Source organism: Actinacidiphila guanduensis (assembly GCF_900103985.1).
Taxonomy (GTDB): domain Bacteria; phylum Actinomycetota; class Actinomycetes; order Streptomycetales; family Streptomycetaceae; genus Actinacidiphila; species Actinacidiphila guanduensis.
This window is the reverse complement of record NZ_FNIE01000022.1, coordinates 1-56,551: the sequence shown is the minus strand read 5'-3', so window position 1 is coordinate 56,551 and position 56,551 is coordinate 1. Positions and strand designations below refer to the sequence as shown.

47 protein-coding genes, 2 tRNA genes and 2 pseudogenes (1 of these 51 cut by a window edge) are annotated in these 56,551 nt (G+C 73.5%); 20 read left to right on the top strand and 31 right to left on the bottom strand.

What is annotated here, in order from left to right; all coding sequences use genetic code 11:
• A protein-coding gene (locus tag BLR33_RS31940; protein ID WP_093788154.1) for a tyrosine-protein phosphatase crosses the window boundary here: on the top strand, positions 1-591 show its 3' portion. It extends 249 nt beyond the left edge of the window; the window shows 591 of its 840 coding nt (coding positions 250-840); its start codon lies beyond the left edge, outside the window; the stop codon is at positions 589-591.
• A gap of 54 nt (positions 592-645) precedes the next feature.
• Here BLR33_RS31940 and BLR33_RS31935 read toward each other — a convergent pair whose 3' ends face one another.
• The 16 genes from BLR33_RS31935 to BLR33_RS31860 all read right to left on the bottom strand — a co-directional run bounded on the left by BLR33_RS31935 (position 646) and on the right by BLR33_RS31860 (position 20,166).
• Positions 646-2,130, bottom strand: coding sequence for an aspartate aminotransferase family protein (locus BLR33_RS31935; RefSeq protein WP_093788153.1), 1,485 nt, complete (start codon positions 2,128-2,130; stop codon positions 646-648).
• Positions 2,117-4,141, bottom strand: a complete 2,025-nt coding sequence (dxs, locus tag BLR33_RS31930) for a 1-deoxy-D-xylulose-5-phosphate synthase (protein WP_093788152.1) — start codon at positions 4,139-4,141, stop codon at positions 2,117-2,119. Before dxs ends, BLR33_RS31935 begins: the two co-directional genes overlap by 14 nt.
• 145 nt (positions 4,142-4,286) lie before the next feature.
• Complete coding sequence (gene hpnH / locus BLR33_RS31925; RefSeq protein ID WP_093788151.1) at positions 4,287-5,315, bottom strand: adenosyl-hopene transferase HpnH; 1,029 nt, start codon at positions 5,313-5,315, stop codon at positions 4,287-4,289.
• A gap of 5 nt (positions 5,316-5,320) precedes the next feature.
• Positions 5,321-5,947, bottom strand: a complete 627-nt coding sequence (locus BLR33_RS31920; protein ID WP_093788150.1) for a phosphorylase family protein — start codon at positions 5,945-5,947, stop codon at positions 5,321-5,323.
• Positions 5,948-5,950: 3 nt separating this feature from the next.
• Positions 5,951-7,990 carry a squalene--hopene cyclase gene (gene shc, locus BLR33_RS31915; RefSeq protein ID WP_093788149.1) on the bottom strand — a complete coding sequence of 680 codons (2,040 nt, stop codon included), beginning with the start codon at positions 7,988-7,990 and terminating at the stop codon, positions 5,951-5,953.
• A gap of 99 nt (positions 7,991-8,089) precedes the next feature.
• Positions 8,090-9,160 carry a polyprenyl synthetase family protein gene (locus tag BLR33_RS31910; RefSeq protein ID WP_093788148.1) on the bottom strand — a complete coding sequence of 357 codons (1,071 nt, stop codon included), beginning with the start codon at positions 9,158-9,160 and terminating at the stop codon, positions 8,090-8,092.
• Complete coding sequence (gene hpnE, locus BLR33_RS31905; protein WP_093788147.1) at positions 9,157-10,599, bottom strand: hydroxysqualene dehydroxylase HpnE; 1,443 nt, start codon at positions 10,597-10,599, stop codon at positions 9,157-9,159. Before hpnE ends, BLR33_RS31910 begins: the two co-directional genes overlap by 4 nt.
• 145 nt (positions 10,600-10,744) lie before the next feature.
• The gene (hpnD, locus tag BLR33_RS31900) at positions 10,745-11,701 is read right to left on the bottom strand and encodes a presqualene diphosphate synthase HpnD (RefSeq protein ID WP_407639751.1); all 957 of its coding nucleotides are present in this window, start codon (positions 11,699-11,701) and stop codon (positions 10,745-10,747) included.
• Positions 11,698-12,594: a squalene synthase HpnC gene (gene hpnC / locus BLR33_RS31895; protein ID WP_093788146.1), complete on the bottom strand. Its 897-nt coding sequence runs from the start codon at positions 12,592-12,594 to the stop codon at positions 11,698-11,700. Before hpnC ends, hpnD begins: the two co-directional genes overlap by 4 nt.
• Before the next feature lie 430 nt (positions 12,595-13,024).
• The gene (locus BLR33_RS31890) at positions 13,025-13,843 is read right to left on the bottom strand and encodes an ABC transporter ATP-binding protein (RefSeq protein WP_093788145.1); all 819 of its coding nucleotides are present in this window, start codon (positions 13,841-13,843) and stop codon (positions 13,025-13,027) included.
• Positions 13,830-14,759: an ABC transporter permease gene (locus BLR33_RS31885; protein WP_093788144.1), complete on the bottom strand. Its 930-nt coding sequence runs from the start codon at positions 14,757-14,759 to the stop codon at positions 13,830-13,832. The genes BLR33_RS31890 and BLR33_RS31885 overlap by 14 nt, the downstream gene beginning before the upstream one ends.
• 81 nt (positions 14,760-14,840) lie before the next feature.
• A complete protein-coding gene (locus BLR33_RS31880; protein WP_176930700.1) occupies positions 14,841-15,689 on the bottom strand; it encodes a glycosyltransferase family 2 protein in 849 nt (282 codons plus the stop codon).
• Between the two features lie 44 nt (positions 15,690-15,733).
• Positions 15,734-16,513, bottom strand: a complete 780-nt coding sequence (locus BLR33_RS31875; RefSeq protein ID WP_093788143.1) for a CDP-alcohol phosphatidyltransferase family protein — start codon at positions 16,511-16,513, stop codon at positions 15,734-15,736.
• Entirely contained in the window at positions 16,491-17,552 is a 1,062-nt protein-coding gene (locus tag BLR33_RS31870) for an iron-containing alcohol dehydrogenase family protein (RefSeq protein WP_093788142.1), read from the bottom strand. Before BLR33_RS31870 ends, BLR33_RS31875 begins: the two co-directional genes overlap by 23 nt.
• The gene (locus BLR33_RS31865; protein WP_093788141.1) at positions 17,540-18,292 is read right to left on the bottom strand and encodes a phosphocholine cytidylyltransferase family protein; all 753 of its coding nucleotides are present in this window, start codon (positions 18,290-18,292) and stop codon (positions 17,540-17,542) included. Before BLR33_RS31865 ends, BLR33_RS31870 begins: the two co-directional genes overlap by 13 nt.
• Positions 18,289-20,166 (bottom strand): DUF5941 domain-containing protein, encoded by a 1,878-nt coding sequence (locus BLR33_RS31860; protein WP_093788166.1) that lies wholly within the window; start codon positions 20,164-20,166, stop codon positions 18,289-18,291. Before BLR33_RS31860 ends, BLR33_RS31865 begins: the two co-directional genes overlap by 4 nt.
• Positions 20,167-20,708: 542 nt before the next feature.
• Here BLR33_RS31860 and BLR33_RS31855 point away from each other — a divergent pair.
• Positions 20,709-21,683, top strand: coding sequence for a cation diffusion facilitator family transporter (locus tag BLR33_RS31855; RefSeq protein WP_093788140.1), 975 nt, complete (start codon positions 20,709-20,711; stop codon positions 21,681-21,683).
• A gap of 284 nt (positions 21,684-21,967) precedes the next feature.
• A complete protein-coding gene (gene idi / locus BLR33_RS31850; RefSeq protein ID WP_093788139.1) occupies positions 21,968-22,597 on the top strand; it encodes an isopentenyl-diphosphate Delta-isomerase in 630 nt (209 codons plus the stop codon).
• Positions 22,598-22,814: 217 nt separating this feature from the next.
• Here idi and BLR33_RS31845 read toward each other — a convergent pair whose 3' ends face one another.
• Positions 22,815-23,282, bottom strand: a complete 468-nt coding sequence (locus tag BLR33_RS31845) for an ATP-binding protein (protein WP_093788165.1) — start codon at positions 23,280-23,282, stop codon at positions 22,815-22,817.
• Positions 23,283-23,542: 260 nt separating this feature from the next.
• Between BLR33_RS31845 and BLR33_RS31840 the strand changes: the two genes are divergently transcribed.
• From BLR33_RS31840 to BLR33_RS31830, 3 genes are all read left to right on the top strand, one after another.
• A complete protein-coding gene (locus tag BLR33_RS31840; RefSeq protein WP_093788138.1) occupies positions 23,543-24,328 on the top strand; it encodes an enoyl-CoA hydratase/isomerase family protein in 786 nt (261 codons plus the stop codon).
• A gap of 163 nt (positions 24,329-24,491) precedes the next feature.
• The gene (locus BLR33_RS31835) at positions 24,492-24,971 is read left to right on the top strand and encodes a hypothetical protein (protein ID WP_093788164.1); all 480 of its coding nucleotides are present in this window, start codon (positions 24,492-24,494) and stop codon (positions 24,969-24,971) included.
• Positions 24,968-25,600: a vitamin K epoxide reductase family protein gene (locus BLR33_RS31830; RefSeq protein WP_093788137.1), complete on the top strand. Its 633-nt coding sequence runs from the start codon at positions 24,968-24,970 to the stop codon at positions 25,598-25,600. The genes BLR33_RS31835 and BLR33_RS31830 overlap by 4 nt, the downstream gene beginning before the upstream one ends.
• 167 nt (positions 25,601-25,767) lie before the next feature.
• On the opposite strand, the gene BLR33_RS31825 is transcribed toward BLR33_RS31830, so the two are convergent.
• The gene (locus BLR33_RS31825; protein ID WP_093788136.1) at positions 25,768-26,655 is read right to left on the bottom strand and encodes a DMT family transporter; all 888 of its coding nucleotides are present in this window, start codon (positions 26,653-26,655) and stop codon (positions 25,768-25,770) included.
• A gap of 448 nt (positions 26,656-27,103) precedes the next feature.
• Complete coding sequence (locus tag BLR33_RS31820; RefSeq protein WP_093788135.1) at positions 27,104-27,940, bottom strand: TrmB family transcriptional regulator; 837 nt, start codon at positions 27,938-27,940, stop codon at positions 27,104-27,106.
• A 468-nt stretch (positions 27,941-28,408) separates the two neighbouring features.
• Here BLR33_RS31820 and BLR33_RS31815 point away from each other — a divergent pair, with 468 nt between their 5' ends.
• Positions 28,409-30,463 (top strand): putative Ig domain-containing protein, encoded by a 2,055-nt coding sequence (locus BLR33_RS31815; RefSeq protein WP_093788134.1) that lies wholly within the window; start codon positions 28,409-28,411, stop codon positions 30,461-30,463.
• Positions 30,464-30,681: 218 nt separating this feature from the next.
• Here BLR33_RS31815 and BLR33_RS31810 read toward each other — a convergent pair whose 3' ends face one another.
• On the bottom strand, positions 30,682-32,319 hold the full coding sequence (locus BLR33_RS31810) for an ABC-F family ATP-binding cassette domain-containing protein (protein WP_093788133.1): 1,638 nt from the start codon (positions 32,317-32,319) through the stop codon (positions 30,682-30,684).
• 179 nt (positions 32,320-32,498) lie between these two features.
• Positions 32,499-34,235, bottom strand: a complete 1,737-nt coding sequence (locus tag BLR33_RS31805) for an aminotransferase class V-fold PLP-dependent enzyme (RefSeq protein WP_093788132.1) — start codon at positions 34,233-34,235, stop codon at positions 32,499-32,501.
• Positions 34,236-34,579: 344 nt separating this feature from the next.
• On the opposite strand from BLR33_RS31805, the gene BLR33_RS31800 reads away from it, so the two are divergent.
• From BLR33_RS31800 to BLR33_RS31775, 6 genes are all read left to right on the top strand, one after another.
• Positions 34,580-35,380: a TIGR03084 family metal-binding protein gene (locus tag BLR33_RS31800; RefSeq protein WP_093788131.1), complete on the top strand. Its 801-nt coding sequence runs from the start codon at positions 34,580-34,582 to the stop codon at positions 35,378-35,380.
• A 47-nt stretch (positions 35,381-35,427) separates the two neighbouring features.
• The gene (locus tag BLR33_RS31795; RefSeq protein WP_093788163.1) at positions 35,428-36,966 is read left to right on the top strand and encodes an acyl-CoA carboxylase subunit beta; all 1,539 of its coding nucleotides are present in this window, start codon (positions 35,428-35,430) and stop codon (positions 36,964-36,966) included.
• Between the two features lie 87 nt (positions 36,967-37,053).
• Positions 37,054-39,090: an acetyl/propionyl/methylcrotonyl-CoA carboxylase subunit alpha gene (locus BLR33_RS31790; protein ID WP_093788130.1), complete on the top strand. Its 2,037-nt coding sequence runs from the start codon at positions 37,054-37,056 to the stop codon at positions 39,088-39,090.
• Positions 39,087-40,280 carry an acyl-CoA dehydrogenase family protein gene (locus tag BLR33_RS31785; RefSeq protein ID WP_093788129.1) on the top strand — a complete coding sequence of 398 codons (1,194 nt, stop codon included), beginning with the start codon at positions 39,087-39,089 and terminating at the stop codon, positions 40,278-40,280. Before BLR33_RS31790 ends, BLR33_RS31785 begins: the two co-directional genes overlap by 4 nt.
• Positions 40,281-40,336: 56 nt before the next feature.
• Positions 40,337-41,080, top strand: a complete 744-nt coding sequence (locus BLR33_RS31780) for an enoyl-CoA hydratase family protein (RefSeq protein WP_093788128.1) — start codon at positions 40,337-40,339, stop codon at positions 41,078-41,080.
• Positions 41,068-41,694: a TetR/AcrR family transcriptional regulator gene (locus tag BLR33_RS31775; protein WP_093788127.1), complete on the top strand. Its 627-nt coding sequence runs from the start codon at positions 41,068-41,070 to the stop codon at positions 41,692-41,694. The genes BLR33_RS31780 and BLR33_RS31775 overlap by 13 nt, the downstream gene beginning before the upstream one ends.
• A gap of 121 nt (positions 41,695-41,815) precedes the next feature.
• Here BLR33_RS31775 and BLR33_RS36530 read toward each other — a convergent pair.
• Positions 41,816-42,066 (bottom strand): annotated as a pseudogene (locus BLR33_RS36530) (SDR family oxidoreductase); the annotation flags it as partial.
• A 154-nt stretch (positions 42,067-42,220) separates the two neighbouring features.
• Here BLR33_RS36530 and BLR33_RS31765 point away from each other — a divergent pair.
• On the top strand, positions 42,221-42,514 hold the full coding sequence (locus tag BLR33_RS31765) for a DUF6343 family protein (protein WP_093788126.1): 294 nt from the start codon (positions 42,221-42,223) through the stop codon (positions 42,512-42,514).
• A gap of 103 nt (positions 42,515-42,617) precedes the next feature.
• Here the strand turns inward: BLR33_RS31765 and BLR33_RS31760 are convergent.
• Positions 42,618-42,691, bottom strand: a tRNA-Met gene (locus tag BLR33_RS31760).
• 141 nt (positions 42,692-42,832) lie between these two features.
• Between BLR33_RS31760 and BLR33_RS31755 the strand changes: the two genes are divergently transcribed.
• Together BLR33_RS31755 and BLR33_RS31750 are read left to right on the top strand one after the other, a co-directional pair.
• Positions 42,833-43,777, top strand: a complete 945-nt coding sequence (locus tag BLR33_RS31755) for a pseudouridine-5'-phosphate glycosidase (protein WP_093788125.1) — start codon at positions 42,833-42,835, stop codon at positions 43,775-43,777.
• The gene (locus BLR33_RS31750) at positions 43,774-44,685 is read left to right on the top strand and encodes a carbohydrate kinase family protein (protein WP_093788124.1); all 912 of its coding nucleotides are present in this window, start codon (positions 43,774-43,776) and stop codon (positions 44,683-44,685) included. The genes BLR33_RS31755 and BLR33_RS31750 overlap by 4 nt, the downstream gene beginning before the upstream one ends.
• Positions 44,686-45,040: 355 nt before the next feature.
• On the opposite strand, the gene BLR33_RS31745 is transcribed toward BLR33_RS31750, so the two are convergent.
• The 6 genes from BLR33_RS31745 to BLR33_RS31720 form a co-directional block, all read right to left on the bottom strand.
• Positions 45,041-45,601 (bottom strand): GNAT family N-acetyltransferase, encoded by a 561-nt coding sequence (locus BLR33_RS31745; protein WP_245771801.1) that lies wholly within the window; start codon positions 45,599-45,601, stop codon positions 45,041-45,043.
• Complete coding sequence (locus BLR33_RS31740; RefSeq protein ID WP_093788123.1) at positions 45,598-46,407, bottom strand: hypothetical protein; 810 nt, start codon at positions 46,405-46,407, stop codon at positions 45,598-45,600. The genes BLR33_RS31745 and BLR33_RS31740 overlap by 4 nt, the downstream gene beginning before the upstream one ends.
• Before the next feature lie 157 nt (positions 46,408-46,564).
• Positions 46,565-48,511 (bottom strand): discoidin domain-containing protein, encoded by a 1,947-nt coding sequence (locus BLR33_RS31735; RefSeq protein ID WP_093788122.1) that lies wholly within the window; start codon positions 48,509-48,511, stop codon positions 46,565-46,567.
• Between the two features lie 204 nt (positions 48,512-48,715).
• Positions 48,716-49,564, bottom strand: coding sequence for a DUF4253 domain-containing protein (locus BLR33_RS34545; protein WP_176930698.1), 849 nt, complete (start codon positions 49,562-49,564; stop codon positions 48,716-48,718).
• Positions 49,565-49,768: 204 nt separating this feature from the next.
• Positions 49,769-50,554, bottom strand: a complete 786-nt coding sequence (locus BLR33_RS31725) for a DeoR/GlpR family DNA-binding transcription regulator (RefSeq protein WP_093788121.1) — start codon at positions 50,552-50,554, stop codon at positions 49,769-49,771.
• A 215-nt stretch (positions 50,555-50,769) separates the two neighbouring features.
• Entirely contained in the window at positions 50,770-51,729 is a 960-nt protein-coding gene (locus BLR33_RS31720; RefSeq protein WP_093788120.1) for an SDR family NAD(P)-dependent oxidoreductase, read from the bottom strand.
• Positions 51,730-52,119: 390 nt separating this feature from the next.
• On the opposite strand from BLR33_RS31720, the gene BLR33_RS31715 reads away from it, so the two are divergent.
• The 3 genes and pseudogenes from BLR33_RS31715 to BLR33_RS37040 form a co-directional block, all read left to right on the top strand.
• Positions 52,120-52,632 carry a TetR/AcrR family transcriptional regulator gene (locus tag BLR33_RS31715; RefSeq protein ID WP_245771800.1) on the top strand — a complete coding sequence of 171 codons (513 nt, stop codon included), beginning with the start codon at positions 52,120-52,122 and terminating at the stop codon, positions 52,630-52,632.
• A gap of 41 nt (positions 52,633-52,673) precedes the next feature.
• Positions 52,674-53,927 carry a helix-turn-helix domain-containing protein gene (locus BLR33_RS31710; RefSeq protein WP_093788119.1) on the top strand — a complete coding sequence of 418 codons (1,254 nt, stop codon included), beginning with the start codon at positions 52,674-52,676 and terminating at the stop codon, positions 53,925-53,927.
• Positions 53,928-54,224: 297 nt separating this feature from the next.
• Positions 54,225-54,803, top strand: a pseudogene (locus BLR33_RS37040) (methyltransferase domain-containing protein); the annotation flags it as partial.
• A gap of 562 nt (positions 54,804-55,365) precedes the next feature.
• On the opposite strand, the gene BLR33_RS31700 reads toward BLR33_RS37040, so the two are convergent.
• Positions 55,366-55,453 (bottom strand) — tRNA-Leu (locus BLR33_RS31700).
• Between the two features lie 121 nt (positions 55,454-55,574).
• Positions 55,575-55,928 carry a chorismate mutase gene (locus tag BLR33_RS31695; protein WP_093788118.1) on the bottom strand — a complete coding sequence of 118 codons (354 nt, stop codon included), beginning with the start codon at positions 55,926-55,928 and terminating at the stop codon, positions 55,575-55,577.
• 149 nt (positions 55,929-56,077) lie between these two features.
• Here BLR33_RS31695 and BLR33_RS31690 point away from each other — a divergent pair.
• Positions 56,078-56,551, top strand: a 474-nt coding sequence (locus BLR33_RS31690) for a formate dehydrogenase accessory sulfurtransferase FdhD (protein WP_176930696.1), incomplete at its 3' end; no start/stop codon positions are given.

Sequence of the window (56,551 nt, the reverse complement as noted above, 5' to 3'; positions counted from 1 at the left end):
GAACTGCCGGGCACCCGCAACCTCAACATGCCGCTCAGCGACCCCGCCGAGGGCTCGGGATTCTGGCAGATCGTCCGTGACGGGGACGTGGCGAGCCTGCGCGAGCTGCTCGGCGGGGGCCGCGGCGAGGCCCGGATGCAGGACGCCTACCGCCGGCTGATCCTGGAGCGCACCGAGGAGCACGGGCGGATGCTCGCGCTGCTGTCCGAGCCGGACGAGCCGGCCGTCCCGGCGCTGCTGCACTGCGCGGCGGGCAAGGACCGGGCCGGCACCTCGATCGCGATCATCCTGCTCGCGCTCGGCGTGCGGCGCGACGCCATCGAGGCCGACTACCTGCGCAGCAACGGCGGCCACAGCCGCTACCTGGTGGTGCGCGGCGACGGCACCAGCTGGGCGGCCATGGACCCCGAGATCCGGACGCTCCTCTCCACCCTCTTCGAGGCCCGCGTGGAGTACCTGCGCACGGCGTTCGCCACCATCGAGGAGCGCTGGGGCACCGTCGACCGCTACCTGGAGGAGGGCCTCGGCCTGACCCCGCAGCGCCGCGAGGCGCTGCGGGACCGGCTGCTCACAGCGGCCGACGGGGGCTGACGGCCCCAGCGGTGCCGACGGCGACCGTACGGGGCCCCAACGGCCCCGTACGCCCTAGCGGTTGGCCACCGCCTGCTTGACCAGGGTGCGGCCGAACTCCCACATCAGGCCGCCGCCGTTGTGGGCGTCGTCCATCACCTCGGTGAACGCGGTGACGAACCGGTCCACGTCCGCCTCGGAGAAGACCAGCGGCGGGATCAGCTTGATGATCTCCACGTGGTCGCCGGAGACCTGGGTGAGGATGCGGTGCCGCTGCAGCAGCGGCACCACCACCATCTGCGCGAACAGGCCCTTGCGCGCGGCCTGCAGCATCGTCCACCGGCTGCGCAGGCCCAGCGACTTGGGCCGGCCGAACTCGATGCCGATCATCAGGCCGCGCCCGCGCACCTCCTTCAGCAGCTCGTAGCGCTCGATGAGGGCGGCCAGGCGGGTGCGCAGCAGGTCGCCGGTGACCCGGGCGTTCTCCACCAGCCGCTCGTCCTCGAGCACCGACAGCACCGCGAGGCCCGCCGCCATCGCCTGGGCGTTGGAGCCGAAGCTGGCGGAGTGCACCAGCACCCGGTCCATGGAGGAGTAGACCTTCTTGAAGATCCAGTCCTTGCCCAGCGTGGCGCTGACCGGCACGTAGCCGCCCGAGAGCGCCTTGGAGACGGTCACCAGGTCCGGTTCGACGCCCTCCTCGTGCTGGTAGGCGTAGAAGGCGCCGGTGCGGCCGAGGCCGGTCTGCACCTCGTCGCAGATCAGCAGCGCCTTGTGCTTGCGCAGCAGCTCCTGGGCGCCGGCCAGCCAGCCGGCCGGCGGGATGTAGACGCCGTGGCCCTGGATGGGCTCCACGATCAGGGCCGCCACGTCGCCGCGCTTGAGTTCCTTGGCGAGCGCGTCCAGGTCGCCCACGGGCACGGCGGTGTCCGGCAGCAGGGGCGCGAAGCCGTCCTGGAAGCCGGCCTCGCCGTTGACCGACAGCGAGCCGGTGGTCAGGCCGTGGAAGGAGTGGGTGCAGTACAGGACGCGCGGCTTGCCGGTGGCGTAGCGGGCGAACTTCAGTGCGGTCTCCACCGCCTCGGTGCCGCTGTTGCCGAAGAACACCCGGTCCAGGTGCGGGGAGTGGGCGAGCAGCCGCTCGGCGAGCAGGCCGGGCAGCGGCGGGCAGTCGAAGCGGGTGAGGTCGGCGAGCCCCGCGTCGAGAACGTCATGCAGCGCCTTGCGGACCACCGGGTGGTGCCGGCCGACGCCCATGACGCCGAACCCGGCGAGCATGTCGAGGTGGTCGTTGCCCTCGGCGTCCCAGAAGTGCGCCCCCTCGGCCCGCTCGTAGAAGCGGTCGAAGCCGATGGTGTGGAGCATCCGCGGCAGCTGGTGGTTCAGGTGCTTGGTGTAGAGCTCGTACCGCTCGGCGCCACGCTCGGCCAGCAGCGTGGCCAGGTCGAAGCCCTTCGACGGGCGGGGCCCGCCCGCCGGGTCCTTGCCGCCGGACGGGCCGGGGGCACCCTCGGCACCCTCGCCGGCCGCGGAGGCTTCGGGCCCTTCAGACGCTGTCATCGCTCACCTGCTCCTCGCGTACGTTCCTGCTGCTCCCCGCAGTATGCGCGGGGCTCTTGGGGGCCGGCACGGCCGGGTCGGCCCCGGTCCTGGCGGCCGGGTCGGCGGCCTGCTCGGCGGCGCTCAAGCGGGCCCGCAGCCGCAGCAGCGAGGCGCCGATCGAGCCGGCGATCTCGGCCGGGGTGAGGCCGATGTCGGCGAGCACCTCGCTGCGCTTGGCGTGCGCCAGGAACTGCTGCGGGATGCCGAAGTCGCGCAGGGGCACGTCCACGCCCGCGTCCCGCAGCGCCTGCGCGACGGCCGAACCGACGCCGCCGGCCCGCCCGTTGTCCTCCACGACTGCCACCATGCGGTGCCGTGCGGCCAGTTCGGTCAGCGCCGGGTCGACCGGCTTGACCCAGCGCGGGTCCACCACGGTGACGCCGATGCCGCGCCCGGCGAGCAGGTCGGCGATCGACAGGCAGGTGCCCGCCATGGCGCCCACCGACACCAGCAACACGTCCTCGCCGAGGCCGCCTTCGGGCGTGTGCAGCACGTCCGTGCCACCCACCCGGGCGAGGGCGGGCACCGGCTCGCCCGCGGTCTCCTTCGGGAAGCGCACCACGGTGGGGGCGTTGTCCACGTCGACGGCCTCGCGCAGCTGGGCCCGCAGCTGGTCGGCGTCGCGCGGCGCGGCGATGCGCAGGCCCGGTACGACCTGGAGGATCGACATGTCCCACATGCCGTTGTGCGAGGCGCCGTCCACACCGGTGACACCCGCCCGGTCGAGGACGAACGTCACACCGCACTTGTGCAGGGCGACGTCCATCAGCACCTGGTCGAACGCCCGGTTGAGGAAGGTCGCGTAGACGGCGACGACCGGGTGCAGCCCGCCGGTGGCCAGGCCCGCGGCCGAGGTCGCGGCGTGCTGCTCGGCGATACCGACGTCGAAGACCCGCTCCGGGTATGCCTCGGCGAAGCCCGCCAGGCCCACCGGCTGCAGCATGGCCGCGGTGATGGCCACCACGTCCGGCCGCTCCCTGCCGATGCGCACCATCTCCTGGCCGAAGACCGAGGTCCACGACGGTCCGGCGGAGGGTACGAGCGGGGCGCAGGTCAGCGGGTCCATGGCGCCGACGGTGTGGAAGTGGTCGGCCTCGTCCTGCTCGGCCGCGGCGTAGCCGCGGCCCTTCTCGGTCAGGCAGTGCACCAGCACCGGGCCGTGGAAGCGGGCGGCCCGGCGCAGCGCGGACTCCACGGCGGCGATGTCGTGGCCGTCGATCGGCCCGAGGTACTTCAGGCCCAGGTCCTCGAACATGCCCTGGGGCGCGAAGGCGTCCTTGAAGCCCTTCTTGGCGCCGTGCAGCGACTCGTAGAGCGGCTGGCCGATCACCGGGGTCTGCTGCAGGACCTGCTTGCCCCAGGACAGGAAGCGCTCGTAGCCGTCGGTGGTGCGCAGGGTGGCCAGGTGGTTGGCGAGCCCGCCGATGGTGGGGGCGTAGGAGCGCTCGTTGTCGTTGACCACGATGATCAGCGGGCGGTCGCGGGCGGCGGCGATGTTGTTCAGCGCCTCCCAGGCCATGCCGCCGGTCAGGGCGCCGTCGCCGATGACGGCGACCACGTGCCGGTCGCTGCCGGTCACCTGGTTCGCCTTGGCCAGCCCGTCGGCCCAGCCGAGCACGGTGGAGGCGTGGCTGTTCTCGATCACGTCGTGCTCGGACTCCGCCCGCGAGGGGTAGCCGGACAGGCCGCCCTTGCTGCGCAGCTTGGAGAAGTCCTGACGGCCGGTGAGGAGCTTGTGCACGTACGACTGGTGCCCGGTGTCCCACAGGATGCGGTCGGCCGGCGAGTCGAAGACGCGGTGCAGCGCGATCGTCAGCTCCACCACCCCGAGGTTGGGGCCCAAGTGGCCGCCGGTCCTGGCGACCGCCTCGATCAGGAAGTGGCGGATGTCGGCGGCGAGTTCGTCGAGCCTGCCGTCGGGTAGAGCCTTCAGGTCGCGCGGGCCTTTGATGGTCTCCAGCATCGACATGTGTGGACCTCGTTCCTGCCGGGATTGCGTGGATCGCCGGCCGCTCCCCGGCCGGTGGCAGTGCGCGTGCTCGGCGGGTACGCGAGCCACCGGCACGGCGACATGCGCCGCTGCCGGTGGCTCGTACCCGCTTATCGGGGGGTCGTCACTTCGCGCGGTTCGACGCCACGGTCTCCCTCGCTGCCCGGATGGACTCCTTCAGGGAGCCCATGGTGGCGAGCACGGCCGTGGGCTCGTAGCCGCAGTGGGCCATGCAGTTGTCGCAGCGCTCGTCCTTGCCGCGGCCGTACTTGTCCCAGTCGGTCTTCTCGATGAGCTCGTTGTAGGTCGGCACGTAGCCGTCGCTCATCAGGTAGCAGGGGCGCTGCCAGCCGAACAGGGAGTAGTTGGGGATCGCCCACGCGGTGCACGGGAAGTCCGCCTTGCCCTCCAGGAAGTCCAGGAAGAGCGGGCTGTGGTTCAGCCGCCACTTGCGGCGGTTGCCGTCGCCGAAGGCCTTGCGGAACAGCTCGCGGGTCTGCTCCACGCCCAGGAAGTGCTCCTGGTCGGGCGCCTTCTCGTAGGCGTAGGCGGGCGAGAGCATCATCTCGTCGACCTCGAGGTCGTCGTTGAGGAAGTTGAGCACCTCGATGATGGTCTGCGGGGTGTCGGTGTTGAAGAAGGTGGAGTTGGTGGTCACCCGGAAGCCGCGCCGCTTGGCCTCCTTGATCGCCGCCACGGCCTCGTCGAAGGTGCCCTCCTTGGCCACGGACTCGTCGTGCCGCTCCCGCATGCCGTCGATGTGCACGGTAAAGGCGAAGTAAGGGGAGGGTGTGAACTTGTCCATTTTCTTGCGCAGCAGCAGGGCATTGGTGCAAAGGAATACGTACTTCTTCTTCGCCACCAGCTGGCGCACGATCTCGTCGATCTGCGGGTGCATCAACGGCTCGCCGCCCGCGATCGAGACCATGGGCGCGCCCGACTCCAGCACCGCCCCCACGGCCTGGGCCACCGGCATGCGCTGCTTGAGCACGCCGGCGGGGTGCTGGATCTTGCCACAGCCCTCGCATTTGAGGTTGCAGGCGAAGAGCGGCTCGAGTTCCACGATGAGCGGGAACTTTTCGCGACGCCGGACCATTTTCTGTTCGAAGAGGTACGACGCGACGCGGACGGTCTGACGAAGCGGCATGGCCATCGGGCTCACCTCCAGGGGAGCGTGGTAGTGCGGTGCCAATCGAGAAAGGCGGGGACAAGATCTCTCAGCACCCGGAATGCGATGATCCCGGTGCGCAGCGTTCCGACCCGCACGAGTTCGAACTCGGGCGTGTCGACGACGACGCGGGCCGCCGCGATGTGGCCTGCCCCCTCGGCGAGGGCGGCGCGCCGCATCGCGGCGGACTCCATGTCCACGGCGATGGCACCCGTCGCCGCGAGTGCGGTGCGCTCGGCGCCCCGCACGACATGGTCGGACTCCGCCAGGGTGCCGGTGTGCACGGTGGGACCCCTGCCCTTCAGGGTGTCCTTCAAGGTGGTTTCGAGGGCGGCGGCGAGCGCCGCCGCCTCGTGGCCGTCGTCGGAGACGACGACGTCGCCCGGCCGCATGCCGGGGGCGAGCCCCGCGCAGAAGCCGGTGGTGAGCACGGAGGCGCCGTGCAGCGCCGGGTCCTGCAGGGCCCTGGCGACGGCCCCTTCCGCGGCCTTGGGTCCCATGCCGGTGCGCAGCACGGTCACCTGGTCCGCGGCACTCCTGGCGATGCCCCTGCGCAGCGCGAAGCGCTCGATCGGCAGGGCGCACACCACCAGGAGCGGGGGTCGGGGATGGCCCACGAACTAGGCTCCCTTCTCGGTCTTCTCGGTCTTCTCGGCGCCGGCCAGGGCGGGGGCACCGCGGTGGCCGGCCCCGAAGGGCTCGGAGCGCACGTAGCGGCCGAGCGCGGTGAGCGGGAAGACCATCCGGTACAGGTGGTAGTTGATGGAGAAGTCGCGCGGGAAGCCGGTGCCGGTGAAGTACGGCTCGTCCCACGAGCCGTCCGGCAGCTGGTTCTCGGTGAGCCAGCGCACCCCGCGCTCCACGCTGTCGCCCCGCTCGCCGGCCGCCAGCAGCGCCATCAGCGCCCAGGCCGTCTGCGAGGGCGTGGAGTGGCCGCGGCCGATCCACTCGCGCTCGGAGTAGGAGCGCAGGTCCTCGCCCCAGCCGCCGTCCGCGTTCTGCACCGAGTGCAGCCAGGCGACGGCGCGGCGGATCGCCGGGTGCTCCGGGCCGAGGCCGGCGGCGGCCAGCGCGGGCACGGCCGAGCCGGTGCCGTAGATGTAGTTGACACCCCAGCGGCCGAACCAGGCGCCGTTGTCCTCCTGTTCCGACAGCAGCCACTCGATGCCGCGCCGGGTGTGCGGGTCGTGCTCCAGGCCGAGCGCGGCCATCATCTCCACCACGTGCGCGGTCACGTCGGCCGACGGCGGGTCGATCACCTCGCCGAAGTCGCAGAACGGCAGCCGGTTGGGGAACGGACTGGTGTTGTCGGCGTCGAAGGCGCCCCACGCTCCGTTCCTGGACTGCATGCCGACATTCCATCGCACCGCCTTGTCGATGGCGGAGTCGACCCTGCCCTTGTCGGGGTGCGCCACCCGGCGCAGCGCGAGCACCACCTCGGCGGTGTCGTCGATGTCCGGGTAGTTGTCGTTGTGGAACTCGAAGGCCCAGCCGCCGGGCGCCAGTTGCGGGCGGCGCACCGACCAGTCGCCGGGCCGGGTGATCTGCTCGCCGAGCATCCAGTCGGCGGCCTTGACCAGCGCGGGGTGGTCGGCGGCGACCCCGGCGTCGGCGAGCGCGATGGTGGCCAGGCAGGTGTCCCACACCGGCGACTGGCACGCCTCGATCATCCGCACGCCCTCTTCCGGCCACACGGCGAAACGATCCAGCGACTCAAGCCCCGCCTTCAGCACCGGGTGCTCCAGGTCGTAGCCGAGCAGGTGCAGGGCGATCACGGAGTAGACCGCGGGCGGCTGGATGCCGCCCCAGCAGCCGTCGGCCTCCTGGCGCTCGATGATCCAGCGGGCGCAGGCGTTCATCGCGCTGCGGCGCACCGAGCGGGGGCTGACCCGGCGGTAGAGGTGCAGCGCCTGGTCCAGCCGCTGGAAGATGCCGTCCCAGGTGGTGATGGGGGCCTTGCGCTGCTTCGGGTTGGGGTCGGCGGGGTCGACGTGCAGCTCGTCGATGCCGAACGGCGCCGGGCGGACCGGGCGGTGGGCGCCGACCACGGTGAGCGGCACGATGGTCTGCCGGGCCCAGCAGCCGAAGGAGTAGATGTTCAGCGGCATCCACTTCGGCAGGAAGATGACCTCGGGCGGCAGTTCGGGCAGGTCGTCCCAGCTCCACCAGCCGAACAGGGCCAGCCAGATGCGGGTGAAGACCCGGCTGGCCGCCACTCCCCCCTCGGCCTTCGACCACTTGGCGGCCAGCGCCATGTGCGCCTCGTCCGGGCTGTCGCCGGCCAGCCGCAGCGCGACGTACGCCTCGATGGTGGCCGACAGGTCGCCGGGGCCGCCGTGGAAGGTCGGCCAGGCGCCGTCCTCGCGCTGCTGGGAGCGGATCCAGCGGGCCGAGGCGGCGGTGACCTGCTCGTCCCGGATGCCCAGGAACTCGCGCAGCAGCAGGTCCTCGGCGTCCATCGTCACGTTGGTCTCGAGGTCGCCCTTCCACCAGCCGTCGGGGTGCTGCCGTGCCAGAAGATGCTCTGCGGCGCGCTGCACGGCACGCTGCGCCGCCGCCTCGATGGAGCCGGCGGGAACCGGCTCCTGTGCCGAGGCGCTGCTGGCCGAAGGTGTCCGGTGGGTGGGTGTCCCTGGACTGCCATCGGTCGTCGCTGTCATGGCTTCCCCTTTGCAGTTGAGACTTCTGCGGTGTTGGGGGCGGCCGTCCGCCGTCACGTGAGTGGGACCGGCGACGTCATACGCTCCACCTTGGGTTTGTTACTTGTTGCGGACCACCACAAAATCCGCCAGCCCCACGAGCTTGCGCTGGATTTCATCCGGCATGTCCATTTTGTCCAGCGCGGCGATGGCGGTCGCGTACTGCCGGCGCGCTTCCTCCGACGTCCACTCCCGCCCTCCTGCCTCTTCGATCAACGCCGCACGCAGGGCGAACTCTTCCTCGCTGAAGGCGTCGTTTTCCGGATTCTTCGCATCCGCCAGCAGGAGTTCACCCAGCCGCTCGGACGCGGGGCCCCCGGCGGCGAGCGCGGCGACCACCGGGAGCGACTTCTTGCGCTGACGCAGGTCGCTCCAGGTCTGCTTGCCGGTGGTCTCCGGGTCGCCCCAGATGCCCAGCAGGTCGTCGATCGCCTGGAAGGCCAGGCCCAGGTGGTAGCCGTACTCCTCGAGCGCGTCGGCGTCGGCCTCCGAGGCGCCGCCCAGGACGGCGCCGATCGAGGAGGCGCAGGCCAGCAGCGCGCCGGTCTTGTTGCCCTCCATCTCCAGGCACTCGGCCACGGTGACCCGCTCGCGGTGCTCGAAGGAGATGTCCTGCGCCTGACCGTCGATCAGTTTGCGGGTGGCGCTGGTCAGCCGGCGGGTGGCCCGGCCGGCCTCGGCGGTGCCCTGCTCCAGCAGCAGCTCGTTGGCGAGCGCCAGCAGCGCGTCGCCGACGAGGATCGCCTGCGAGGGGCCGTGCACCTTCCACACGGTGTGGCGGTGCCGCCGCTGCTCGTCGCCGTCCATCAGGTCGTCGTGCAGCAGCGAGAAGTTGTGCACGAGTTCCACGGCGACGGCGCCGGGCACACCGGCCTCCGCCGGGGCGCCGGCCGCCTGGGCCGACAGCAGTGCGAGCGCCGGCCGCACCGCCTTGCCGCCGTCGCCCTCCGCGGGCAGGCCGGCCTGGTCGATCCAGCCGAAGTGGTAGGAGGCGACGGTGTCCATCGGCGGCGCAAGCCGAGCCACCACCGAACGCAGCACCGGGGTGGTCAGGATGCGGCCGTTCTCCAGCAGCGCGTTGACGCTGTCAGCGGTCACGTTCTCTCCTCTTGTCGCACCAATTGCACTCATGCCGCCTCCAGGACGTCGTACTCGCGGGACAGTCCGATGGCGGACAAAGCTTCTCGGGAGGCGTGCAGGCCGCTGCGTACCGCACCCTCCATGGTCGCGGGCCACCCGGTGGCGGTCCACGCCCCGGCCAGGAACAGGCCGTGCGCCGCGGTGGCCTGACCTGGGCGCAGGGCGCCCACGCCCGGCTCCGGGGCGAAGGTCGCGGTGCGCTCACGCGTGACGAAGAAGTCGAGGATACGGGCTCCGCGGGCGGCCGGCAGCACTCGCTCCAGCTCCGGCAGGTAGCGGGCCCGCAGTTCGGCGACGGGCAGGTCGATCTCGTCCTGCGCGGCCGACTGGGACAGCGCCACGTACTGGCCACCGCCGGTCAGCCCCGCCCCCGCGGTGCGGTCGAAGACCCACTGCACCGGACTGCCCAGCGCAGCCAGGAAAGGCTGCTGGAGCACCTGCCGGTCGTAGATCACATGGACATTGAGGATCGGCGCGGTGCCGATCCGCAACAGCATTTCGGGTTCTTCCAGCGCGCCGGCGGGCAACAGGCCGTGTGCCTCGCGCTGCGGAACGGCCAACACCACGGTTCCGGCGGCCAGTTCCTCGCCGCGGCCGGGTCCGGTATCGATTCGGACACGCCAGCCCCCGGCGGCGTCGGCGACCACATCCTGGGCCCTCGCCCGGGTCAGCACCCGCACCCCGGCGGCCCGCAGGGCCGCGCGCGCCCGGCCGTCGTGCAGGTCGCCCAGCGGGGCCGCGGCCCAGCCGATGTCGGCGGCGCCGGGGTCGGACAGCAGCCCGGTCTTGAAGACCTTGGCGGCCAGGCCCAACGAGGCGTGCCCGGCCGTCGCGTTGAGGGTGGCCACCCCCACCAGGTCCCACAGCGCCTCGATCGTGCGCGGCGACTGGCCGTGCGCGGCGAGCCAGCTGCCGAAGTCGACACGGTCCAGCGCCGGGTCCTGCGGGTCGAGCCGGCGCAGCGCGAGGGCGGCCCGGCCGACCGAGGCGCGCTCGCGCAGCGACAGGTGCGGGTAGCGGACCAGGCTGGGCGCCAGGTGCAGCGGCACCGGCAGCGCGGCCCGGCCGATCACTCCGAGCCGGCCGCTGGCGGCGTCCACCACCGGTACGTCCAGGCGGTCCTGAAGGGTGACCAGGTCCCGGGCGGCGATGCGATCCAGGAACCACTGGTAGGCGGTGCAGCAGCGCAGGAAGACGTGCTGACCGTTGTCGACGGTCAACTCGCCGCGCTTGAAGGAGAAGGCGAGGCCGCCGAGCCGGGGCCGGGCCTCGGTGAGCGTCACCTGCACACCGGCGTCGGCGAGCGCGAGGGCGGCGGTGGTGCCGGCCAGGCCGCCGCCGACGACCACGGCGCTGTGCCGCGGGCCGGTACGCACGGCCGTGCCCTGGGGACCCGCTGGGGCCGGGTCGCCGGGCTGGGTGGTCGTCATGCGCACTCCCCTCGGGCCGTATCCCGCAGGGTACGGCGGGCCGTCGCGGAAAGTGACGCAGTGCGCGGCGCCGGGGTTGCCCGGGGGACGGCAGCTCGCGATCCGGGTCGTGCGGTGTGCCCCGCGTGGTGCGTGCGGGTCTTGCTCACGCGTCACCTCGGGGGGCGCGTACGGCGCCGCGGGCGGTACGGCGGGCGTCGAGCCCGGCCAGGCCGCGGACCGCGACGTACGCCTTCTCGCGGCCCGGCAGGGAGACCCGGCCGCGCAGCACGGCCTCCGGCTCGGCGGCGATCCGCTCCAGGAGCCGCCGGTAGATGCCGGCCATCGCCGACACGCACGCGCCGCTGCGCCGGTCCAGCATTGGCAGCAGCCGGTAGCCGGTGGCGAAGAGCGAGCGGGCCCGGCGCACCTCGAACTCCACCAGCCCGGCGAAGTCCGAGCCGGCCGGCGGGGTGTCGCCGTGGAAGCCGTCCGCGCAGCCGAACTTCGCCAGGTCCTGGGCGGGCAGGTACGTGCGCCCGTTGCCGGCGTCCTCGCGGACGTCGCGCAGGATGTTGGTGAGCTGGAGGGCGAGGCCGAGAGTGTCGGCATATTCGGCGGCACGCTCATGATCGTGCCCATCCAGCGTGCCGAACACGCCCAGCGAGACCCTTCCGATAGCTCCCGCCACGCATCGGCAGTACAGCGCCAGGTCGTCCCAGGTCTCGTACTCCTCGCCGCGCACGTCCATCTGGACGCCGTCGATGAGTTCGCCCAGGCCGCCGAGCGGGATCGGGAAGATCGAGCACGAGTGGGCGAGCGCGACGGCGACCGGGTCGGTGTCGTCCTCGGCGACCTCGCCGGCCGCCACCCGGTCCAGCAGGGCGCGGGCGCCCTCCAGCCGGGTGAGCTTCTCCTCGGCGGGCAGTTCGCCGTCGCCGATGTCGTCCACCCGGCGGGAGAACGCGTACACCGCAGACATCGCCTGCCGCTTCTCGGTGGGCAGCAGGCGGATTCCGTAGGCGAAGTTGCGGGCCTCGTGGCCGGTCACGGCCTCACAGTACCTGTATGCCGCACGTACCTGTCCGGACGTGTGCGCGGAACCGTTCACGGTCCAGATCACCCCTCTCTTCGCAATGTCGAGCCGACCTCACGCAGCAGGACGGACGTGGCGGCCTTGGGCGAGGTTGCCAGGACGTCGTACCCCGCTGCCTCGACCGCGCGCAGTGCCGCCCGTCCGCCACCGACGAACCCGGCCAGCAGCAGTCTGAGGCGTCCGCGGACGCTGCCGACCAGCGGGGTGCCCTCGGCCAGCAGCTCCCGGGCGCGATCTGCCTCGAAAGCGACCAGTTCGCGCACGTTGGTCCCGGCGGTGGGCCGGGCGAGGTCGGCCTCGTCCACCGCGAAGCGCCGCATGTCCTCGGCCGGCAGGTAGATCCGGTCCCGGCGCAGATCCTCGGCGACGTCCTGCAGGTGCTCGACGATCTGCAGCGCGGTGCAGACCGCGTCGGAGCGGCGGACCCGCTCGGGGGTCGAGGTGCCGGTGATGGACAGGACGAGCCGGCCGACGGGGTTGGCGGACAGCTCGCAGTAGGCGAGCAGGTCGGCGTAGGTGGGATAGCGGCCGACCTGCTGGTCCTGGCGGTTGGCGGCGATCAGGCCGAGGAACGGCTCGGGGGTGAGGGCGTGCCGCTCGACGGTGGGGCGCAGGGCGGCGAGCAGCGGGTGCCGCGGGCCGCCGCCGTCGGCGCCGAAGACCCGGCGCAGGTCGGCCTCGAAGGCGTCGAGCATGGCGATCCGGTCACCGGCGGCCTCGGGGTCCAGGCCGAGCAGGCGGGCGTCGGGCCGGCCGCCGTGGGCGAGGTCGCCGTCGCCGATGTCGTCCACCAGCCGGGCGAACCCGTAGACGGCCATCAGGTCCCGGCGCCAGGCGCGCGGCAGGAACACCGGGGCCACCGGGAAGTTCTCCCGCGCGGCCTTGTCCAGGACGGCGCGGGTGGCGACGTCCCCGCTCACCGCGGACTTCCCGGCACACCGGCGCCACGCACGCCCCGGACCGGGAGGGTCCCGACCGTCACCCCGATCGTCATGGCCGCCACATCCCCCGTTCTACACTGCCCTGTCGAAACTTCCCATTTCGGACACGCCGCACCAGGGGTCATGGACGTTCGGGTATCGGTCATCGGCAGGCTCCGAGCACCGGTACAGCTTACGTCGGGGCCATCCCCGGCGTACGCCGGGGGCGCGCCCCCCGGCGGCCGTTCGTTCCGGGAGCACTCGGTGCCGTACCGCGACGCGAGCCTCGGCGAGGCACACGACCGCACGGCGACACTGAACGACAACACACGTGCCCCCGCCGGATCATCCAGCGGAGGCACGTGGTTATCGGATCGTGTCCGGGACGTCATCAGCGGCACACCGAACACCGGGCGGCCGCCGGACGCGCTCACTTGCCGGTGTGCTCCTCGTAGGCGGTCAGCACCTCTTCGGTGGGGCCGTCCATCCGCAGCACGCCGTGCTCCAGCCACACCACCCGGTCGCAGGTGTCGCGGATGGACTTGTTGTTGTGGCTGACCAGGAAGACGGTGCCCGCTTCCTTGCGCAGCTCGCGGATGCGGTCCTCCGAGCGCTTCTGGAACGAGCGGTCGCCGGTGGCCAGCGCCTCGTCGATCATCAGCACGTCGTGGTTCTTGGCCGCGGCGATGGAGAACCGCAGCCGGGCCGCCATGCCGGAGGAGTAGGTGCGCATCGGCAGCGAGATGAAGTCGCCCTTCTCGTTGATGCCCGAGAAGTCGACGATGCCCTTGTACCGGGACCGGATCTCGTCGCGCGACATGCCCATCGCCAGGCCGCCGAGGATGACGTTGGTGCCGCCGGTCAGGTCGTTCATCATCGCGGCGTTGACGCCCAGCAGCGAGGGCTGGCCGTCGGTGTAGATCTTCCCGCTCTCCACCGGCAGCAGGCCCGCGATCGACTTCAGCAGCGTCGACTTGCCGGAGCCGTTGGAGCCGATGATGCCGATCGCCTCGCCGCGGTAGGCGGTGAAGCTGACCCCCCGCACCGCGTGCACCCGCCGGACGTTGGAGGCGCGGCGCTTCTTGGAGAGCATCCGGCTCAGCGCGGCGGTCGCGCTGCCCTTGCCGGTGCCGGCGCCGTAGACGGTGTAGACGATGTGCACGTCGTCGACGACCACCGTGGGGACCCGGGGCGCCGGCGGCGCCTGCACCGGGGGAAGGGTGCGCTGTTCAGGCTCAGCCACGGCCATACGACTCTTCCGCCTTCCAGAAGTAGATGTAGCCGCCGATGCCGACCACGACCGCCCAGCCCACCGCGACCGCCCACACGTGCGGCGGCATCTGCGAGGAGGTCACGGAGTCGATGAGCGCGAAGCGCATCAGGTCGATGTAGACGGCGGCCGGGTTGACGTCGAGCAGGATACGGACCGCGTGCGGGGCGGTGGAGGTGAGCTTGTCGATGGAGTACATGACGCCGGACATGTACATCCAGGTGCGCAGGATGAACGGCATCAGCTGGGCGAGGTCGGTCATCTTGCTGCCCAGCCGGGCCACCACGAGCGCCAGGCCGGTGTTGAAGATCCACTGGGTGAACAGCGCCGGAATGGCGAGCAGCCAGGAGGCGTCCGGCACCTCGCCGGTCATCAGCACGATGGCCAGCAGCACGAACATCGACATCATGAGCTGCTGCAACTGCATCAGCGTGAAGGCGATCGGCATCGACGCCCGCGGGAAGTGCAGCGCCCGGATCAGCCCCAGGTTGCCCGAGATCGCCCGCACGCCGCTGAGCACCGAGGACTGGGTGAAGGTGAAGATGAAGACGCCGGTCACCAGGAACGCGATGAAGTTGTCGACCCCGCGCCGGGTGCCGATCAGCACACCGAAGATCAGGTAGTAGACCGCCGCGTTCAGCAGCGGGGTCATGACCTGCCAGAGCTGCCCGAGGCGGGCCTGGGTGTACTGCGCCGCGGTCCGCGCCTTGGCGAACTCGTTGATGAAATGTCGCCGGCCCCACAGCTGCCGGGTGTACTCCGCGATGTTCGGCCGGGCGCCGCTGACCGACAGGCCGTACTTGGCGGCAAGCTGGGCGGGGCTGAGGCCGTCATCGGCCGAGGGCACCGGGGCGGCACCGACGGCGACCGCACCATTGTGCGTTGTCTCGCTCACAGTTGACACTTTCGTCCTCAATGTGCGCGCCGGGGGCGGGAGTTTCCCGGACTGCGCCTGATGCTCTCAGGTCCGAGCTTGTCAGATGATCGGGGGTCGGCCCAGCCGGGTCAACCGCCACACCGTGCGCCAGCGCATGGGCCGCCGCGGACCGCACGGCGTGGTCCAGCCCTCGCGGAAGCCGCCGAACCACGCGCGCAGTGCGGGCCGGGACGGCTTGCGCACCAGAGTGAGAGCCAACCATACGCCGAGGTACACCGGGACCAGCGGCCACGGCAGGTTCCGCCGGGCCAGCCAGACGCGGTTGCGCGCCACCATGCGGTGGTAGACCGCGTGCCGGGCCGGCGAGGTGGTCGGGTGGTGCAGCACGATGTCGGAGCGATACTCGATCTGCCAGCCCGCGTCAAGGGCTCTCCAGGCCAGATCGGTCTCCTCGTGCGCGTAGAAGAACTCCGCGGGCAGCGCGCCGACCTGGCCGATCACGGCGGTGCGCACCGCGCAGGCGCCACCGAGGAAGGTGGTCACCCGGGAGTTTCGCATCGGGTCGGCGGCCCGCAGCCGCGGCACGTGCCGGCGCTGGGTGACCCCGGTGTCGGGATCGGCGATCCGGAAGCTGATGATGCCCAGCTCGGGGTCGTCCCGGAACGCCTGCCGGACCAGCTCGCCGGTGTCGTCGCCGGGCAGCAGCCCGTCGTCGTCCAGGAAGAGCACCGCGTCCACGTCGCGCCCGCCGGGGCCGAACAGCTCGATGCCGACGTTGCGGCCGCCGGGGATGCCCAGGTTCTCCGGCAGTTCGGCGGTGCGCAGGTGCTCGCGCTGGATCGGCGGCAGCGGGGCGCCGTTGCCGACCAGGGCGACCTCGATCGGGGCGCCCTGCTGCTTGGCGACGGAGTCCAGCAGGTCCTGCAGCTCGGCAGGGCGGTTGCCCATGGTGATGATCACCGCGCCGAGCCGCAGGGGCGCCTGCCAGCCGGTCACTTCAGCCTGCTGGAGGCGAGGACCGACACCAGGTGCAGCAGCGTCTGCAGCAGGGCGATCGCGGCCAGCACGGCCACGCCGAGCCGGGTGAAGAACAGGTCGCCGCGTATCGCGTCCAGCACCGACAGGAGCAGGATGAGCAGCGACGCCTCGACGCCGAGCACCAGGCGGTGGAACTTCAGCGCGGCCGCGGCCCGGCGGGCCAGCGCCACCCCGGACGAGCGCGGCTCGGCGGCCGACTCCTTCACCGGCGGCAGCCCGCCCTGGTGCCGGGCCACCCCGACCAGGTCGGTCTCGGCCTTGATGAGCACCGCGCCGAGCGCGGCCAGGGTGCCCAGGAACGCCCACAGCCAGTCGATCCGGCCGCTGCCCCACAGGTCGGCCGCGCGCAGCCCGAAGCCGACCAGCACCGCCGCGTCGCACAGGTAGGCCCCGACCCGGTCCAGGTAGACCCCGGAGAGCGAGAACTGCTGCTTCCAGCGGGCGATCTCGCCGTCCACGCAGTCCAGCAGCAGGTAGAGCTGGACGGCGACCACGCCGAGCACGGCGCCGGCGATGCCCGGCACCAGCAGCGCGGGGGCGGCGAGGGCGCCGCAGACCGTCATCACGTAGGTCAGCTGGTTGGGCGTGACCGAGGTGTGCACCAGGTGCCGGTCGATGCGCAGCGACACCTCGCGCATGTAGAGCCGGCCGGCCCAGTGCTCGCCGCTGCGCCGGTCCTTGACCCCCGCGGGGTGCACGACCGGGCGCAGTTCAGCTACTGATGGTTTTGGCATAGTCGGCGTACGCGTCCCTGATCTCGGTGGCGGACAGGTCGAGGTGTTCCAGGACCGTGAAGCGTCCGGGCCGGGTCTGCGGGGCGAAGCGCACCGCCTCCACGAACTCCCGGACGGAAAAGCCGATCTCCTCCGGCAGCACGGGCAGCCCGTGCCGGCGCAGGGCGTCGGCGATCAGCGCGGACTCCTGCACGGCGCCGCGCAGGTGCATCGCGAAGGCGGCGCCGAGGCCGACCTGTTCGCCGTGGCTGGCCGCGCGCTGCGGGTACAGCAGGTCGAAGGCGTGGCTGATCTCGTGGCAGGCGCCGGAGGAGGGCCGCGAGTCACCGCTGATCGACATGGCGATCCCGGTGAGCACCAGGCCCTCGGCGAGCGTCACCAGGAAGTCGTCGTCGCCGATGCCGCCGGGGTGGCGCAGCACGGACTCGCCGGCGCTGCGGGCCATGGCCGCGGCCAGCCCGTCGATGGGCTCGCCGGTCTGCTCCTTGGCCAGTTCCCAGTCGGCGAGCGCGGACAGGTTGGACAGCGCGTCCCCGATGCCGGCGCGCACATAGCGGGCCGGCGCCTCGCGGATCACGTCGAGGTCGACCGCGACCGCTATCGGGGCGGGCACGCCGTAGGAGCCGCGGCCGTTGTCGTTGTCCAGGGTGGAGATCGGCGAGCAGATGCCGTCGTGCGAGAGGTTGGTGGCCACGGCCACCATGGGCAGGCCGACCCGGGCGGCCGCGTACTTGGTGACGTCGATGATCTTGCCGCCGCCCAGGCCCACCACGGCGTCGTAGCGCTTGCCGCGCATGGCGTCGGCCAGCCGCACGGCGGCGTCGATGGTGCCGCCGGCCACCGGGAACCAGTCGGCGCCGGGCAGCTCGGGCGCCAGCTTCTCGCGCAGCCGGGCGCCCGAGCCGTCGCTGACGGCGAAGGCGAGGGTGCCCGCGGCCGAGATCCGCTGGTCGGCCAGGAGCCGGGAGAGGTCGGCCAGCGCCCCGCCGCGGATGTCGACGACGACCGGCGAGGGGATCAGCCGGGTCAGTACAGGCACGCGATCTCCCGGCCCCTGGCGAGGTCCTCGCAGGTGTCGATCTCGACCCAGGGCACCTCGCCGATCGGCGCGACGTCGATGGTGAAGCCGCGGTCGATCAGCTCCTGGTAGCCGTCCTCGTAGTACAGGCCGGGGTCGCGCTCGAAGGTGGCCTTCAGCGCGTCGGCGAGCTCCGGGGCCGCCTCGCCCTCGATGAGGGTGACGCCGATGTACTCGCCGGTGGCCTCGGCCGGGTCCATCAGCTTGGTGATCCGGCGCACCCCGCGGCCGGGCTCGGCGACGACCTTCATCTCCTCGTCGGCGAGCTTCTTGGCGGTGTCCAGGGCGAGGATGATCCGCCGCCCCTCGCCGCGGGCGGCCAGCAGGGTGCGCTCCACCGAGACCGGGTGCACCGTGTCGCCGTTGGCCAGAATCACCCCGTGCCGGACCGCGTCGCGCGCGCACCACAGCGAGTAGGCGTTGTTCCACTCCTCGGCCTTGTCGTTGTCGACCAGGGTGAGCGCGATGCCGTAGCGGGCCTCCAGGGCCGCCTTGCGCGCGTACACCGCCTCCTTGCGGTAGCCGACGACGACCGCGGCCCGGGTGATGCCGACCGCCGCGAAGTTCGCCAGGGTGAGGTCGAGCACGGTGGGGCCGTCGTGCGCGCCGTCCGGCCCGACCGGCACCAGGGCCTTGGGCAGCGTGTCCGTGTACGGCCTCAGGCGCCGTCCTGCGCCTGCCGCCAGCACGAGGCCGATCATGCGGGTTCTCCTGGTTCGTCGTGTACGGCGGGGGCCCCGGAGGACACCCAGAAGCGGATGCTCTCGGTGAGGACGAGCAGCGCCAGCACCGCGGCGAGCACGGTGAGCGCGGCCGTCAGGCCCGAGCGGCCGGCCAGCGCCGCCGACAGGACGGCCACCAGCAGCGCGCGGCCCTCGTGCCCGCCCGCGGCCCGTACCAGATTGTCCGGGGGCGCCCCGGTTCCGCCACGGATGCGGTAGACGGTGTCGTAGTGATGGTAGGCGACGGCCGCCACCAGCCCGAACGCCGCGGGCAACGCGCCGTTCACCTGGGAGACGGCCGCGAGGGCCAGGACCGTGCCGTACTCGCCGGCCCGGAAGAAGGCGGGCACCAGCCAGTCGAGGGCGCCGCGCAGCGGCCGGGCCACCGCGAGCCCGCTGGTCAGCACGTAGAGCACGGCCAGCGGCACCACCCACCAGGAGCCGCGGGGGGCGAGCGCGGCCGTGGCGGCCAGGGCGCCCGCGCCCACCGCGGCCAGCGCGGGCGGTGCGAAGGCGGGCAGCCGGCGGGCGAACGGCGCGAGCAGGCGGGCCGTCCCGCGGGCAAGCGGGCCGCTGTCGGCGAGGTCGGCCAGTGCCTGGGCGGCCCGGTCGGTGCGCACGGCCCGGCGGGTCAGCGAGCGCAGCACGCGCCCCGCGGTGGTGTAGCAGGCGGCCAGCGCGCAGCCGACGAGCAGGACCACGAAGGTGATCCGCGGGGTGCTGACCGCGGTGAGCACGGCGATCAGCGCCCAGCGCTCGCCGATCGGCAGCACGATCATCCGGCGCACCCACACGGTCCAGCCGACGCCGTCGAGCCGGTCGGACAGGGCGGCGGTGGGGCTGGTGTTGGCGGTGGCGTCGTGGTTCGCCTCGTTGAAGGCGAAGTCGACCACGTGCCGGCAGGTCTGCAGCACCATGGCGCCCAGCGCCAGCGCCCACACGTCGTCGCCGCCGCGGGCTGCGCCCAGGGCCAGGCCCGCGTAGTAGGCGTACTCCTTGGCGCGGTCGAAGGTCGCGTCCAGCCAGGCGCCGAGGGTGGAGTACTGCAGGGAGTAGCGGGCGAGCTGGCCGTCGGTGCAGTCCAGCACGAAGGAGGCCAGCAGCAGCACGCCCGCGGCGACGAACCCGGCGCGGGTGCCGGTGGCCGCGCAGCCGGCGGCGATCAGGGCCACCAGCAGGGAGGCGGTCGTCACCTGGTTGGGCGTCAGGCCGCGGCGGGCGCACCAGCGGGCGATGTAGCGGGAGTACGGGCTGATGAAGTGGGTGGTGAAGAAGCCGTCGCGGGACTTCACCGCGCTGCGCAGCCGCACCGACTCCTCGTCCACGCCGGCCACGGCCTGCTCTGCGGCCTGCCGCTCGGCCTCGTCGTGGGCCACCCGGGCGACCAGGACGCCGAGTTCGGGGCGGTGGGGGGCGGTGCCGTGCTCGGCGAGGGCGTCGGCGAGGGTGTCGGGGACACTGTCGGCGGCCGCCGGCTCGTACGGGCGCGGGCCCTCGGCGTAGCCGGGCCCGCCGGTGCTCTGCGGGGCTGCGGGCACTTCGGCGGGTGCGGTCAGGGCGGCCAGGGCCTGCGCGAGCGCGGGGCGGGCGGCCGGGGTGACGGCGAGCGCGCCGGGTACGGCGCCGGCGTCGAAGCGCGGGTCGGTCAGGGCGAGCCGCAGGGCGTGCCGGTGGCCGACGAAGCGGCGGTCCACCACGGCGACGCGCTCGGCGGCCGGTGCCGCGGCCAGCCGGGCCGCGACCGCCGCAGGCGTGTCGGCGTCCGCGACCTGGAATCCCAGGGCCCGCAGGTCGTCCGCGAGCGGCGACGGCGTCCCGGCCGCGGGCGGGCCGGTGAGAATTGCGGTCGGCAGAGGAACCCACTCCCTGAAAGCGTGCGAAGGTGTGCCCGCGCGGGCCGCGCGCGGCGGCGTCGGGCCGGACACGACGGCGAGGCTATCGGATACCGGTCGTCCACCGTTCACTGCGTGTTCGCCTGAACGTGGTCCATACGGTGTGATCATCATCCTGGACGGATGGCAGTGGTCACAAGCAAATCCGCCCTGCGCCGTGCGGGTGAACCGGGCGCCCCCGCACCCCTCACGCTCCGCTCACACTTAGGCATGCCTCACCACTGCAGGTCACCGCAGATGACAACGGTCTCCAGTACCGGCTTGCCCACGGTGGGTGACCGGTGTTGACTGGCCGCCGGGACGGGCACAAGCCGGGGGTGGGACGGAGTGCGCGGCAACGGATCGGCGCCGGCGGAACGCGCTGCGAACGGCCAGCCGGGCGGAGCGGAGCGGGACGCCGGGGGACCCGGACGGGCCTTCGAGCGGGACCGTCGAGCGGGACTTTGACGGAATCTTCGACGGGACCTTCGACAGGACCTTCGACAGGAAGGGAGGCGCTGCCCATGGCGGCCGGGATCGGTCACAGCCACGGCACGTCCGACCCCTCGAAGGGGCACGGGCACGCGCACGGCCACTCCCACGTCCCCGTCACCGCCGGCGCCGCCCACCGCGGGCGGCTGCTGATCGCGCTCGCCCTCACCGGCCTGGTGCTCCTCACCGAGGTCGTCGGCAGCCTCGTCACCGGCTCGCTGGCGCTGCTCGCCGACGCCGGGCACATGGCCACCGACGCGGCCGGCCTCGGCATGGCCCTGCTCGCCATCACCATCGCCGCGCGCCCGCCCAGCGAGCGGCGCACCTTCGGCTTCGCCCGCGCCGAGATCCTGGCCGCGGTGCTCAACGCGGTGCTGCTCATAGGCGTCGGCGGATTCATCTTCTACGAGGGCATCCGCCGCCTTGTCACCCCGCACGGCTTCGACGGCTGGCCGACGATCGTCTTCGGCCTGGTCGGCCTGGTGGCCAACTCCGTCTCGCTCGCCGTGCTGCTGCGCGGCCAGGCCGAGAGCCTCAACGTGCGGGCGGCCTTCCTGGAGGTGATGGCGGACGCCTTCGGCTCGCTCGCGGTCGTGGCCGCCGCCGCGGTGTTCCTGGCCACCGGCTGGGAGCAGGCCGACGCCGTGGCCTCGCTGCTGATCGGCGTCCTCATCCTGCCGCGCACCTGGCAGCTGCTGCGCGAGGCGCTGGACGTGCTGCTGGAGGCGGCGCCCAAGGGCGTGGACATGGGCCAGGTGCGGCGGCACATCGAGGGCCTGGGCGGTGTCGAGGGCCTGCACGACCTGCACGTGTGGACGATCACCTCGGGCCTGCCGGTGCTGTCCGCGCACGTGGTGGTCAGCCAGGAGGTCCTGGACTCGGTGGGCTACGAGAAGATGCTGCATGACCTGCAGGGCTGCCTCGGCTCGCACTTCGACGTGGAGCACTGCACGTTCCAGCTGGAGCCGGCCGGGCACGAGGCGCACGAGCAGGGACTGTGCGGCTGAGCGACTGCCGCGGGCGTACGGTGCGCGTGCGCGGCTGAGCGGCTGACGCGGGCGTACGAGTGTGCGGCTGTTCTGCCGAGCGGTGGGCGGTACGCCGGGAGCGATGCTCGCCGCCGCGGGTGGTGCGGTGCCGCGGCTGAGCGGTTGCAGCCGTCGTACGGTGCGCGTGCGCGGCTGAGCGGCCGTCGCGTGCGGTGCGGGCGGGGCGGCGGCGCGGTGCGGGCGTGGCGGCCGTGACGGGGTGAGGCAGACTAAGGGCTCGTCGTCGAATGCGAAGGATGGACATGCCCACCAGTCCTGCCACCGGCCGACCCGGCTCCCCCTCCACCGCGCCGTCCCCGAACGGGACCGCGGCCTCCGACGGTCCTGACGCCTCGATCATGCTCGAACTGGTCGACGAGAGCGGCACGACCCTCGGCACGGCGGAGAAGCTGTGGGCGCACCAGGCGCCGGGCCACCTGCACCGGGCGTTCTCGGTGTTCCTCTTCGACGACGACGGCCGGCTGCTGCTGCAGCGCCGCGCGCTCGGCAAGTACCACTCCCCCGGCGTGTGGTCCAACACCTGCTGCGGGCACCCGTACCCGGGCGAGCAGCCCTTCGTGGCCGCGGCCCGGCGCACCGCCGAGGAGCTGGGCGCCGCCCCGGTGCTGCTGCGCGAGGCCGGCACGGTCCGCTACAACCACCCGGACCCGGCGTCGGGCCTGGTGGAGCAGGAGTACAACCACCTCTTCGTCGGCCTGGTCCGCGACGCGCTGCACCCGGACCCCGAGGAGATCGGCGAGACCCTGTTCGCCACGCCGAAGGAGCTGGCCGAGCTGCGCGCGACGGCGACGTTCTCGGCGTGGTTCCAGACCGTGCTGGACGCCGCGCGGCCGGCGGTGCTGGAGATCACGGGCGGCAAGGCGGGCTGGTAACGGAGGCATGCGGCAGGGCTGCCACCCCACTGCCGCAGGGCTGTGGGGGATCGCGGCAGCACCGGCGGCGAGGCTCCGGCAGGAGGGCGCGGGTTCCTGGGACCCGCGACCGTTCCCGCGGCCTTCCGCCCGCGGCTCCCGTCGGCCTCCGGCCAGGTCGTTTCCCGTCGGCACCCGCGACCTCGCGGTCGGCCCCGCCGGCTCCCGTCCGCTCGGCTCAGCCGCCGGGCGTGAGCGGGAGGGCCGCCCAGATGACCTTGCCGCCCTGCGGGGTCTGGGTGACGTCGCAGGTGCCGCCGGCCTCGTCGGTGATCGTCTTGACCAGCAGCAGGCCGCGGCCGCCGGTGCGGCCGTGGTCGGTCTCCAGCGCCTTCGGCCGGTAGGGGTGGTTGTCCTCGACGGCGACCCTGATCCACTCCGGGCCCACCGCGAGCTCCACGGCGACCTCGGGCGAGAGCACGGCGGCGTGCCGGACGGCATTGGTGAGCAGCTCGGAGAGGATGAGCATGAGCCCGTAGAGCGCGTCCTCGCCAAGCGGGACGCCCTGCTCCAGGACGAGCGAGCGCACCGCGCGCCGCACCTGCGGTACGGAGGCGTCCACCGCCGGCACGGTGAACCGCCACGCCCCCTCGTACGTCCTCGGTACCGGGGTCTGACCGAGCGGGACATCCCCGCGGACCTCCATGACCGCATCCACCATCGCTCTCGCGTGACGTTTCTCCTACGGCCCGCGCCGGACGCCCCGGCGGCTCCGCCTCACCCGACGAGTGTCGGCGACCTTTGCAGCTGCACGTGCAGGAGACGTAATTCCTTCGCGTTTCGGCGTTTCGCGACCGGTCGCGAGCGGTTGTGACCGGCGGGTGGCCGATTACGGCTGGGAGGCGCGTGGTTAGGATCGGGCCGCGGCGCCCGCCCCGCCGCCCGTAGCGCTGTTGAGGAGCATCCATGTCCCGGTTCGGCCCCGGTCTGCTGGTGAGCACCGAGGACGGCACCGCCACCGTCACCCTCGACAACCCCGGGCGGCTCAACGCCCTGACGCTCGGCATGTGGCAGTCGCTGCCCGGCGTCCTCGCGGGCCTGGCCGCCGATCCGGGGGTGCGGCTGCTGGTGCTCACCGGCGAGGGCGGCTCCTTCAGCGCCGGGGCCGACATCGCCGACCTGGCCGAGCCCGGCGGACTGGCCGCCACGAGGGACGCCGCGCTGGCCGCGGAGGAGGCGCTGGCCGCCTTCCCCAAGCCGACGCTCGCCGCCGTACGGGGCTACTGCGTCGGCGGGGGCTGCCAGCTGGCCGTGGCGTGCGACCTGCGGTTCGCCGCGGAGGGGGCGCGCTTCGGGGTGACTCCGGCCAGGCTCGGCATCGTCTACCCGGCCTCCTCCACCCGCCGCCTGGTCGCCCTCACCTCCCCCTCGACCGCCAAGTACCTGCTCTTCTCGGCGGAGTTGATCGACCACGAGCGGGCCCTGCGCACGGGCCTGGTGGACGAGGTGCACCCCGAGGACGCCCTCGACACCCGTGTCCGCGCCTTCGCCCGCCTCCTCGCCACCCGCTCCCACCTCACCCAGTCGGCCGCCAAGTCCTTCGCCACCCCCGACCCGATCCCCGCCCCCCACCTCGCCGCGTGGCAGTCCCGCTCCACCACCCCCGCGGCCCTGGCCGAAGCAGCCGAGGGCACCACCGCCTTCCTCACCCACCGCACCCCCCACTTCACCTGGACCCCGGACCCGTCCTGACGGGGAGTGAGGGCCGGGTCTGCGGTAAAGGGGCCAGGGGAGGGCTGAGGGCCGGGTGGGAGGGACTTTCGGCTCTGGTGGGCGGGGGTGGGGCCGGCCTTCACTGGGGGCGATGATCTTCGGTCTCGGCGGACGGCAGGACGGCGGTGGAGGGATGAGCGCGGTGATCGGCGCGGTGGGGCCCCGGGAGCTGGGGGGCGGGACGCTGCAGCTGGTGGAGCGGGAGCTGGCGGCGGTGCTGGAGCGGTGCGCCGCCGGGGCGACCTTCGTGGTGCGGGCCGGGGCGGGGCTGCCGCTGGTGGTGGGGCGCGCGGTGCGCGCGGCGGGGCGCCGGCTGGTCGTGGCGCTGCCCGCGCACGGCCACCTGCCGGCGCCGCTGCCGCAGCAGGACCGCACCGCGGCCGGCGAGCTGCTGCTCCTGGCCGAACATGTGCGGCTGATGGCCTTCGACCCCGCCGACCGCGACGCGTGCGTCGGCGCCGACGAGCAGCTCGTGGCCGGCTGCGGCCGCCTGCTCGCGATCTGGGACGGCTCGCCCTCCAGCGGCCGGGACGCCACCGCCCACCTGGTCGCGTTCGCCCGCTCGCGGCAGATCCCGGTCGACGTCCTGTGGCCGGCCGGCGAGCCTGAGGCCGCGCGGTGACCGCCGCCCCCGGGACGGCCAGCGCCGTCCGCCGCCCCGCCGCCCCCGCGGTCGGCGCCGGCAAGGGCCTGGGCCGGCTGCTCGTCGTCACCGGCGCCCTCGGCCTGCTCGCGTCCTTCGTGATCACCGTCGACAAGATCAAGCTCGCCGAGAACCCGGACTTCCACCCGAGCTGCAGCATCAACCCGGTGCTGTCCTGCACCAACGTGATGCGCAGCCCCCAGGCGTCGGCCTTCGGGTTCCCGAACCCGCTGATCGGCCTGGCCGCCTACGCCGTGGTGGTCACCGTGGGCGTCGGGCTGCTGACCGGCCTGCGGTACGGCCGCGCCTACTGGCTGGCGCTGAACGCGGGCATGCTCTTCGGCGCCGGCTTCTGCATGTGGCTGATGTCGCAGGCCCTCTACGAGATCGGCGCCCTGTGCCTGTGGTGCTGCCTGGCCTGGGTGGCGACGCTCACGATGTTCTCGTACACCACCGCGCACAACCTGCGGCACGGCATCCTGCCCGCCCCCCGCGCGCTCGTCGGCTTCACCACGGAGTTCCACTGGGCCGTTCCGGTCACGTGGTGCCTGGTCATCGTCGTCCTGATCGCCACCCGCTTCTGGTACTACTGGCAGACCCTGCTCTGATCCCACCGGGCGGGCATCTCGACGCACCTCGAGGTCCGAACCGAGGCGTACGAGGGCGCCGGGCGCCCACACCACCCGCGTACGAGGGCGCCCGGCCCTCACGCCCCCCATGTCGGCCGCCCAGGGGCCGCCCTCGCCGCGCCCCGCCGGGCCGCGCGCAGCGGCCCTCACACCACCCGCGTCGCCCCCAGCGACTCCCGTTCGGACGGTCCCTGCGGCATCGCCGGGTGCCGGCCGATGAGCAGGACACCGACCACCACCGCGACCAGACCCGTCGCCTGCCAGGCCAGTGCGCCGGGCGTGACCCGCAGCTGGTCGCCGAGGAACCCGACACCGCAGGCGATGCCCGCGAGCGGCTGGGCCGCGGTGAGGGAGGGCAGGGAGTTCCGCAGCGGCGCGGCCTCGAAGGCGGACTGCACCAGCAGCATGCCGGTGATGCCGATGGCCAGGACGGCGTACGGCTGGTAGTGGACGAAGAGCGCGCCGACGCCCTCGTCGCGGACGATCGAGCCGCAGACCCGGGTCAGGGCGTCCTGGAGCCCGTACATCAGTCCCGCGGCCAGGGCGAGCAGGGCGGCCTCGGAGGAGGGCGGCAGGCGTCTGGCCCACAGCGTGACCAGCATCGCGAGCCCCGCGACGATGCCGAAGACCAGCCAGTGCCGCAGTGCGTCGGCCTCCTCCCCGCCGCCGCGCGGCCGGCCGGCGACGATGAAGGCGGTGACGCCGAGGGCGAGCAGCACCACCCCGCCCCAGCCCGACCAGCCCAGCGGCTGGCGGGTGAGCCAGCGGGACAGGGCCATGGCGAAGATCAGGTTCGTCGCGGTGAGCGGCTCGACGAGCGAGACCTCCCCGTAGGCCAGCGCCACCGCGCTGAGCACCTGCCCGGCGACCATGAAGCCGACACCGAGCAGCCAGTCGGGCATCCGGATGAGGTCGAGCAGCAACCGGAAGGAGAGGAAGTCCGACAGCGGGGCACGGGCCGCCGCGCGCTGCTGCAGCACGAATCCCAGACCGAGGCAGCAGGCGGCACTGACTCCGAGCAGGAAGACGGCCACGCCGTCACTGTAGCTCCCGGACCTGGGCACGGCCGGTCTTGTGACCGGCGGCACGACACGTTGCGGCCACCGCCACTCCCCCGGCCCGCCATGCCCGCGTCACCTGCGGCTTCGTGCTCCGGGCAGGCTGCGAAGCCCGCCCGCGGTGAAGCGCGGCCCACCCGAGCACAGTGCCGTGTCCGGCCCGGGGCACGCCGCGCCGCCGTGCACAGCCGCGCCCTGCCCGGGTCACGCTACGCCCCGCGCCCGGGCAAAGGGCCGGCCGACCCAGCAGTGGACTGCGCCCTGCCCGGGCCAAGGCCTCCGCCACCCGAGCACAGTGCGGCAGCCCGCCCGGGGGCACGCCGCGCAGCCCACCCCGGCACAGGGCCCGCGGCCCGTTCGAGACACGGCCCGCCGCCCGCGCAGCAACGGTTGCCGCCTCGCCCCGGCACCGCCCCGCCTCGGATCAGAGCCCGCCGACGACGCCCTCCGGGCGCGCACTCGGCACCGTCTCGGCCGCCGCCCACACCGTGAGAAACGCCAACCGCAGGCACGCCGCCAGCGCCGGGTGCTCGATGTAGAGCGCGGTGGTCGACCCGGTCCCGGCCACCGGGTCGGGCATGTCGCACAGCACCAGCGACTCGTCGGCGATCACCAGCTTCAGCGGCAGCTCGGCGGTGAACCGGCTCTCCTCGCCCGCGGCCCCGAACCGGCGCACGTTCTCCAGCACCTCGACGTCGTCGAGCGCCTCGTAGGTGTAGATGGCCCGGACCGAGCCGCCCGAGCGGCGCAGCCGCCGCAGCACCTTGACGCCCACCGTGTTCAGCGGGGAGGCGACGAAGGGCGGCTTGCAGAAGCTCAGCAGCTCGCGCTGGGCCTGGGTCTGGATGTCGGCGAACGCCTCGGCGATGGACTTGGGGTCGCGCAGGATCTCCACGTAGTCCAGCGGCACGGTCTGGGTGCGGCCGTCGGCCCACACGGGCACGAGGGCCGCGGTGAGCGCGGAGGACATCCGGTCCAGCCGCTCCAGGGTCTCGCGCTGCAGCGCCATCAGCCGGGCCACGGCGAGTTCGGGGGCGACGGCGGAGAAGGTGGCGACGCGCCCGGGGTGGGTGGTGGCCAGCCGCCGCCGGACGAGGGCGTCGAGCACGTCGTAGACCCGCTGCCGCGGCACGTCGGCGGCCCGCGCCACCTCGGCGGCGGTGTAGGACTCGCGGCGCACGAGGGCGAGGTAGACCCGGGCTTCGTAGCGCGACAGGCCCAGCGCCACAAGGTCGTTGACCGGTTCTTCCTCCGTCTCCATGGTGCCTGACGCTATACGGCGGAGATCGCCGCGGGGAAGCGAGGAGGGGTCAGGTCGAGGGCAATTCGAGGGGAATCCTTTGCCAATACCCGGTAGTTCCTTGACGATACTCCTCACTACCTTCAACTCAGCCACCACTCAATGGGGTGGCAGTGAACAGTAGTTGGCTGCTGATCCACCTGTTCCACCCGCTCCATCGCGCTCCACCGGGCTCCGACCGCGCCGGCGGGTTCCGCCGCACCACCCCCGTCCGGGGGCTCGCACCGCCCAGCACCACCCCAGTACGGCCCCAGCACCACCCCGGTACGGCCGCAGCGCGGCTGCAGCACAGCACCGCCGCACCACCGTGCTCCACCGTTCATGGCACCGCCATGTCCAGCACCGCCCTGTCCAGTCCGAGGCGCCGCCGCAAAACATGGGTTGTCATGACCTTGTCATATGTGCGGAGCCCTCGGCAGCCGACCCCCCATGGAGGGCAGTTCATTGCACCTGACACCCGGCCCGGTGAGACGGGCCATCCGCCGCGCGACCATCGCGGTGGTCGCCGCGGGCGCGCTGGTGACCGGCGGCATGGTGGCCGCGGCACCGTCCTTCGCCGCGAGCTCGGCGGCCGGCGGCACCAGCGCCCCCGTGACCACCGCCACCGGCGCCACCGGGACCACCACCGCGGGCCACGCCCAGCACCTGTGTGCGGCGCCCTCGAAGGGCCTGATGTCGTGCCTGGCGCTGGCCCGCACCGACGTGGCGCACCACCTGGGCATCACCCCGGCGGCCACGCCGTCCGGCTACGGGCCCACCGACCTGCAGAGCGCCTACAACCTGCCCTCCGGCGGCTCCGGCCAGACCGTGGCCATCGTGGACGCGCAGGACGACCCGAACGCCGAGGCGGACCTGGGCACCTACCGCTCGCAGTACGGCCTGCCGGCCTGCACCACGGCCAACGGCTGCTTCAAGAAGGTGAACCAGACCGGCGGCACCAGCTACCCCTCGCCCGACTCCGGCTGGGCCGGCGAGATCTCGCTCGACCTGGACATGGTCAGCGCGGTCTGCCCGAGCTGCCACATCCTGCTGGTCGAGGCCACCTCGGCGTCCATGACCAACCTGGGCACCGCGGTCAACACCGCGGTCTCGCTGGGCGCGAAGTACGTCTCCAACAGCTACGGCGGCAGCGAGTCCTCCTCGGACACCTCCTACGACAGCTCGTACTTCAACCACCCGGGCGTGGCGATCACCGTCAGCTCCGGTGACGAGGGCTACGGCGCGGAGTACCCGGCCGCGTCGAAGTACGTCACCGCGGTCGGCGGCACCGCGCTGAAGCGTTCCAGCGGCACCAGCCGCGGCTGGACCGAGACCGTGTGGAACACCTCCAGCACCGAGGGCACCGGCTCCGGCTGCTCCTCCTACGACGCCAAGCCGACCTGGCAGACCGACAGCGGCTGCTCCAAGCGCACCATCGCCGACGTCTCCGCGGTCGCCGACCCGGCCACCGGCCTGGCCGTCTACGACAGCTACGGCGCCAGCGGCTGGCAGGTCTACGGCGGCACCAGCGCCTCGTCGCCGATCATCGCGTCGGTCTACGCGCTGGCCGGCACCCCGGCCTCCGGCACCACCCCGGCGTCGTACCCCTACGCCCACACCGGCTCGCTGAACGACGTGACCAGCGGCTCCAACGGCTCTTGCGGCGGCAGCTACCTGTGCACCGCCGGCGCCGGCTACGACGGCCCGACCGGCCTCGGCACCCCGAACGGCACCGCGGCCTTCACCAACGGCGGCTCCACCGGCGGCAACACGGTCACCGTGACCAACCCGGGCAACCAGTCGACCCAGGTCGGCACCGCGGTCAGCCTGCAGGTCCACGCCACCGACTCCGCCTCGGGCCAGTCCCTGACCTACAGCGCCTCCGGCCTGCCCGCGGGCCTGTCGATCAGCTCGGCCGGCGTCATCTCCGGCACCCCGACCACGGCGGGCACCTCCAGCGTGACGGTCACCGCGACCGACGGCACCGGCGCCTCCGGCTCCGCGTCCTTCACGTGGACGGTCACCACCTCCGGTGGCGGTGGCGGCGGCTGCACGGTCTCCCAGGTCATCGCCAACCCGGGCTTCGAGTCCGGTACGGCCTCCTGGACCGCCAGCTCCGGCGTGATCGACAACAGCTCGGACGCGCCCGCGCACTCCGGTTCCTACAAGGCCTGGCTCGACGGCTACGGCACCACCCACACCGACACGCTCTCCCAGTCGCTGACCGTCCCGTCGACCTGCACCACCGCGACGCTGAGCTTCTACCTCGACGTCTCCACCGAGGAGACCTCGACCACCACCGCCTACGACAAGCTCACCGTCCAGGCCGGCAGCACCACCGTGGCCACCTACTCCAACCTCAACGCGAGCAGCGGCTACGTCCAGAAGACCGTCAACCTCTCCTCCCAGATCGGCAAGACCTTCACCCTGAAGTTCACCGGCACCGAGGACTCCTCGCTCGCCACGTCCTTCCTGCTGGACGACACCGCGCTCAACGTCAGCTGACGCGGTGCCGCACAGCGTGGACCCGCGCCTGATCAGGGCGTGAGCTGCACCTGAGCGGACCCATCGCTCGTGGACCCGGGCCGGCCCCCATTGCCGACCCGGGTCCGGTGCGCTCCGGGCACGGATGGGACGCGGCACCCCGGCGGGCGGTTCCCCTCCGGGCAGGTTCGTCGCGAGAGATCTCCCGCCGCCCGTATCAACGGGGTTCCCCGGGCTCCTCAGCGCTCGGTGACGCGGCCGTCCTCGACCTCGATCCGGCGCGTGGTGTGGACCGCGTCCAGCATCCGGCGGTCGTGGGTGACCAGCAGCAGCGTGCCCGGGTAGGAGGCGAGCGCCGACTCCAGTTGCTCGATGGCGGGCAGGTCCAGGTGGTTGGTCGGCTCGTCGAGCACCAGCAGGTTCACCCCGCGGGCCTGCAGCAGGGCGAGCGCGGCGCGGGTGCGCTCGCCGGGCGAGAGGGTCGCGGCCGGGCGCAGCACATGGCCGGCCTTGAGCCCGAACTTCGCCAGCAGCGTGCGGATGTCGGCCGGCTCCAGGTCGGGGGCGGGGGCGCGGAAGGCGTCCAGCAGCGGCTCGGGCCCGCGGAAGAGCCCGCGCGCCTGGTCCACCTCGCCGACGAGCACGCCGGGGCCGAGCGCGGCGCTGCCCTCGTCCACCGCGGTCCGGCCGAGCATCGCGGCCAGCAGGGTGGACTTGCCCGAGCCGTTCGCGCCGGTGATCGCGATCCGGTCGGCCCAGTCCACCTGGAGGTCCACCGGCCCGAGCACGAAGTCGCCGCGGCGGACCACGGCGCCGCGCATCGTCGCCACCACGGCGCCCGAGCGGGGGGCGGCGGCGATCTCCATCCGCAGCTCCCACTCCTTGCGGGGCTCCTCCACGACCTCCAGCCGCTCGATCATCCGGTCGGTCTGGCGGGCCTTGGCGGCCTGCTTCTCGCTGCTCTCGGCGCGGGCCCGGCGGGCGTTCTTGTCGTTGTCGGGCGCCTTGCGGACCGCGTTGCGCAGGCCCTTGTCCATCCAGCCGCGCTGCATGCGCGCGCGGGCCTCCAGGGCGGCTCTGGTGCCGGCGTACTCCTCGTACTCCTCGCGGGCGTGCCGGCGGGCGGTGGCGCGCTCCTCCAGGTAGGCGCCGTAGCCGCCGCCGTAGCTCGCCACCCGGTGCTGGGCGAGGTCGAGTTCGAGCACGCGGTTGACGGTGCGGGTCAGGAACTCGCGGTCGTGGCTGACCAGGACGGTGCCGGCGCGCAGGCCCGTGACGAACTTCTCCAGCCGCTCCAGGCCGTCCAGGTCCAGGTCGTTGGTGGGCTCGTCGAGCAGGAAGACGTCGTAGCGGCTGAGCAGCAGGGAGGCCAGGCCCGCGCGGGCGGCCTGGCCGCCGGACAGGGCCCGCATCTCGCGGTCGAGGCCGACGCCCAGGCCCAGGGCCGCGGCGGCCTCCTCGGCCCGCTCGTCCAGGTCGGCGCCGCCGAGGGCGAGCCAGCGCTCCAGGCCCTCGGCGTAGGCGTCGTCGGCGCCGGGGGCGCCGTCCACCAGGGCCTGGGTGGCGTCGTCCAGCGCGGCCTGCGCGGCGGCGACTCCGGTGCGGCGGGCGAGGAAGGCGCGTACGGTCTCGCCCTCGCGGCGGTCGGGCTCCTGGGGCAGGTAGCCGACGTTGGCCGTGACAGGGCTGACCCGCACCGTGCCCTCCTCGGGCGGCAGCAGTCCGGCCAGCACCCGCAGCAGGGTCGACTTCCCGGCTCCGTTGGCCCCGACGAGGCCGATGACGTCGCCCTCGGCGACGGTCAGGTCGAGCCCCGTGAACAGGGCTCGCTCGCCGTGTCCGGCCCCCAGGTCCTTGCCCACCAGCGTCGCACTCATCAGGAGGCGATTCTATCGGGCGTCGCGGGGCCGCCCGTGCCGCCGCCGGGGCGGTCGAGCCGGTGCCGGGTCGGTGCCGGACCGGTCGAGCCGGTACCGGGCCCTTGTGCCGGGCCGGTTCCCGCACCGGCCCGGCCCTGTGCGGCCCTGTGCGGCCCTGTGCCCGCCCCGGGACGCCCCTAGCCGGCGGGCGCCAGGCAGACCGGGGGCAGCGGGAACCAGCGCAGCGTCTCGAAGCTGTCGGGCATGCCGGTCGGCCCGTCGGGGACGTGGTCGGCGCGGGCGGCCAGCAGGCTGCGGGCGTCGGCGAGATGGGCGGCCAGCGCCTCCTCGCCCATCCGCGGCGGCGCGGCCGGCCGGGTCAGCCGGCCGTCGGCGTCGTAGCCGAGGTCGCCCAGCCGCAGCGGCGGTTCGTCGGGGGTCCGGATGTGGCGCCACAGGCCGGTGCGCGGGTCGAAGCGGTAGTCCGGCAGCAGCCGGTGGCCGTGGGCGGCGACGAGTTCGACGGCCTCGACCACGTAGTCGCGCACGGCCGGGGACATCAGGTAGTGGAAGTTGACCCGGCACCAGCCGGGTTTGATGCCCTCGTAGCCGCAGCCGACGATCTCGTCGCGGAAGGCGTCGGACTCCGCGGGACCCACCGCGAGCAGCCGGTGGCCGTACGGCCCGGCGCAGGAGCAGCCGCCGCGGGCCTGGATGCCGAACAGGTCGCTGAGCACGGCGACGACGAAGTTGTGGTGGAGGAAGCGGCCGCCGCTGCGGATACGGAAGGAGACGATGGGCAGCCGCGGGGCGCGCGGGTTGCCCAGGACGTCGATCGCCTCGTGCCGCGACCAGCGCTCCAGGACCCGCTGCCACAGGTCCTCCTCCAGGCCGCGGATGACGTCCGCGCCGACCGCCTGCTTGAGCTGGAAGACCAGCCCGGCCCGGATGGACTCCACGATGGCCGGGGTGCCGCCCTCCTCGCGCGCCACCGGGTCGTCGAGGTAGCGGTGCTGCTCGGGGCCGACGAACGCGACGGTGCCGCCGCCGGGCATCGCGGGCACGGGGCTGCGCACCAGGTTCTTCTTGACCACCAGCACGCCAGGGGTCTGGGGGCCGCCGATGAACTTGTGCGGGGAGAGGAAGACGGCGTCCTTGTGGTCGCGCGCGCCGGGCGCGCTGGGGCCGACGCGGATGTCGACGTAGGGGCCGGCGGCGGCGTAGTCCCAGAACGACAGGGCGCCGTGGGCGTGCAGGATCTCGGCGATGCGGTCGGCGTCGGTGAGGATGCCGGTGACGTTGGAGGCCGCGGAGAAGCTGCCGATGACCAGCGGCCGGTCCCAGTGCCGGCGCAGTTGCCGCTGCAGGTCGTCCAGGTCGACGCGGCCGTCGGCGTCGGCGGCTATGGTCACGACGTCGGCGGCGGACTCGCGCCAGGGCAGCTCGTTGGAGTGGTGCTCGTAGGGGCCGATCAGGACGACCGGGCGCTGGTCGGCGCCGCGCCGGGCGCCGGGCCCGGTCTGCCGGTGGTGCGGGCGGGTCAGTCCCAGGATCGCCACCAGCTTGTTGACCGCGGCGGTGGCGCCGGAGCCGCAGAAGAGCACCAGGTCGTCCTCGGTGCCGCCGACGGCCTCGTGGATCAGCCGGCGGGCGTCCTCGCGCAGCCGGGTGGTCTGCAGGCCGGTGGCCGAGCTCTCGGTGTGGGTGTTGGCGTAGCGGGGCAGCACGGCGTCGCGGACGAAGTCCTCGATGAAGTCCAGGGCGCGGCCGGAGGCGGTGTAGTCGGCGTAGGTGATGCGGCGCGGGCCGTAGGGGCCCCTCCACACCTCGCCCTCGCCGATCACGCCGGAGCGCATCCTCTCCAGCAGTGCCGAGGTCGCTGCGGTGCGGGCCGGACCGGGGAGCGGCCGGTCGCCGACGGCATGAGGGGCCATTCTCGACACCTTCCTGTGCAGCCTCCCGGGGAGCGTCCCGGGAGGCTCGGAGCTGCGCCGGGAATCGGCGACTTCGCCCGTTGAGCCGTTTTCGATGGCGAGTCACCCGCTTCGGCGCCGTTGGTCTCTCATTCAACCGACGCCGGTGCACGCCGTCCAGAAGGGGTTTTTTCGCGCCGGCATCAAAGTCATTTATCGCGCCTGGTGTTGGCGAAAAGAGGTGAGAGGGAGTGCCGGAAACGGTGTCCGGAAGGGAAACATGCATGCGCGCTTGAATGCTTCGCCGCACCCTGCCACCCTCGCTCGTACGCGTACCGCGCCGCCGCGAGCCGCCCGGAGGGACGATGGCCGATCCGCAAGCCGTACGGGCCGTGCTGGCCGATCTGCGGGTCGAGGGCGAGGAGTTGGACGCGCTGGTCGCGGCGGCGCCGCCCGAGCGGTGGCGTGCGGCGACCCCCGCGGCGGGCTGGACCGTCGCCCACCAGATCGCGCACCTGGCCTGGACCGACGGCATGGCGGAGCAGGCCGTGGCGGACCCGTCGTCCTTCGCCACCGTGGCCGCCCTGGACCCGCGGGAGATGTCCCGGCACGTGGACGAGGCCGCCGCCCGGGGCGCGGACCAGGAGCCGGGCGCCCTGCTCGCGCGCTGGCGCGAGAGCCGCGCCCGGATGCTGACCGCGCTGGAGGCGAGCCCGCCGGGCGCGCGCCACCCCTGGTACGGCCCGCCGATGAGCACCGCCTCGATGGCGAGCGCCCGGCTGATGGAGACCTGGGCGCACGGCGAGGACATCGCGGCCGCGCTGGGTGCCGACCGCGTCCCCACCGCCCGGCTGCGCCATGTCGCCCGGCTCGCCCACGCCACCCGCGACTACGCCTTCGCCGTGCGCGGCCGGCCGGTTCCTCCCGAGCCCTTCCGCCTCGAACTGACCGCTCCGGACGGCTCGTTGTGGACCTACGGCCCGGCCGGGGCGCCGCAGCGCGTGACCGGTCCCGCGCTCGACTTCTGCCTGCTGTCCGTGCGCCGCCGGCACCGCGACGACCTCGCCCTGCAGGCGGTGGGCGAGGACGCCGACGCCTGGCTGTCGATCGCCCAGGTCTTCGCCGGGGCGCCCGGCCGGGACCCGGAAGCCGGGCGCGCACGGTGAGCGCGCGGGCCGCGCTGCCGGCGGACTTCGGGGAGCGGCGGGCGGCGATGCTGGAGCGGCTGGCCGAGGTGGCGCGGGCCCACGCGGAGGCGCTGGCCGGCGGCGGCGAGAAGTACACCGCCCGGCACCGGGCCCGCGGCAAGCTGACCGCGCGTGAGCGGATCGAGCTGCTGCTGGACCCCGACACCCCGTTCCTCGAACTCTCCCCGCTGGCCGGGTGGGGCAACGACGTGACGACGGGCGCCTCGATCGTCACCGGCATCGGCGTGGTCGAGGGCGTGGAGTGCGTGGTCACGGCGAACGACCCGACCGTGCGCGGCGGGGCGAGCAACCCCTGGACGCTGCGCAAGGCGCTGCGGGCGAACGAGGTGGCGCTGGCCAACCGGCTGCCGCTGGTGAGCCTGGTGGAGTCCGGCGGCGCCGACCTGCCCAGCCAGAAGGAGGTCTTCATCCCCGGCGGCGCCCTCTTCCGCGACCTGACTCGCCTGTCGGCGGCCGGAATCCCCACCGTCGCCGTGGTGTTCGGCAACTCGACCGCCGGCGGCGCCTATGTGCCGGGGATGTCGGACCACGTGGTGATGGTCAAGGAGCGCGCGAAGGTGTTCCTGGGCGGGCCGCCGCTGGTGAGGATGGCCACCGGCGAGGAGAGCGACGAGGAGTCGCTGGGCGGCGCCGACATGCACGCGCGCACCTCGGGCCTGGCCGACCACCTGGCGCTGGACGAGCCGGACGCGCTGCGCATCGCGCGCCGGATCGTCGCGCGGCTCAACTGGCGCAAGGCCGGGCCCGATCCGCGGCCCGACCCGGCGCCGCCGCTGCTGGACGAGGAGGACCTTCTCGGCATCGTCCCCGGCGACCTGCGCACCCCGTTCGACCCGCGCGAGGTGATCGCCCGCGTCGCCGACGGCTCGGCCTTCGACGAGTTCAAGCCGCTCTACGGGCCGAGTCTCGCGACCGGTTGGGCCGAGGTGCACGGCTACCCGGTGGGTGTGCTGGCCAACGCGCAGGGCGTGCTCTTCAGCCAGGAGTCGCAGAAGGCCGCGCAGTTCATCCAGTTGGCCAACCAGCGGGACGTGCCGCTGCTGTTCCTGCACAACACCACCGGCTACATGGTGGGCCGCGCCTACGAGCAGGGCGGCATCATCAAGCACGGCGCGATGATGATCAACGCGGTCGCCAACTCGAAGGTGCCGCACATCTCGGTCCTGATGGGGGCGAGTTACGGTGCCGGGCACTACGGCATGTGCGGGCGGGCCTACGAGCCGCGGTTCCTGTTCAGCTGGCCGAGCGCGAAGGCGGCGGTGATGGGTCCGGCCCAACTCGCGGGCGTGCTCTCGATCGTGGCCCGGCAGTCCGCCGCGGCCGGCGGCCGCCCGTACGACGAGGAGGACGACGCGGCGCTGCGGGCGGCCGTGGAGCGGCAGATCGAGGCGGAGTCGCTGCCGATGTTCCTGTCGGGCCGGCTCTACGACGACGGCGTGATCGACCCGCGCGACACCCGCACGGTGCTGGGGATCTGCCTTTCGGCGATCCACAGCGCCCCCGTCGAGGGCGCGCGCGGCGGCTTCGGCGTCTTCCGTATGTGACGTGCTCCGTAGGCGACGTGCCGGGTGAACGCCTCTTGCCGCAACGGCGGTTGCCAGGGGCCTCCCGGCCGGGAGGAGGGCTTGGGGATGGGCGAGGTCGAGGACGGGTCCGGCGGCAGGCGGCCGATCGGGCGGCTGCTGGTGGCCAACCGCGGTGAGATCGCCCGCCGGGTCCTGCGCACCTGCGGCCGGCTGGGCATCGCGACCGTGGCGGTCTTCTCCGACGCCGACGAGGGCGCGGCCCACGTGCGGGAGGCCGACGCGGCGGTGCGGCTGCCCGGGCACACGGCTGCCGAGACCTATCTGCGCGGCGCGGCGATCGTACGGGCTGCGCTCGCGGCGGGCGCCGACGCGGTGCACCCGGGCTACGGCTTCCTGTCCGAGAACGCGGGGTTCGCGCAGGAGGTGCTCGACGCCGGCCTCACCTGGGTGGGGCCGCCCCCGGGCGCGGTCGCGGCGATGGGCTCCAAGACGCGGGCCAAGGAGCTGATGGCGGCGGCCGGGGTGCCGCTGCTCGCCCCGCTCGACCCGGCCGCGGTCACCGCCGGCGACCTGCCGGTGCTGGTGAAGGCGGCGGCCGGCGGGGGCGGCCGCGGCATGCGGGTGGTCCGGGAACTCGCGGCCCTGAAGGGCGAGTTGACCGCCGCCCGGGCCGTGGCGGCAGCGGCCTTCGGGGACGGCGAGGTGTTCGTCGAACCGTACGCGCAAGGCGCCCGGCACGTGGAGGTGCAGGTCCTCGCCGACGCCCACGGCACGGTGTGGGTGCTGGGCGAGCGGGACTGCTCGGTGCAGCGGCGGCACCAGAAGGTGGTCGAGGAGTGCCCGGCGCCGGGCCTGCCGGACGGGGTGCGCGCGGCCCTGCACGAGGCGGCGGGCCGAGCCGCCCGCGCGATCGGCTACGAGGGCGCGGGCACGGTGGAGTTCCTGGTCGGCGCCGACGGCCGGCCGGCCTTCCTGGAGATGAACACCCGCCTGCAGGTCGAGCACCCGGTCACCGAGTGCGTCTTCGACCTCGACCTGGTGGCCTGGCAGTTGCGGATCGCCGAGGGCGCGGCCCTTCCCCCCGTACCGCCGCGACCGCGCGGCCACGCCGTCGAGGCGCGCATCTACGCGGAGGACCCCGCGCGCGGCTGGCAGCCCCAGGCGGGGCCGGTGCACCGGCTCGACATCCCGGGCGCCGACGCGGAGTTCGAGGTGCCGCCGGGCCGGACCTCGGGGCTGCGGCTGGACGCGGGCTACGAGGCCGGGGACGCCGTGGGCGTCCACTACGACCCGATGCTCGCCAAGGTGATCGCCTGGGCGCCGAGCCGGGCCGAGGCCGTCCGCGCCCTGGCCCGCGCCCTGGAGCGGGCCCGCCTGCACGGCGTGCCGACCAACCGGCGGCTCCTGGTGGCCGTCCTGCGCCACCCCGACTTCGCCGCCGCCCGCCTCGACACCGGCTTCCTCGACCGCGCCCTCCCCGAACTCACCGCCCCCGACGCCTCGTTCGCGGCCGCCGAGCGGCTCTCGGCCCTGGCCGCCGCACTCGCCGACGCCGCCATGCGCACCACCGCGGCGGCGGGCGGCCCCGCGGCGGTCGCCCGGCGGCTGGGAGGCTGGCGCAACCTGCCCTCGCAGCCGCAGGTCAAGCGCTACCGGGCCGAGCCCTCCGGCACCGAGCACGAGGTCCGCTACCGCCTCACCCGCGAAGGACTGGCCGCCGACGGCTTCGAGGACGTCGCCCTGGTACGCGCCCGGCCCGGCCGGGTGGACCTCGACATCGCGGGCGTGCGGCGCCCGTTCGAGGTCGCGTTCCACGACGGCTCCGTCTTCGTGGACTCGCCCCTGGGCGCCGTCGCGTTCACCGCGCTGCCGCGCTTCGCCGACCCCGCCGAGCACGTCCCGCCCGGCTCGCTGCGCGCCCCCATGCCCGGCACCGTGGTGCGGCTCGGGGCCTTCCGGCCCGGCGACCGGGTCGAGCGCGGCCGGCCGCTGCTGTGGCTGGAGGCGATGAAGATGGAGCACGCGGTGGCCGCGCCGGCCACCGGGACGCTCACCGACCTGCCCGCCGAGGTCGGCCGCCAGGTCGAGCCCGGCACCGTACTCGCCGTCGTCACGGCGGAAAGGGAGGAATCGGGCGCATGACCACCGATCCGGGCACCACCTTCGACCGCGTACTGGCCGAGAGCCAGGAGCGGCGGGCGCTGCGGGCGGCCGTGGCCGCCCTGGGCCGCCGTTACGGCCGTTCGTACTTCACCGCGGCCGTCAAGGCCGGCCGGCAGACCGACGAGCTGTGGCAGGACGCCGGCCGGCTCGGCTACCTCGGCATCAACCTGCCCGAGGAGTACGGGGGCGGCGGCGCCGGCATCTTCGAACTGTCCATCGTGCTGGAGGAGCTGGGCGCGGCCGGCTGCCCGCTGCTGCTCATGGTGGTCTCCCCCGCGATCTGCGGCACGGTGATCGCCCGGTTCGGCACCGCGGAGCAGAAGCAGCGCTGGCTGCCCGGGCTCGCCGACGGCTCGCTGCGGATGGCCTTCGGCATCACCGAGCCCGAGGCCGGCTCCAACTCGCACCGCATCACCACCACCGCCCGCCGCGACACCGCGAGCGGCGGCTGGCTGCTGTCGGGCCGCAAGGTGTTCATCTCCGGGGTGGACACCGCCGACGCCACCTTGGTGGTCGGCCGCACCGAGGACGCCCGCACCGGCCGGCTCAAGCCGTGCCTGTTCGTCGTGGAGCGGGACACCCCCGGCTTCGAGTACCGGCGGATCGAGATGGAGGTGGCCGCGCCCGAGAAGCAGTTCCAGCTCTTCCTGGACGATGTGGCGCTGCCGCCCGACGCCTTGGTCGGCGACGAGGACGCCGGGCTGCTCCAGCTGTTCGCCGGCCTGAACCCCGAGCGGATCATGACCGCCGCGTTCTCCGTCGGCCTCGGCCGGTACGCCCTCGGCCAGGCCGTCGCCTACGCCCGCTCCCGGCAGGTCTGGCAGGCCCCGATCGGCTCCCACCAGGCCATCGCGCACCCGCTCGCGCAGTGCCACATCGAACTCGAACTCGCCCGGCTGATGATGCAGAAGGCCGCCCACCTCTACGACGCCGGCGACGACATGGGTGCCGGAGAAGCGGCGAACATGGCGAAGTACGCTGCTGCCGAGGCCGGAGCGAAGGCCGTCGACCAAGCCGTCCACACCCTGGGCGGCAACGGCCTGACGGCCGAGTACGGCCTCGCGACGCTGCTCACGGCGTCCCGGGTGGGCCGGATCGCCCCGGTCAGTCGCGAGATGATCCTCAACTTCGTCTCGCACCACTCGCTCGGGCTGCCAAAGTCGTACTGAGCCGGCTCCGCCTGGACCGGCCCGCCCGGTCCACGGCACAGAACAGGAGCCCGTACGTGACGACAGCAGCACCCCTGGTCCGCCGCAGGCTGGAGCGTGGCATCGCCGTCCTCACCCTGGACTCGCCGCACAACCGCAACGCGCTGTCGACCGGGCTGCTCAAGGAGCTGACCGACGCGCTCGACGAGGCCGCGGAGGACCGGGAGGTGCGGGCCCTGGTGCTCACTCACGAGGGCTCGACCTTCTGCTCGGGCGCGGACCTCACCGAGGGCCGGGTGCGCAAGGGCCCCCGGCAGCTGGTCGCGCTGCTGAAGCGGATCGCCGCCCTGCCCAAGCCGGTGGTGGCCCGGGTCGACGGGCACGTACGGGCCGGCGGGCTCGGGCTGCTGGCCGCCTGCGACATCGCGGTGGCCGGCGCGAAGGCCACCTTCGCCTTCACCGAGTCCCGCCTGGGCCTGGCGCCCGCGGTCGCCTCGGTGCCGGTGCTGGCCCGCGGCGACCGGCGGGCCGCCGCCCGCTACTTCCTGACCGGCGAGACGTTCACCGCGGCCGAGGCGGTGCGCATCGGCCTGGTCAGCGCGCCGCTGGAGGAGCTGGACGGCATCCTGGACGGGCTGCGCGCGGCCTCCCCGCAGGGGCTCGCCGCCGCCAAGGAGCTGACCGCGCAGCCGCTGATGGAGCGGCTGGCCAACGAGGGGCCGCTGCTGGCCCGCCGCAGCGCCCGCCTGTTCGGCTCCGCCGACGCCGCGGAGGGGATGCGGGCCTTCCTCGAACGGCGGGACCCGCCATGGGCGTTGTGACCGCCCGCACCCCCAAGCAGGACCGCAGCCGGGCCACCCGGCAGCGGATCCTGGCCGCGGCGGTGGAGTGCCTGGCCGAGCACGGCTGGTCGGGCAGCACCGTCGCAGTGGTGTGCACGCGTGCCGGGGTGACCCGCGGCGCCGCCCAGCACCACTTCCGCACCCGCGAGGACCTGTTCACCGCGGCCATCGCGCACATGGCCGACGAGTGGCTGGCCGCGGTGCGCGAGCAGGCCCGGGCGCTGCCCGAGGGACGGGACCGCACCTACGCGGTGGTGGACATGCTGGTCTCGGTGCACACCGGGCCGCTCTTCCGGGCCGCCCTGCACCTGTGGGTGGCGGCCGCCGACCGCCCCGCCCTGCGCCCCGGGGTGACGGCCCTGCAAGCGCGCATCGGCCGCGAGGCCCACCGGCTGGCGGTGGACTGCCTGGACGCCGACGAGTCCGTCCCCGGCGTCCGCGAGACCGTGCAGGCCACCTTGGACATGGCCCGCGGCCTGGGCCTGTCCAACCTCCTCACCGACGACTCCCCCCGCCGCGCCGGCATCGTCCAGCAGTGGTCCCGCACGCTGGACGCGGTGCTGCGCCGCCCGCCCCAACCGCCGGCCCCCTGACGGCCGCGCACCCCGGCACCCCTGACGGCCGGCGGCTGTACGGCCGGGGCCGGCCCATGAGCGGGTCGGCTCCCGGGGGCGCTCCGTTCCGGCGCCGGTACGCCCCTTGCGCGGCCCGTGACTACGCTGCCGCTCCCCCGTCCACCACCAGGTCGGCGCCGACGACCGCGGCGGCCGCCTCCGAGGCCAGAGGACGGCGGACGCGACCTCCTCGGTGGCCGCCACGGGGCCGAGGGGGCTGGCCGTGCGCATCCGGTCCGCGCGGTCCAGCTCGCTCTCGCCGGGCCGCAGCGACATCGCGGTGGCCGAGGCGCCGGGGCTGACGGCGTTGATGCGGACGCCGTCGCCGATGTGGTCGAGGGCGTCACCTCGCCGGAATTCGTACCAGAATAGGACGTATCAATGGTTTCCAGCGGGTCCGGCGGGCAGGCTCCATGGAGGCGTCCGGGGTGTACGCGGTGCCGGGCGCGCGTGGGGCGGGTCCGGACACGAGGCGTGGTTCGCGCCGAGGAAGGAGGCGGACGCAATGGTGCACAGGACGGGATACGAGCCCGTGCAGGCCCGCAGCCCGCTCCGGCTGCGGCTGGCACTCGCGCTGGTCGGGGTGGTGTCGGGGGCCGCGGCAGCCGTCGGCCTCGCGCTCGTCGGACAGCCGGGGTGGGCCGCGGTGTGCGCGGCGATCGCGCTGATCGCCGCGATCGACGCGGGCGTGGTCGTCCACCACATCCGCCAGGGGCCGCACTACCAGCCCGGGCGGGACGTTCCGCCGTACCGCCCGGTGGACGAGGAGCCGCGGCCGCGGCACAAGGTGCCGCACTGACAGCGACCGACGAGGCCGACGGCGGCTGACGACAGGGGCCGCTGAGGCAGGCGCTCCGCACAGCGAAAGGGCCCGGTACCGAGGTACCGGGCCCTTCGTTTCGTAGCGGGGACAGGATTTGAACCTGCGACCTCTGGGTTATGAGCCCAGCGAGCTACCGAGCTGCTCCACCCCGCGTCGGTGAACACCACCTTACGGGTTGCGCGCCCCAGCGCCAAATCCATTCCCCGCGCCACCCCGGCGCCCCCTCCTGCGCCCGCCGGCACCGAGGCGCGCGGGCGAGGTTTGGCGGCGCCGCCCGGGTGCCAGGGTCACTGCATGACCACTCGCCCCGCCGCCGCCCGACCGTCCGTCCCCGTGCTCTCCGAGGAGGTCGCCGACGCGCTCGACCGCGGGCTGCCGGTGGTCGCCCTGGAGTCCACGATCATCTCCCACGGCCTGCCCCGGCCCCGCAACCTCCAGGTGGCGCGCGAGCTGGAGGAGGTCGTACGGGCCGGCGGGGCGGTGCCCGCGACCGTCGCGGTGCTCGACGGGGTGGCGCGGGTCGGGCTCGGCAAGGAGCAGATCGAGCGGGTCGCGGCGGACCCCTCGCTGCGCAAGCTCGGCTTCCGCGACCTGGCACCCGCGCTGGCCGCCGGGGCGAGCGGCGCCACCACCGTGTCGGCCACCGCCTTCCTCGCGGCCCGGGCCGGCATCCGTGTCTTCGGCACCGGGGGACTCGGCGGGGTGCACCGCGGCTGGGTGGACGTCCAGGACGAGTCGGCCGACCTCGGGCTGCTGGCCAGGACCCGGATCACGGTGGTGTGCGCGGGCGTGAAGTCGATCCTCGACGTGCCGGCCACCCTCCAGCGGCTGGAGACCCTGGGCGTCGGCGTCCTGGGCTACGGCACCACCCGCTTCCCCGGCTTCTACCTCACCGACTCCGGCGAGCCGGTCGATTGGACGGTGGACTCCGCGGCCGAGGTGGCGGCCGTGATGCGCGCCCAGGACGCGCTGGGCGGCCTGGAGTCCGCCCTGATCGTCGCCAATCCTGTGGACCCGGCCGACCAGCTCGACCCGGAGCTGCACGACCGGGTGCTCGCCGAGGCGCTGGCCGCCGCCGACCGCGAGCACGTCACCGGCCAGGCGATCACGCCCTTCCTGCTCGCCTACCTCACCGAGCACACCCAGGGCGCGTCCCTGGAGGCGAATCTCGCGGCCGTCCGCGGCAATGTCGCCCTGGCCGCGCGGATCGCCGCCGCCTTCGCCCCACGGCAGGCGTGAGGGTCCCCGCGGGGCTGCTCGTGGTGGGCGACGTCGTCACCGACGTCGTGGCCCGGCACGAGGGGCCGCTGGCGCCGGACACGGACACGGCGGCGCGGATCGCGGTGCGGCCGGGCGGGGCGGGTGCGAACGTCGCCTGCTGGGCCGCACGCGAGGGCGCGCGGGTGCGGCTGCTCGGGCGGGTCGGCGCGGACTCGGCGCAGTGGCACCGTGACGCCTTGGCGGCGGCCGGGGTGGAGCCGGTGCTGCGGGTGGACGAGCAGGCGCCCACGGCCGTGGTGATCGCCCTGGTGGACGCCGCCGCCGAGCGCACCCTGGTGACCGACAGCGGCGCCGCCTTCCGCCTCGGGCCCGCCGACTGGTCGCCTTCGCTGCTGGACGGGGTGGGGCGCGTCCACCTGTCCGGCTACCTGTGCTTCTCCGGGCCCGGCCGCGAGCTGGCCGCCCTGGTGCTCGCCGCGGCCCGCGCCCGGGGGCTGCCGGTGAGCGTGGACCCGGCCTCGACGGGCTTCCTGGCCCGCCTCGGCGTGCCGCGCTTCCTTGCGGTGGCCGAGGGCGCCGAACTGCTGCCGAACGCGGCCGAGGCGCTGCTGCTGGCGGGCCTGCCGCCGCACGGCGACCCGGGCGCGGCGGCGGAGGCGCTGTCCGCGCGGGCGGGCGGCCGCCTGGTGGTGGTGACCCTGGGCCGGCAAGGCGCCCTGGCGGCGGAGGGCGGCACCATACGTGCCAGGGCCGGTGCCCTTGGTGCTCAGGCGGTGGACTCCACAGGCGCGGGTGACGCTTTCACGGGGGCTTTCCTGGCCGCCAGGCTGAGGGGCGCGCCCCTGGCCGACGCCCTGGCGGCGGGCTGTAGGGCAGGGGCGGTGGCGGTCACGCGAGTCGGGGCGCGGCCGGAGATCGGCAGTTAGGAAGCGCGGGTCAGGGCTGGGCACCAGGGAGGCGGAGCTGGGCCCCAAGGAGCCGGGCTGGGCTCCAAGGAGGCCAGGGCGGGGTCCAGGGGGCCGAACTCGGTGCCAGAGAGGCGGAGCTGGGCTCCAGAAAGCTGGGCTCGGCTTCCAGGGAGCCGGGGTTGGGCCCCCAGGAGCCAGGGTCTGCCCAGGGAGCCGGGGGCGTGCCCAGGGAGCCGGGGCCGGGCTCCTGGGCGCTCAGGCGGCGGGCAGGTAAGGGACGCAGTCCTGGGTGGGCGCCCCTTACCTCCTGTGAGTGCGCCCTTCTCTTCGCCGACAGCTCGCCCTGCCGCTCGTCAACGCTGGGCGCCCCTCGTCACCCCTTGTTCGTGGCCCCCTCGGACGGAGCCGCGTCGGGCGCCGTCCATTCCCAGCGGACCTCGCCCTCCTGCCGGCCGTCGGTGGGCGCCAGGCCCGCCGCGGCCGCGACGGCTCCGGAGGCGTGGTGGTCCGGGTGGATGTGGGCCACGACCTTGCGCACGCCCTTGGCGGCGAGCCAGCCCACCAGGGCACGGGCGGCCTCGGCGGCGTACCCGCGGCCCTGCCAGGGGGTGCCGACGATCCACGCCACCTCGGCCGTTCCCGCCGCCGGGTGGACGGTCGCCTGCACCGTGCCGGCCGGTTCCCCGTCCGCGCCCGCCTCGCGCAGCACCCAGTTGCACCACGCGGTGTCCGGCTCGGCCGGGCCGCGCGCCCAGCGCGCGTAGCGCGCCCGCAGCTCCTCCACCCCCGGGGGCTCGCCGCCGGTGAACGCGTACAGCGCCGGGTCCGCCAGCACCCGCACCATCGGGCCTGCGTGTGCCGGGCGCAGCGGTTCGAGAACGAGCCGGGCGGTCCTGACCACCTCGGCGGTCACCGCGGTGGACCCGCCGCTCACAGCGCGTCCATCAGGCGCTTCACCGTCGCCGTCATCGCCGGGTGGAAGCGGTCCACGGAGAGGTCGGGGGCGCCGACGAAGTGTCCGGAGCTGTCGACTGAGGGGTGGCCCGTGTGGGTCCACTGCTCGCTGGCCGAGACCTCCACGGTCAGCACGGCGCCGCCCCGCAGCACGGTGAGGGTCTGGCGCGAGGGGAGGCCGTCGAGCAGGTACGCCTTGTCGCCGAGGTGGGCGACGGGGACGACGTGGTCGGTCGAGTCCGCACTGACCATGATCGTGGAACTGTAGCCGGGTCCGCCCCCGAAGGTGTCGGGGACCGGGTCGGACGCTTTGGTAGTGGGGTGGTTGCGGTCGGCGAACTCCACCGCGGGGTCGGTCTTCTTGTGCAGTTCCACGGTGACGGTGACGTCGTACTGCACCAGCCACGGGTCGGTGTTCGCGCCGGTGGCCAGCACCCCGCAGGTGGCCTGGTCGAGCGCGGAGCCGCGGCGCAGATCGGCCGGGGTCCCGGTGCGGTCGCCAGTGGGGAAGGCATCGAGCAGCGGTTTGAGGGTGGTGGGCGTACAGGGAGAGGAGGCGAGGCGGTAGCCGTGCAGGTCGGGGCCGTCGCCGCGGTCGGCGGCCCGCACCCCGGCCGCCCACAGCACCGAGGTCAGCGCTGCTGTGGCGGCGATCCACTTCCACGGCCACCGGCGCCGTGCCCCGGGCGCGGTCTCGGGCGCCCCGGCGGCCACCACCTCGTACGGTGAACCGCCGCCCCCCTCCGCGTCGTTCGCCCCGTCACCCTGTTCCGGTTCGCTGATCACCGCGAGCCCCCCTGTCGTATCGGTCGCCCCTACGGTAGGGGGTCGCCGAGACAAGGCCGGACACGTCGAGCCGTGGCCCGTCAGGTCCCGTCAGATCCGGCCACGGCCGGTCAGGTCAGCTCGGGGCAGACCGGGCCGGTCGGACCAGCCGGGCCGGTCAGCGGTAGAGGCGCAGGTCCGCCACGCTCCACCAATTGCCCGCGCTTCCCGTCTGGGTGATGCGGACGTAGCGGGCGGTCACCGCCCGGTGGAGGTCGATCGTGGTGAGCTGGCCGGTGCCCGTGCCGCTCGCCGCGGTGTGCCAGTGGGTGCCGTCGCCGCTGAGGGCGAGCTGCCACCCGCGGGCGTAGTCGCCGAGGTTGTCGCCGCTGTCGAGGGCGAGGGTGCGGAAGGCGGTGGGCCGGCCGAGGTCCATCTGGACGTACTGGCCCGGGGTTTGGGCGGCGCCGGTGGTCCAGCGGGTGCTGCCGTCGTCGTCCGCGGCGAGGGCGGCGGCGCCCTGGCCGGCCGGGGAGGCGGTCACCGTGGCGGCGCCGAGGTCCACTTGGTGCTCGGTGCTGCGCAGTCGGCCGGAGGCGGGCCAGGTGAAGGTGGCCAGGGCGCCACCGGGCAGGGTGTAGTCGAAGCTGAGGCCGCCGACGGCGACGGTGAAGGAGCGCGGGTCGTCGTTCTCGTTGTGGACGACCAGCGCGGTGGAGCCGTCCGGGTTGCGGAAGGCCACGTCGGTGAGCCGGCCGTTCCAGCCGGTGGTGCCGTAGTTGGTGCTGCCGATCCGGACGGCGCCGGGGCGCACGAACTTCGACAGGTGGCCGATCGTGTAGAACTCGGCGTTGGTGCTCACCTTTCCGTCCGCGGCGACGGTGAGCATGGCCGTGCAGGTGGCGCAACCGCCGTTGTGCGGGCCGCCGTCGGCGTCCAGCGCGAGGTTCCAGTCGGCGACGGACTTCGCCCAGTTGCGGGTGGTGCCCACCGTGATGGTGCGGGCGTGCCAGGTCAGGGTGCCGCGGAAGATCTGGGCCGGGGTGTCGGTGGCGCCGTGCGAGCCGGAGCACTCGGTGAACCAGATGCCCTTGTCCGGGTGGGCGTCGTGCAGGGCGCTCTGCGCGGAGGGGTCGCCGGAGTAGCAGTGGTACGCGGTGCCGGCGATCCACCGGGCGGCGGCGCTGTCCAGCACGTCGTAGGGGTAGTCGGTCTGCGGGTCCTCGCCCAACTGCTGGGCGGTGGCGATGTCGTCGGGGTGCGTGGTCCAGTTGTGGTCGTAGGCGAGGATCTTGGTGCGCGGGCTGGCCCGGTGCAGCAGCGGGCCGAGCGCCTCGATGACCTTGTCCTCCTGCTGGACCGGCAGGTCGGTGCCGGGGTACGCGTTGGGCCTGCGGTTCTGCGGCTCGTTCTGCACGGTCAGGTAGTCCACGGGCACACCGGCGGCGGCGTACGCCTGCACGAACTTGACCAGGTAGCGGGCGTAGGCGTCGTAGACGGCCGGGTCGTCCTTCAGGTGGCCGCCGACCAGGGAGTCGCTGTCCTTCATCCAGGCCGGCGGGCTCCAGGGCGTGGCGAGCACGGTCAGCCGCGGGTCGAGCCGCTTCGCCTGGCGCAGCAGCGGCAGGATCTGCCGCTGGTCGTGGGCGATGCTGAAGTGGGCGAGGGAGAAGTCGCTCTGCCCGGCGGGCATGTCGTCGTAGGTGTAGTGGGCGGGCTCGGCGGTGAAGTCCGAGGAGCCGATGGGCTGGCGCAGGAAGCTGATCCCGATGCCCTGCTTCGGGTCGAACAACTCCCGCATGGCCGCGTCGCGTTGGGCGACCGGCAGCGAAGCGAGCACGCTCGCCGAGGAGTCGGTGAGCGCGCCGCCGAAGCCGTCGATGCTCTGGTAGGTGCGGTCGGGGTCGACCGTGATCGTCGTCAGGTCGGAGCCGCCGCTGCCGAAGGCCACCGGGGGCTGCTGCGCGAGGCGTTGCGTCCCGTCGGCGGTGGTCACCCACACCGACGCCTGCGGCGCCGCGGCCCCGTGGGCGGGTGCGGCCCCGGCGGCCCCGGCGGGAGCACTCAGCGTGGACAGGAACAGCACGGCGGCAGCGGCGCCCGCCGCTCCCAGGGTGCGTCTCATGGCGGCTCTCCTCGCGAACGGCGGACGTCCCGACCTGTAACAACCTGAAACATCCGGAACACCCATACGGCGCCCACAGCAAACCCGCGCCCCGCCCGAACTGTCAAGGGATCACGACAAACCCCCTCACCCGCCGGCCCCCACCCCGCACCGCCCACCCGGAATGAAACATCCTCCTGTAACAAACCGAGCCCGCCACGGCGCTCAGTCCCACCAGAAGCTCCAGGCGTCGGCGGTGAGCAGCCCCTGCGCGTAGTCCGCGAAACTCACCATCCCCTGCTCGACGTTGTCCGGGCACGCCAAGTAGTGCTCCAGGGCGAGGTGTTCGGCCTGCTGCGGGGTCGACGGCCGTGCGGCCACAGAGACCACGAGGGTGGCGTGGCCGAGCCCGACCACCCGGATTCCGAAACGGCTCTCCCAGGACCGCAGCACGGCGGACAACTCCCCCGGAGTCATGTGGTTGTTCGCGCCGGCCCACCCGATCGCCTCAGGGATGTCCGCGCTGCGCGCGGCCGGGACAAGGCCGAGGTGGGTGAGCCGGTGTTCCGTCGCCGCGCGAGCGGCTGCCGCCTCGGCGCACGTATCGGGATCGTTCACGGGCGCGCCGACCGGGGCCAGACCTGGCCAGGTCTCGAACGGCGGGGCGGTGTCGTAGTCCAGTGCCAGTTGCGAGTAGTCGAAACCGTCGTCAGGAAACGAGGGCGGCTCCGGCGGCTCGGCCGCCCAGCGGGCCCGCAGGGTGCGGTACTCGTCCCACTCGCCGCGAAGGTACATGTCGGCTTCCACGGGTGGACTCCCCGCCGAATCAGGCCCGTTGACCTCGGGCTCCTCGTACTGCAGCAGCAGCGGGCGCAGTCCGGTGGCCGTACGGTCCCGGTTCAGCCGCTGCCAGAGTGCTCCGGCGTCGGGGCAGGGCGCGTCCGAGGTCCACATCAGGGCGGGGCGCGCCTGGTCGGTGGGGGAATCGACGTCGTCGGGCCTGCCGCGGAGCCGGCCCGGCGGGAGGTACGGCGGCAGGTGGAGCAGGGTCGCGGAGGTCGCGTCGGCAGTCATGGCGCGGACGGTAGCCGGGGGCACCGACATTCCCGGGTCGGCATGGGCAGGCGGGGAGTTGGGCGGGCGGGCCGCCGCGGGACACGGCGGGCGCTTGGGGCAGGAGCGCGCCCTCCGAGCACGGTCGGGGTCGCGGGCGCCAGGACACGGCCGCCAAGTTCCGTACGCCGATCGAGGGTTGGGCTGGCGCGGGGCTTCGCGGTCTCAGACGCAGTGGACGTCCACGCCCTGGGCGGTGAACTGCTCGACCGCCTCGGGGGTGGCGTTCCGATCGGTGATCAGAACCGAGATCGCGGTGGTGTCGCAGACCTTCGCGAAGGCCCGCCGGCCCAGCTTCGTGGCGTCGGCGACCACGATCAGCCGCTCGGCCCGCTCGGCCATCACGCGGTTCGCGCTCGCCTCGCCCTCGTCGTGGGTGGCCGCGCCGAACCGCGGGTCCACCGCGTCCACCCCGAGGATCGCGCAGTCCAGCGAGACCGACTGGAGCACCATCGTGGCCAGCGGCCCCGTCAGCTCATAGGAGTTGGGCCGCGCCACGCCCCCGGTGACCACGGTCTTCACATACGGCCGCACGGCCAGCTCGTTGGCGATGTTGATCGCGTTGGTGACGACGGTGAGCGCGGGCGGGCTGCCGCCGGTCGCGAGGTCCGCGCGGACCGCCAGCTCGCGCGCCACCTCGGAGGCGGTGGTGCCGCCGTTGACGCCGACCACCGCGCCGGGCGGCACCAGCGCGGCCGCGGCCTTGGCGATCCGCAGCTTCTCGTCGGCCTGGCGCCCGGCCTTGTAGCGCAGCGGCAGGTCGTAGGCGACGCCGCCGAGCACCGCGCCGCCGCGGGTGCGGGTGAGCAGTTGCTGCCGGGCCAGCTCGTCCAGGTCCCGCCGTACGGTGGCCGCGGAGACCTCCAGCAGCTCGGCGGCCTCCCCCACGCTGATGCGGCCCCTCTCGCCGAGCGCCTCCAGCAGCCGCGTCCACCGCTCGTGGGTCCCCATCGACGCCCGTCCTCCGTATCACCCGGTCAGGGGCCGAGCGTAGCGCGTCGCACGGCGACGGCTTCCGGACGCCGAGACGGTGCGTACCCGCTGTGTCGTGGGCCCCTTCCTGCGTCCTCGCCCGTAGGGACGGCCGAAGCATGCCGGCGGGCGGGGGCGGCCACCTGCACGCTGCTCGCGAGCGTCGCTGCCGGGAAACGGCCGGAAGCCGACCGTCAGGCGGTTGGGAGGGGAGTGGCGAGGAGTTCCTCGGACAGCGACCAGAGCCGCTCGGCCCGCTCGGGGTCGATCGCGTACGGGGCCACACCGCGGCGGACGCCGGGGGTGACGAGCGGGGCCTGCTCGCAGTCCTCGAAGTAGCGCCCCGTGACGCCCTCGACCAGCGGGGAGCCGGCGAGCAGCGCCGAGGTCGCCGCGCCCTGCGGGATGTCCTTCACGGAGACGCCGGTGCGGCCCTCGGGGTCGAAGGACTGCGGCGGCAGGCTCGCGGGGTCCACGTACCGGATCAGGCCGGTGGCGGCGATGCGGCCGGGGTTGAGCGCGTTCGCCGTAATGCCGTCGGCGGCCCAGCGCCGGGCGAGGGCGACGGCGAAGAGCACGTTGGCGGTCTTGGACTGGCTGTAGGCGGCCCACGGGTCGTACGGGTGGCGGGTGAAGTGCGGGTCGTCGAAGAGGACGTCGCCGTTGATGTGGCCCACCGAGCTGACGTTGACCACGCGGGCGCCGCCGGCCGCGGCGAGGGCACCGTGCAGGCCCGTCGTCAGGCCGAAGTGGCCGAGGTGGTTGGTGGCGAACTGCAGCTCCCAGCCCTCGGGGGTGCGGCCGAGCGGGGTGGCCATGATCCCGGCGTTGTTCACCAGGATGTGCAGCGGCCCCTGCCAGGCGTCGGTCAGCGCGCGCACCGAGCGCCGGTCGGCGAGGTCCAGCGGGGCGACGTGCACGGCGGCACCGGTGGCGCCGGCGATCTCGCTCGCCGCCTGGGCGCCGGCCTCGGGGTTGCGCACCGCGAGCGTCACCTCGGCCCCGGCGGCGGCCAGGGCCCGCGCCGTCTCGCGGCCGATGCCGGAGGAGGCGCCGGTGACCAGGGCGCGGCGGCCGCTGAGGTCGACGCCGGCCAGCACCTCCGCCGCCGTGGAGGTCGCCCCGAACGGGGTGGTGATCCGTGCTTCGGACATGGTGCGCCTGCCTTTCGGAGGGCTTCGGGGTTTAATCGGAGTCGACTCCGGATAACCGTAAGCGGAGTCGGCTCCGGATGCAACCCGCGACCGGTGCGGCCGCGTGCGGCTCCTGAGCGTGTGCGGCCACCCCGAGCGCGCACAGCTCCGTACGGCCACCGCGACCGGGTACGGCTCCGAGCCCGTACGCCCAGCGCGACCGCAAACGGCTCCCGAGCCCATCCCGCAGCCGCGGCCGCAAACGGCTCCCGAGCCCGTACGCGGCCACCACACCCGGATACGGCTAGGGTCGCTCCGGGTCACCCGATCCGCGCGCCAAGGAGGTCCGCCCTGTCCGAGAGCAAGGAGCGCCGGCTGCGCGCCGACGCCCGGCAGAACCGCGACCGGCTGGTGTCGGTGGCCGCGGAGGTCTTCGCACGCGAGGGCACCGGGGCGACGCTGAAGACGGTCGCGGCCGAGGCGGGCGTCGGCATCGGCACGCTCTACCGCCACTTCCCCACCCGCGAGTCGCTGGTCGACGCGGTCTACCGGGTCGAGACGCAGCGGCTGTGCGACGCCGCCCCGCACCTGCTGGAGCAGATGCCGCCGGTGGAGGCGCTGCGCGAGTGGTGCCTGCGGTTCCTGGACTACATGGCCACCAAGCACGGCATGGCCGACGTGCTGCACACCGTCCTCAACACGAACGAGGGGCTGCGCCTGGACACCCGGGTCCGCCTCTACCGGGCGCTGCGCCTGCTGCTGGCCGCGGGCCAGTCGGACGGCCGCCTCCGCCCGGACCTCGACCCGGCGGACGTCTCCCTCGCCCTGGGCGGCCTGGCCCTGATCCTCGACGGCCGCGAGGACGCCCGCGAGGCGGGCAGCCGCCTCTTCGCCCTCCTCCTGCAGGGCCTCGCCCACCCGTGAAGCAACGGCCCCCGGCCCGGCCCGTGTGCCAGCATCGAACCATGCAGCAAGAGGACGAGACTGTCGGGCGGCGGGTGCGACGCCAGCGCCTCCGTCTGGGTATGGCGCAGGCCGACCTGGCGGCCGTCATGTGCCGCACCCAAGGCTGGGTGTCGAAGGTCGAGAACGGCCGGGTTGTGCTCGACCGCGCAAGCACGATCAACGAACTCGCGGCCGCCCTGCACTGCCATCCGAACGATCTGCTCGCACGTCCGTATCCGACCAAGGGCGAAGACAGCGCCTGGCGGACCTCCGCGGCCGCCATCCTCCGTGAGCTGCGCCGCTACGACCTGACTCCCGTCTTCGACGGTCCCGCGCGGCCTTCGGCGGTGCTCTGGGGCGAGTTGGAGAAACTCCACACCAAACGCGATCAGGCCGACTACACGGGGATCATGCAACAGCTCCCCGACCTCTTCCGGGAGAGCCGCGCATTGGCGGAGCAGTCCTCCGGACACGAACGCGAGGAAGCCTTCGCGATCTACACGATCTGCTGCAAGACGGCCCACAACGCGGCTCATTCGCTGGGCCATCCCGAACTGATCGCCATGGCTTGCGAGCGGGCCGGCTGGTCGGCAGCCGCTTCCGGCGACGCCATGATGCCCGCGGTCGCGAACAGCCTGCGCGCTTGGGACATGTGGGCCACGGCGGACTGGGCCGATGCGATCGCCCTGTTGGACAAGTCCCTGGCCGGCATCCAGCATGAGCACGGCCGAGGCGATCAGTTGGCGCTTCGCACCTGGGGCTCGCTCCAGCTTCGAGCGGCAGTCAGCGCAGCGCGGGCCGGAAACGGAGACGAGGCCAGGCACCGCATCTCGCTCGCCCGCGAGACCGGCGCGCGCATGGACGCCTACTCCGGTCCTCCGGTGCACGACCGGCACTCGCTCACGTTCTCGACCGGGAACGTCCTGGTCCACTCGGTATCCATCTCGGTGGAGATGGGTCATCACACCGAGGCTCTTCGGGAGGACGCCCGAATAGGTAAAGCCAAGGCTGAGACGCTGCTCTCCCTCCAGAAGTCGCGCCGCGGTCACCATCACATGGACCTTGCCAGGGCCTGGTTGTGGGACGGGAACCGCGAGCGGGCCGTGGACGAGTTGGAGAAGGCCGAGCGGTTCGCGCCGCAACTCGTACGCAACCACCCCCTCGCGCGGGCGACCCTGCGCCGCATCATCCACGCCGAGCGAGTAGCGACAAAGGAGCGCCTGCGCCGCATGTCCAACCGCTTCCACCTGGACGAAGACCCGGTATTCCGCTGATTCATGTTCAGCTGTAATCCCCTCCTTACGCTCGGTACTGGGCCGATGGCCCAGGAAATCCGTGCCGAGATGCCGCCGCCGAAGGAGAAGACACATGAAGACACTCTCAGCGATCCGCGCTCAAGGCGGGGACGACGACAACCTTCCCGGCACGCCGTGGACGCCGCCGGAGCCCAGCCCTGACGGGGGTAGCCCGGAAGGCGATGGGAAGCACCGGAAGTGAGCAGCGGTTCGAGCAGGCAGGACGAGCGACCCGGACGTACGGAGCTTGGCCGCTCGCTCCTTGACCGCGGGTTCATGGCCTCGGGCTGGGCACCTGCGTTCACAGCCGTGCCCCGGACCGCCTTCCTGCCCGATCTGATGTGGCCGCACGACGCCTCCGCCGGTCGGGCAGTCGCCGTGGACAAGAACGCGGACCCGGCGGCCTGGTACGGGTACGCCGACTCCGACGTTCCGATCGTCACGCAGTGGGACGACGGAAACCACACCGGCACAGAACCGGGCAAGAACTTCACCTCCTCCTCGTCCATGCCGAGCGTGGTCTTCTCGATGCTGGCCGACCTCGACGTACGGGCAGGTCACCGCGTCCTGGAGATCGGCACCGGCACAGGGTGGAACGCGGGCCTGCTGGCCCACCGAGTAGGCGAGGAGAACGTTGTCTCGGTGGAAGTGGACCCGGCAGTGTCGGAAGCGGCGCGCGCCGCTCTGCGCCGCCTCGGGTACGGCAGCCTGCGGGTGATCACGGGTGACGGTCTGCTCGGCCATCCGCCGAGGGCTCCTTACGACCGGGTGATCGCCACGTGCGGCCTGCGATCCGGTCTCTATCCCTGGGTGGAGCAGACCGCTCCGGGCGGGATCATCGTCGCCCCCTGGGGCACGTACTACACCTACACCGAGGCGACTGCCCGCCTGGTGGTGGCAGAGGACGGGCGCAGCGCGTCCGGGCACTTCACGCGGCCGGTCAATTTCATGCGCATGCGCTCCCAACGCCTCGTCCGCCCCGAGCACAGCCACTACGTCCCGGCACAGGGCACGGGGGACGCGGAAAAGTCGACGACGACGGTCTCGGAAGCGGAGTTCCTGACCGGCGACCTGGGCGTGGAAGCGTTCGCGGTCGGCCTCCAGGTGCCGGACTGCACCCATGTCCCCGACCGCAAGCAGGCGGGAAGACGACCTGTGTGGTTCTACGGCCTCACCGACATGTCGTGGGCCGTCGTCATCTTCCGCGACGGCCGCGACACCGCCACCGTCTACCAGTCGGGCCGGCGGCGGCTGTGGGATGAGGTGGAGGCCGCCTTCCGCTGGTGGCAGGACCAGGGGCGCCCTGGCTTCCACCGGTTCGGGCTGACCGTCACCGCGGACCGCCAGATCCCGTGGCTGGACGCGCCCGCAAACGTGCTGGAAACGCAGAAAACCCCTGGTGAACAGGGGTTTTCGGTGGTGTCCGAGGGGGGACTTGAACCCCCACGCCCGATAAAGGGCACTAGCACCTCAAGCTAGCGCGTCTGCCATTCCGCCACCCGGACCGGTGGTGCCCGCCGCGGGGTGCGCCCCGCGGTGACGGCACCACGATACCAAGGATTGGCGGTGCTCCTCACCTGCGATTCCGGCGGGGCCCCGGGGCCCCGCCGGCGGGTCCGGACGTGGTTACGCGGCGCCCTCCGGGCGGGGGCGCGCGGCGATCGCCCGGTGGTGGCGGACGACCTCCTCGATGATGAAGTTCAGGAACTTCTCCGCGAAGGCCGGGTCGAGCCGGGCGTCCGCGGCCAGCCGGCGCAGCCGGGCGATCTGGGCGGCCTCGCGGGCCGGGTCGGCCGGCGGCAGGTCGTGCGCGGCCTTGAGCTCGCCGACCTCCTGGGTGCACTTGAAGCGCTCGGCGAGCAGGTGGACGAGGGCCGCGTCGAGGTTGTCGATGCTGCCGCGCAGCGCCCTGAGCTTGGTGAGCGCCTCCTCGTCCCCGTCCAGGGTGTGCTCGGCGCCCGGCATCGGCTGGTCTGTCATCTCGGTCTGCCATCCTGGGTTCGCGGAGTGATCGGCTGCGGTGCCACACCCTATGACACCCCGCGCGCCCGGGTAGTGGCACTGTGGAGGGACGTAAACGGCGCCCGGCTGGGGCGGCGGACGGCGGCAACAACCGGGACTGGTGGGACATGGGACGGGTCACCGAGCGGCGGCGGGTACTGCGGATCAGGGAGGGCGCGGCCTCGCACCGCGCGGACACGCTCGTGGCCGAGGAGCCGCTGGAGATCCGGCTCGCCGGCCGCCCCCTGGCGATCACGATGCGCACGCCGGGGGACGACTTCGCACTCGCCACAGGCTTCCTGGTCAGCGAGGGCGTGGTCGCCGCAGCCGACGAGGTCGCCTCCGTCGTCTACTGCGCCGGCGCCCAAGCCGACGGCTCCAACACCTACAACATCGTCGACGTCCGCCTCGCCCCCGGCGTCCCCGTCCCCGACATCACCCTCGAACGCAACGTCTACACCACCTCCTCCTGCGGACTGTGCGGCAAAGCCAGCCTCGACGCCGTCCGCACCGCCACCCGCATGCCCACCCCCGACCCCCACAACCCCCGCATCACACCCGAACTCCTCAGCACACTCCCCGACCGCCTCCGCGCCGCACAA

What these genes read in the sequence shown, in the direction of transcription:
- BLR33_RS31935 (WP_093788153.1), bottom strand. Translation starts at nt 2,130, where the DNA reads ATGACAGCGTCTGAAGGGCCCGAAGCCTCCGCGGCCGGCGAGGGTGCC.
- dxs (WP_093788152.1), bottom strand. Translation starts at nt 4,141, where the DNA reads ATGTCGATGCTGGAGACCATCAAAGGCCCGCGCGACCTGAAGGCTCTA.
- hpnH (WP_093788151.1), bottom strand. Translation starts at nt 5,315, where the DNA reads ATGGCCATGCCGCTTCGTCAGACCGTCCGCGTCGCGTCGTACCTCTTC.
- shc (WP_093788149.1), bottom strand. Translation starts at nt 7,990, where the DNA reads ATGACAGCGACGACCGATGGCAGTCCAGGGACACCCACCCACCGGACA.
- BLR33_RS31910 (WP_093788148.1), bottom strand. Translation starts at nt 9,160, where the DNA reads ATGAGTGCAATTGGTGCGACAAGAGGAGAGAACGTGACCGCTGACAGC.
- hpnE (WP_093788147.1), bottom strand. Translation starts at nt 10,599, where the DNA reads ATGACGACCACCCAGCCCGGCGACCCGGCCCCAGCGGGTCCCCAGGGC.
- BLR33_RS31890 (WP_093788145.1), bottom strand. Translation starts at nt 13,843, where the DNA reads ATGGCCGTGGCTGAGCCTGAACAGCGCACCCTTCCCCCGGTGCAGGCG.
- BLR33_RS31880 (WP_176930700.1), bottom strand. Translation starts at nt 15,689, where the DNA reads ATGGGCAACCGCCCTGCCGAGCTGCAGGACCTGCTGGACTCCGTCGCC.
- BLR33_RS31875 (WP_093788143.1), bottom strand. Translation starts at nt 16,513, where the DNA reads ATGCCAAAACCATCAGTAGCTGAACTGCGCCCGGTCGTGCACCCCGCG.
- BLR33_RS31865 (WP_093788141.1), bottom strand. Translation starts at nt 18,292, where the DNA reads ATGATCGGCCTCGTGCTGGCGGCAGGCGCAGGACGGCGCCTGAGGCCG.
- BLR33_RS31855 (WP_093788140.1), top strand. Translation starts at nt 20,709, where the DNA reads ATGGCGGCCGGGATCGGTCACAGCCACGGCACGTCCGACCCCTCGAAG.
- idi (WP_093788139.1), top strand. Translation starts at nt 21,968, where the DNA reads ATGCCCACCAGTCCTGCCACCGGCCGACCCGGCTCCCCCTCCACCGCG.
- BLR33_RS31845 (WP_093788165.1), bottom strand. Translation starts at nt 23,282, where the DNA reads ATGGAGGTCCGCGGGGATGTCCCGCTCGGTCAGACCCCGGTACCGAGG.
- BLR33_RS31840 (WP_093788138.1), top strand. Translation starts at nt 23,543, where the DNA reads ATGTCCCGGTTCGGCCCCGGTCTGCTGGTGAGCACCGAGGACGGCACC.
- BLR33_RS31820 (WP_093788135.1), bottom strand. Translation starts at nt 27,940, where the DNA reads ATGGAGACGGAGGAAGAACCGGTCAACGACCTTGTGGCGCTGGGCCTG.
- BLR33_RS31815 (WP_093788134.1), top strand. Translation starts at nt 28,409, where the DNA reads ATGGAGGGCAGTTCATTGCACCTGACACCCGGCCCGGTGAGACGGGCC.
- BLR33_RS31810 (WP_093788133.1), bottom strand. Translation starts at nt 32,319, where the DNA reads ATGAGTGCGACGCTGGTGGGCAAGGACCTGGGGGCCGGACACGGCGAG.
- BLR33_RS31805 (WP_093788132.1), bottom strand. Translation starts at nt 34,235, where the DNA reads ATGGCCCCTCATGCCGTCGGCGACCGGCCGCTCCCCGGTCCGGCCCGC.
- BLR33_RS31800 (WP_093788131.1), top strand. Translation starts at nt 34,580, where the DNA reads ATGGCCGATCCGCAAGCCGTACGGGCCGTGCTGGCCGATCTGCGGGTC.
- BLR33_RS31795 (WP_093788163.1), top strand. Translation starts at nt 35,428, where the DNA reads ATGCTGGAGCGGCTGGCCGAGGTGGCGCGGGCCCACGCGGAGGCGCTG.
- BLR33_RS31790 (WP_093788130.1), top strand. Translation starts at nt 37,054, where the DNA reads ATGGGCGAGGTCGAGGACGGGTCCGGCGGCAGGCGGCCGATCGGGCGG.
- BLR33_RS31785 (WP_093788129.1), top strand. Translation starts at nt 39,087, where the DNA reads ATGACCACCGATCCGGGCACCACCTTCGACCGCGTACTGGCCGAGAGC.
- BLR33_RS31775 (WP_093788127.1), top strand. Translation starts at nt 41,068, where the DNA reads ATGGGCGTTGTGACCGCCCGCACCCCCAAGCAGGACCGCAGCCGGGCC.
- BLR33_RS31765 (WP_093788126.1), top strand. Translation starts at nt 42,221, where the DNA reads ATGGTGCACAGGACGGGATACGAGCCCGTGCAGGCCCGCAGCCCGCTC.
- BLR33_RS31755 (WP_093788125.1), top strand. Translation starts at nt 42,833, where the DNA reads ATGACCACTCGCCCCGCCGCCGCCCGACCGTCCGTCCCCGTGCTCTCC.
- BLR33_RS31735 (WP_093788122.1), bottom strand. Translation starts at nt 48,511, where the DNA reads ATGAGACGCACCCTGGGAGCGGCGGGCGCCGCTGCCGCCGTGCTGTTC.
- BLR33_RS34545 (WP_176930698.1), bottom strand. Translation starts at nt 49,564, where the DNA reads ATGACTGCCGACGCGACCTCCGCGACCCTGCTCCACCTGCCGCCGTAC.
- BLR33_RS31725 (WP_093788121.1), bottom strand. Translation starts at nt 50,554, where the DNA reads ATGGGGACCCACGAGCGGTGGACGCGGCTGCTGGAGGCGCTCGGCGAG.
- BLR33_RS31720 (WP_093788120.1), bottom strand. Translation starts at nt 51,729, where the DNA reads ATGTCCGAAGCACGGATCACCACCCCGTTCGGGGCGACCTCCACGGCG.
- BLR33_RS31710 (WP_093788119.1), top strand. Translation starts at nt 52,674, where the DNA reads ATGCAGCAAGAGGACGAGACTGTCGGGCGGCGGGTGCGACGCCAGCGC.
- BLR33_RS31695 (WP_093788118.1), bottom strand. Translation starts at nt 55,928, where the DNA reads ATGACAGACCAGCCGATGCCGGGCGCCGAGCACACCCTGGACGGGGAC.